Consider the following 53781-nt stretch of genomic DNA (forward strand, 5'->3'; position numbering starts at 1 on the left):
AGTATAGCTGGACCAGTTCGTCGTGCGGTAGCGGGCGGGTATCGGCTTGCTCATCCGGTCTGTCTAACCGCATGGATTCACGATGTGAATCCCGCACGGTCAGAGTTGTGCAACAACGCCGTAACCCACGGCAATCGCAAAGCTGGTCATCACCGGCAACAGGGCGTTGCGCGCCGCAAGGCGGATCACCACCGAAAAGCTCGGCACCCCCTTGATGCGCGCCATGATGACGAAATCTTCCTTCATCACGTCCAGCATGTTCGACCGCATCCGCCGCAAGGTCAGCCCCTGCGCATGGATCGCCAGCGGGCCGCCCGGCATCAGGCGGAACAGGAAGAACAGGATCGTCACCACGGCCCCGAGCACGAACAGCATCCGAACCACATGCGTCCCGATCGCGGTTCAAGCCTGCATCGTCCTGTCCCGCCCCTTCGCGTCACTTCAGCGTTTCGGTGACGCCGGCCGGATCGTTCAGCTTGCCGTCCACCACCTTGCAGCCGGCGGCCTCCAGCATGGCCCTGGCCTTGTCGATGCCGGTGTCCAGCTTGTCGGTCTCCTCGTTGTACCAGAAGGCCAGCGCAGGCGAGACGACCGAGTTCGACGGCACCGCAAAGCCGCGGAACGCAGCCCCCGCGATCAGCCGGCGGTCCACCACGGCCGACAGCGCGTTGCGGAACGCGGGGTCATCGAACGGCGGGCGACGATGGTTGAACGCGACATGGCGGAACCCGATGTCGACGGTGGACACCACCTTCAGGTTCGGGTCGGCGACGGCAGCGGCCAGCACCACCTCCTCGTTCGCCGTCCAGGACACGAACTTGAACGGCCCCGACCCGACCGGCGTCGGCTCCTGATAGGATTCCGCATTGGTTTCCTTGGTCTTCCGTTCCTCGATCCCCGGCTCCCAGACGTGCTTGGGGATCAGGTTGATCCTGGCAAGACTCGCGGTCAGGAACGCCGCCGAAGGGTTGGCCAGCTTGAAGGTGATGTCGTTGCCGCTGATCTCGATGCCGGTGACGTTGCGCACGAAGGGCCCCTACATCGGCGCCTCGCCCGAACCGGCCGCCTCGAAGCCGGACTTCACGTCCTCGGCCGTCACCGGCTGGCCGTCGTGCCACTTCATGCCTTCGCGCAGCGTGACCTTGATGGTGGTCGGGTCGATCCACGCATCGGCCGAGGCTGCCCACAGCTGCGGCAAGCCATCGGGGCCCACGCGCATCGGACGGTGCCACAGCAGTTCGGTGATCCAGCTGTCGGTTCCGCCCGAGATATGCAGCGGGTTGATCGCCCGCACCGTGTCCGACGCGTTCAGCCCGATGTCGCGCGTGTCGCCCACCGGGTCCAGCGACATGCAGATCCAGGTGTTGCGAATGCCGATGCCGCCCTGGTCCGCCACCGACTCGGGCTCCCGGACCGCGGCGCTTGTCGGGGTCGGTCTCGGCGCGCGCTTCAAGCTCGACCGCATCGCCCAGGCGCACGAACGGGTGGAACAGGGCGGCATCGGCAACACCGTGGTCACCCTGCCCGGCACCGACTTCGCCGGCTGACCGGCGCGCTCAGCCCGGCACGCAGGCCACCCCGCGCGCCAGCCGCGCCGCCTGTTCGGGCCAATGGGCATGGGTCAGAACCACCCCGTCCGCACGGGTGCGGGCGATGCGGTCGCGCGCGACCTCGGCCATGACCCAGCCGGGGGCGTCGAGGCCCCCTTCGGCCAGGATGCCGGTTTCCGGCCAGCCGGCATCGGGCGGGCCATAGATGCTGGCGCGGCCGCGGTTCATCTCGACCCCGGCGCACCAGGGCGCGGCACCGACCAGCGGCGCATGCACCACCGGGCACTGGTTTTCCAGCGCCCGCGCCATGCTGCCCACCCGCACCCGGGTAAAGCCCGCCAGCGTCTCGGTGCAACTGGGCGCCAGCAGCACCTCGGCCCCCGCCTCGACCAGCGCCCGCGACAACAGGGGAAACTCGCTGTCGTAACAGATCACCACCCCCAGCCGCGCAAAGGGCGTGTCGAACACCTGCAATTCATTGCCCGGCACCACGTCCCAATCCTGCCGCTCGAACCGGGTCATGATCTGCTTGTCCTGATGGCCGAGAATCCCGCCCGGGCCAAACAGCGTGGCGCGGTTCACCGGCCGGGCGCCGGCAAACACCGGCCCCGACCCGCCCAGGATATGCACCCCATGCTGCGCTGCCAGCCGCAGATGCAGCGCATCGGCCGCGTCGCGGTGGCGGGCGGTTTCCTCCAGCACGCCTTGGGTGTCGGCCGCCGCCGCGCGCCCGCCGAGACTCGCCAGTTCCAGCGCGGCATATTCGGGAAACACCAGCAGCTCTGCCCCGGTGGCCGCCCCTTGCGCCACCCAGGCCGAAAGCTTGGCCTCGTAATCCCCCCAGGCATCGAACCAGTCCAGCGGATAGGCGGCGGCGGCAAGCTTCATCGGGCGGTCTCCTGCAGGTCCGCGCCAGCCTAGCGCGCCGCGCGCCCCGGCGAAAGGGGCGCCCCCCCTTGCAGCTGCCGGCGCCAGATGCCACCCATACCCGCAGGCAACGGCGAAAGGCCCCCATGCAACCCTTGCGCGGAATCGGCTTGAAGCTGGCCTCGGTGGTGGTGTTCATCGCCATGGCCTCGCTCATCAAGGCCACGTCCCACCACGTGCCGCCCGGCCAGGCGGTGTTCTTCCGGTCGTTCTTTGCGATTCCGGTCATCGCCGGCTGGCTGTTCCTGCGGCACGAACTGCACCAGGGCGTCGGCACCTCCAACTACGCCGGCCATTTCTTTCGCGGGCTGATGGGGGTGATGGCCATGGGCATGGGCTTTGCCGGCCTCGGCTACCTGCCCTTGCCCGAGGTGACGGCGCTGGGCTATGCCGCGCCGCTGCTGACCGTGATCTTCGCCGCGATGTTCCTGTCGGAACGGGTCGGCATCTATCGCTTCGGCATGGTGGGGCTCGGCATGGTCGGGGTGCTCATCGTGGTGTCGCCGCGGCTGACGGTGGGGGCCTCGGCCACCCACGCGCAAACGCTGGGCGCCATGCTGGTGCTGGGGGGGGCGGTGTTTTCGGCGCTGGCGCAGGTGTTCGTGCGCAAGCTGGTGCAGACCGAACGCACCGCCACCATCGTGTTCTGGTTTTCCTTCAACGCCGCCGCGCTGTCGCTGGTGACGCTGCCCTTCGGCTGGGTCGTGCCTTCGCCCACCGAGGCCGCACTTCTGGTGCTGGCGGGGCTTCTGGGCGGGGTCGGGCAGATTCTGCTGACCGCCAGCTACCGCGAGGCCGATGCCTCGGTCGTGGCGCCCTTCGAATACGCCTCGATCCTGTTCGCGCTCGGCATCGGCTATGTCGTGTTCGACGAGGTGCCGACCCTGACCATGCTGGCCGGGGCCGCGCTTGTGGTGCTGGCGGGCATCCTCATCATCTGGCGCGAACGCAAGCTGGGGCTGGAACGCGCCAGCCAGCGCAAGGCGATGACCCCGCAAGGCTAGGCCCTGCCTGCCTTCCCCTCAGCCGATCCGGGGCTGCGACGCGGATGACGGCTGGTGCGGGTTTTCCCGCAGCCTGGCGCGATGCGGCGGAAGTGCCCGATCCGCGGGAGGAAGTCTTCGACCTTGTGGCGTTCGGCATGACGTTCGCGGTCAAGGGGGGGGCTGATCGCGCGGCACGGGTTGGCCCGGACATGCGCCTCTGCCCCGGGTTCGTTCTCGGTCTCCCTGCGCAGGGCGCCAGACTCGCGGGGCGCATCGGCGGCGGCGTGGCTTCTGGCCATCCGCCGCATCTTCCCCCGGCCTTCCACGCCAAAGACCAGCGGAAAGACCGAACGGTTCGCCCAGACCCTCCCGCGCGCATCGGCCTGCGGCCGCGCCCCTCCCGCCCCCGCAGCCCGCCCCAGCGACCTGCCGCGCGGGATCGAGGGGTTCAACCGCGCAAGACCGCACGCCCGACCGGGCGGCCTGCCACCCCGTGCAAGGGTGAACACCCTGCTCAGGTTTCACGGCCAGGGCCCGGGGCGCCGAGGCCGCATGTGTTAAGATTTCGTGAAAACGCGCTGCCAACCCCTTGATCTTGCTGGGGTGGCGCCCTGTCCCTCGAAGGGACGCAAGCAAAAGGGGCGCCTTGCGGGCGCCCCCTTCGGCCGTGCGATGGCGGGCGCGGGGTCAGTCGCGCGCGCGCTCCACATAGCTGTTGTCGTCGGTGTTGATGACGATCCGGGTGCCCGGCCCGATATGCGGCGGCACCATCACGCGCAGGCCGCTGTCGGTCATCGCGGGCTTGTAGCTGGACGAGGCGGTCTGCCCCTTCACCACCGGCTCGGTCTCGGCGATTTCCACGGTGATCTTCTGCGGCACTTCCAGCGCGATGCAGACGCCCTCGAAGGTTTTCAGCCAGCAGCGCATGCCTTCCTGCAGGTAGACCTTGTTGTCGCCCACCACGTCGGCGCTGACCGCCAGCTGTTCGTAGGTCTCGGGCTCCATGAAGTGAAAGCCCTCGCCGTCCTCGTAAAGATAGTCGTATTCGCGCTCGTCCACGGTGGCCTTTTCGACCTGGTCGGTGGTCTTCCAGCGCTCGCTCACCTTCACGCCGTCGGAAATGCGGCGCATGTCCACGCTGGTGGTCGGCGTGCCCTTGCCGGGGTGGAAGTTGGCGGCGCTCAGCACGACATACAGCTTGCCGTCCATCTCGACGACATTGCCCTTGCGCAGGGACGAGGCGATGACTTTCACGGGTGCGGTTCCTTGTGATTTCCGGGTCGGCGGCGTATCTCGCGCGCGATTGGTGCTGCGCCTAGCGCATCTCGCGCCGGATTTCCAGCCTTAAGGCGATGACATGCCCGATACCCCCTGGTGGAACGCCCGCCGCCACGCCGACCGCCGCCCGCTGCTGATGGCCCGCAACCGCATCCAGGCCGCGCTGCGGGGCTGGTTCGCCGCCGAAGGCTTTACCGAGGTCGATCCGGCGGCCTTGCAGGTCAGCCCGGGCAACGAGGCGCACCTGCACGCCTTTGCCTGCGACGCCATCGGCAACGATGGCACGGCGCGGCGGATGTTCCTGCACACCAGCCCCGAATTCGCCATGAAAAAGCTGCTGGCCGCCGGCGAGACGCGCATCCATGCCTTTGCCCATGTCTGGCGCAACCGCGAACGCGGGCCGCGTCACAGCCCCGAGTTCACCATGCTGGAATGGTATCGCAGCGGCGAGGATTACAGCGTGCTGATGCAGGATTGCGCCGCGCTGTTGCGGCTGGCGGCCGAGGCGGCCGGGGCCGCGTTGCTGCGGCATGGCGAGGCCACCTGCGACCCCTTTGCCGCGCCCGAGCGGCTGTCGGTGGCCGAGGCCTTCGCGCGCCATGCCGGGATCGACCTTTTGGCCACGCTGGCGCCCGACGGCACCCCCGACCGCGACGCGCTGGCAGCACAGGTGGCCGCGGCGGGGCTGCGGGTGGATGCCGGCGACACCTGGTCGGACCTGCTGTCGGCGGTGCTGGTCCGCCGGGTGGAGCCGCATCTGGGCCACGGCCGCGCCACCGTGCTGGACCGCTACCCCGCGCACGAGGCCGCGCTGGCCCGCCGCTGCCCCGACGATGCGCGGGTGGCCGAGCGGTTCGAGCTTTATGCCTGCGGGGTCGAGCTGGCCAACGGCTTTGGCGAACTGACCGACCCGGCCGAACAGCGCCGCCGCTTCGAGGCCGAGATGGACGAAAAGGCCCGCGTCTATGGCGAGCGTTACCCGCTGGACGAGGATTTCCTGGCAGCACTGGCGCAGATGCCCCCGGCCAGCGGCATCGCGCTGGGGTTCGACCGGCTGGTGATGCTGGCCACCGGCGCCCCGCGCATCGACGACGTGCTGTGGGCGCCGGTGGGCTAGCACGGCCGGGGGGCTTGCCCCGCCCCCCTGGGCCTATCCTGCAAGCGATGCTGCGGCCGGGGTCAATCCCGGGTGCTGTCCCAGCCGGAGATGGCCTTGACCTCGAGAAACTCCTCGATGCCCCAGTGGCCGCCTTCGCGCGCACGGCCCGACATCTTGACCCCGCCGAAAGGCGAGCCGGCGCCGCGGCTCTGGCCGTTCATTTCCACCATGCCCGAGCGCAGTTGCCGCGCCAGCCGGTTGCGGCGGGCGCCATCCTGCGACTGGACATAGTTCGTCAGGCCGTAGGGGGTGTCGTTGGCGATCGCCACGGCCTCGGCCTCGGTGTCGAAGGGGATCATGGCAAGGACGGGGCCGAAGATTTCCTCGCGCTCGATCGTCATGCCGGGTTTGACATCGGCAAAGACGGTGGGACGCACGTAGAAGCCCTTGTTCATGCCGTCGGGCAGGCCAAGGCCACCGGCGACAAGGCGGGCGCCTTCCTCGATTCCCTTGGCGATGTAGCCCTGGATCTGGTCCCACTGGCGCTTGTTCACCACCGGGCCGATGTGCTTGCCGGGCTCGGACGCGGGGCCGACCCGGGTGCTTTCGGCGACGCTGCGGGCGATTTCCACGGCGCGATCATAGACGGGGCGTTCCACCAGCATGCGGCTGGGCGCGTTGCAGGACTGGCCCGAGTTGTTGAACATGTGCCGCACGCCGCGTTCCACCGCCTTGTCGTCGGCATCGGCAAAGATCAGGTTGGCGCCCTTGCCACCCAGTTCCAGCGTCACCCGCTTGAGCGTTTCGGCGGCGGCAAGGCTGATGGCCTTGCCCGCGCGGGTCGAGCCGGTGAAGGAGATCATCTCCACATCCGGGTGGCGCGACAGGCGGGCGCCCACGCCGGCGCCGTCGCCGTTCACAAGGTTGAACACGCCGGGGGGGAAACCCGCCTCGTGCATCATCTCGGCCCAGAGGAGCGACGAAAGCGGCGATTCCTCGGACGGCTTCAGCACCATCGTGCAGCCGGCCAGCAAGGCGGGCGTGACCTTCAGCGACACCTGGTTCATCGGCCAGTTCCACGGCGTGATGAGGCCCACGACCCCGATGGGTTCCAGCGCGATACGGTCGTTCGGCGCGTGGGGGCCGAGGGGGCGGATGAACTCCATCGACTTGAAGGCGGTGATGAAGTTGCGGATGTGCCAGTTGCCGGAGGTGGCCTGCGAGGCGCGGGCCATGTCGATGGGGGCGCCCATTTCCAGGCTGATGGCGCGGGCCATGTCATCCAGCCGCGATTCGTAGATGGCGAGGAACCGTTCCACCAGCGCCAGACGTTCGGCCGGGGGGGTGGAAGCCCAGGCGGGGAAGGCGGCCTTGGCGGCGGCCACCGCGGCATCGGCATCGGCGGCAGAGCCGAGGCTGATGACGGCGCAGACCTCCTCGGTCGAGGGGTCGATCACCGGGCAATCGTTGGCCACCAGCGGCGGCACCCAGGCGCCGTTGATGTAGAAGTCGCGTTTTTCGATCATCGCCTGTCTCCCCATGTCGGCCGTGCCGGGAAACTGGCATTGTCCGGGAGATTGTGCAACGCCGGCCGCGCCCCGGCGGAGGGATTCCCTTTCGGCCCCTGCGACACCGGCGAGGGGTGCAGAAGGCCGGCGGAGGGGCTATTTCGGCAGCGGACCAAGTCGCACCGGAGAATCACCATGAGCCTGCGCATCAACGATATCGCCCCCGACTTCACGGCCGAGTCGACCGAGGGCACGATCTCGTTCCACGACTGGATCGGCGACAGCTATGCCATCCTGTTCAGCCACCCCAAGGATTTCACCCCGGTCTGCACCACCGAATTCGGCGCGGTGTCGCGGCTGGCGGCAGAATTCGCGCGCCGGGGCTGCAAGGTGGCCGGCGTATCGGTGGACCCGCTGGAGGAGCACCTGAAATGGAAGGCCGACATCGAGGCCTATTCCGGGGCGCCGGTGGGCTTTCCGATTTTTGCCGATGTGGATCTGGCGATCGCCAAGGCCTATGACATGATGCCCGCCGAGGCGGTGCTGCCCGACGGGCGCGCGCCCGCCCATACCGCCACGGTGCGGTCCACCTTCATCATCGGGCCGGACAAGCGCATCCGCCTGATGCTGATCTATCCGATGTCGGTGGGGCGCAACTTCGACGAAATCCTGCGGGCGCTGGATGCAATTCAGGCCACCGATGGCGTGCCCTTCGCCACCCCGGCCGACTGGCGGCCGGGCGAAAAGGTGATCGTGGCCTTGTCGGTGCCGACGGACGAGGCGAAGGCGCGGTTCCCCGACCTGGAGATCGTGCTGCCCTATCTGCGCAAGACCCAGCTGCCGGGCTGAGGCGGCGCGGATTTTCCTTGCCAGCGCCCGGGGCGGCATCGGATCGTGCCCGGGCGGAACGCTGCGCCGCCAGACGCTTCGCAGCCGGAAAAGGACGATCCCATGCGCCAGATCGCGGCCCTTGCCGCCAGCCTGTTTCTTGCTGCCGCCGGGGCAACCCATGCCGTCGAAGGCCGCTATGCGGTGCAAGGCACCAACCCCGACGGCAGCACCTACGAAGGCGCGGCCGAGATCGTGGCGATTTCGGAGGTGACCTGCGAAATCACCTGGATCACCGGCGACACCGAATCGACCGGGGTCTGCATGCGCTACGACAATGCCTTTGCTGCCGCCTATGTGCTGAACGAGGACATCGGGCTGCTGATCTACGAGATCATGGACGACGGCAGCATGCGCGGCACCTGGACCATCGCCGGGCAGGACGGCGTAGGCGAGGAAATGCTGATCCCGCAGTAAGGCCGGCGCGGCGCGGCCGGCGGCCGGCCCGGGCTCGGGCCGGTGCGCTCAGCGTTCGGTGCGGCGGCTGGGGTCGGCGGTTTCGTCGAAGGTGGCCCAGCCGCGCCCCGTGCCGCTGGGCGGCAGGTTTTCCGGCCGCTCGGCCCGGTGCAGGTGGGCCTTGGCGATCAGGTTGGCGGTGATCGGCGCGGTCAGGAACAGGAACAGCGTGATCATCAGTTCGTGGAAGCTGAAATAGTCCATGAACACATACATGTAGACCATGCTGGCGATCAGCACGCCGCCCACGCCCAGGGTGGTGGCCTTGGTGGGGGCGTGCAGGCGGGTCATGGTGTCGGGCAGGCGCAGCAGGCCGAACGACCCGACAAAGCCGAAGATGCCCGCCATCACCAGCAGCACCGAGACGAGGATTTCCCAGATCATCGCGCCCTCCGTCATTCGATGATGTCGCCGCGCAGCATGTAGCGCGCATAGGCAACGGTCGAGATGAAGCCGGTCATGGCAAACAGCAGCGCGGCCTCGAAATAGATGCCGGTGCCTTGCCACATGCCATACAGGATCATCAGCGCGATCACGTTGATGACCATCGTGTCCAGCGCCAGCACCCGGTCGGGCACGCCGGGCGCCACCGCGACGCGATACAGGTTCATCAGCAGGCCGAGGCCGAAGCAGGCGAAGGCAAAGATCAGCGCCATCTCGATCATTCGAAAATCTCCTTCAGCCGGGCCTCGTAGCGGGTCTTGATGCCGGTCACAACGCCGGCGGGGTCGGGGGCGTGCAGGCAATGCACCAGAATCGCCCGGCCGCAGGCCGACAGGTCGCTGGACACCGTGCCGGGCGTCATGGTGATGGTGCCGGCCAGCACGGTGATCGCCTCGGGCGAGCGCAGGTCGAGCGGCACGGTGATCCAGGCGGGTTGCAGGCGCGACAGCGGCATGAACAGCACGATGCGGGCGACGATGAAGTTGGACTTCACGATATCCCACAGCACGATCAGGATGTATTCCGCCACCATGCGCGGCGACCGCAGGCGCGGGCGGTCGGGCCAGTAGGCCGCCGTCATCACCGGGATGATCGTGCCGAGGATCAGCCCGAACACCGCGTGCCCGGGGCTGAGGTCGTTCATCAGCGCCAGCCAGACGGCGGTGAGCGTCAGGGTGAGCCAGGGGTGCGGGAACAGCTTGCGCAGCATCGGGGCCTCCTTACCGCAGGCCGAGGACGGCATCGACATAGCCGCCGGTGTCGTAGATCTGGGCCGCTGCACCTTGGAGCCAGGCGGTCAGCGGGCCGGCCAGCACGGTCATCGTCACGATCAGCGCCAGCAGGCCGAAGGCCGCGACAAAGCCCAGCGCCTCGGGGGGGTGGGGTTCGGGCTCGCCCGGGCTGGCATGGGCCTTCCAGAACACGGTGCTGCCGGCCCGCGCCATGCCGACGATGCCCAGCAGCGACCCGGCAAGGATGGTCGCCCAGAGCCAGGCCATGTCGGCCCGGTCGCGCAAGGCATCGAGGATCAGCAGCTTGCCGAGGAACCCGGACAAGGGCGGCATCCCCGCCATCGCGATCGCGGCGGCGAAGAACAGCGCGGAAATCAGCCCGTGCTGCGCCATCGGCGGCAAGGCGGCGATGGCGGTGGTGCCGCGCCGGTCCTGCACCAGATCAACCACCAGGAACAGCAGCGCGGCGGCAATGGTGGAATGCAGCATGTAGTTCAGCGCCGCCACCGTGCTGGCAGGGGTAAAGGCCCCGATGGCCAGAAACAGCGTGCCCATCGACCCGATGGCGGCAAACCCCGCCATGCGCGCCAGCGATCTTGCCCCCATGACCCCGACAAAGCCGAGGATCGTGGTGACGATTGCCGCAGGCATCAGCAGGTCGGCATAGAAGGTGCCGGTGGTTTCCACATCGGGCCCGAAGACCAGCGTGTAGAACCGCAGGATGGCATAGGCGCCCACCTTGGTCATCACCGCGAACAGCGCGGCCACCGGGGCGGGGGCCAGCGCATAGGTGCCCGGCAACCAGAACTGGAACGGCACCAGCGCCCCCTTGACCGCAAACACGATCAGCAGCAGCACCCCCGCCACCCGCAGCAGCGCATCGTTGCCTTCGGGCAGGTCGGCCACCTTGACCGCCAGATCGGCCATGTTCAGCGTGCCGGTGACGCCATAGATGCTGGCCAGCGCGAACAGGAACAGGGTGGACCCCAGCAGGTTGTAGGCAATGTATTGCACCCCGCCGCGCAGCCGGTCGCGCCCGCCTCCGTGGATCATCAGGCCATAGCTGGCGATCAGCAGGATTTCGAAGAACACGAACAGGTTGAAGGCATCGCCGGTCAGGAAGGCGCCGCAGATGCCCATCAGCTGGAACTGGAACAGCGCGTGAAAGTGGCGCCCGCGCGCATCCCAGCCGGTGCCGATCACGTAAAGCACCACGAACAGCGCCAGCGCCGCGGTCAGCGCCACCATCAGCGCCGACAGCCGGTCGAGCACCAGCACGATGCCGAAGGGCGCCGGCCAGTTGCCCAGGAAATACGCCTGCGGACCGCCCGACGACGCCTGCACCAGCAGCACCGCCGCCACCGCGGCCAGCGCCACCGTGGCCGCCACCGAGAATACGCGCTGCAAGGTCAGGTCGTGCCGCATCCCCAGCACGATCAGCGGCGCCATCACCGCAGGCAGCACGACCGGAAGGATGATCCAGTGGTTCACTTGCCGTCCTCCAGGTCGGTCATCTCGATCTTGTCGTTGCCGGCCTCCAGGTAGGCGCCCAGCGCCATCATCACCGCCACCGCCGTCATCCCGAAGGAAATCACGATCGCGGTCAGCACCAGCGCCTGCGGCAGCGGGTCGGTGTAGCCGGGGCTGTCATGCGCAAGGATCGGCGGGGCATCCACCGTCAGGCGCCCCGAGACGAAGATGAAGACGTTGACCGCATAGGTCAGCATCGAAAGCCCGAGGATCACCGGAAAGGCGCGCAGGCGCAGCACCAGGTAGATGCCGGCGGCCGTCATCAGGCCGATGGCCGAGGCGACGAGAAACTCCATGTCAGACCTCCTTGGCCGGGGCGGGTTGCGAAGGGTCGGTATCCATCGCGGTGGTGTTCACCGTTTCACCCGCGCGAATGGCGATGCGGCTGAGGCTGGCGAGGGTCAGCATCACCGCGCCCACCACCGTCAGGAACACGCCAAGGTCGAAGGCCATCGCGGTGGCAAGCTCGAACTTGTCGAAAGGCGGGATGCGGAAATACCCGAAGTTCGACGTGAGGAACGGCCGCGTCGCCAGCCACGACCCGATGCCGGTGGCCGCGGCAATCACCACGCCGGCGCCGATCCAGGCGTGGTAGTCGATGCGCTGGCGGGCTTGCGTCCAGGCAAAGCCCGAGGCCATGAACTGCGTCACCAGCGCGATGGCCACCACCAGCCCGGCGATGAAGCCGCCGCCCGGTTCGTTGTGCCCGCGCAGGAAGATGTAGACCCCCACCATGATCGTGATCGGCAGCGCCACGCGCCCCGCCACCACCATCATCAGCGGGTGCCGGTCGCCCGACTTCTTCTCCTCGGGCACCCAGGCCAGCAGGCGCTGGTTCGCCGGGCCGCGCAGCAGCGCCTCGGCCAAGGCAAAGATCAGCAGGCCCGCGATGCCCAGCACGATGATTTCGCCAAAGGTATCGTAGCCGCGGAAGTCCACCAGGATCACGTTGACCACGTTGGTGCCGCCGCCGCCGGTCTTGGAATTGGCAAGGTGATAGTCGGAAATCGTCGGAAAGCCGAAGTCGCGCAGCATCATCGCCAGCGCCAGCGCGCCGGCCCCCACCCCGGCCACCGCGGCCACCCCGATGTCGCGCAGCCGGCGCAGGGCCGAGGATTCGCGCGGGGTGGTCTTGGGCAGGAAGTTCAGCGCCAGCAGCATCAGCACGATGGTCACCACCTCGACCGAAATCTGCGTCAAGGCCAGGTCGGGGGCCGAGAGGTAGACGAACCCGACCGAGACGATCAGCCCCACCACCCCGATCAGCACCAGCGACAGCAGGCGCTGGCGATGCAGCACGGCCAGCAGCAGCGTGCAGACCACCAGCATCAGCCAGCCCACCAGCGCCACCCCCGGCACCGGCAGCGGGTTGCGCAGGCCGGGCGCGTGGCCGCCCGCGCTCCAGGCCAGCCAGCCGGCGCCCAGCACGCCCAGCGTGAAGATCAGGAAATACCGGCTGGTGGCGCCATCGTGCAGGCGGTTGGTGACCCCGCGCGCGAGTGCCGCGATGCCGTCGACCAGCGCCTCGAAGATGACCTTGGCCTCGGGCCGCGGCGTGGCCAGCCAGAGCGCATCCAGCCGCCGGTGGCCGCCCAGCAGCATCAGGCCCGCGCCCACCGCCGCAACCGACATCCACAGCGCGGGGACAAAGCCGTGCCAGTGGGTGATCTTGACCGCCACCGCCTCGCCCGTCACCGCACCGGCGACCACGCGCACCAGATCGCCCGCCATCGTCATGGGCATGACGCCGATCAGCACCACCAGAACCGCCAGCAGCGCCGGCGCCGCCCACATGCCGAAGCCGGGGTCGTGCGGCTTGTGCGGGTAATCGTCGCGCACCGGGCCGAGGAACACGTGCGCGATCAGCCGGAACGAATAGGCGACCGAGAACATGGCCCCGATGGTGGCCAGCACCGGGAACAGCCAGGGGATGCCCGCCCAGACGGTGTGGGTGGTTTCCTCCAGCATCATTTCCTTGGACAGGAAGCCGTTGAGCGGCGGGATACCCGCCATCGACAGCGCCGCGACGGTGACGATGACGAAGGTCACCGGCATCAGGGTGCGCAACCCGCCCAGGCGCTTGATGTCGCGGGTATGCGCCTCGTGGTCGACGATGCCGGCCGACATGAACAGCGCCGCCTTGAACGTGGCGTGGTTGATGATGTGAAACACCGCCACCGCCGCCGCCTCGGGCGTGCCGAAGCCCAGCAGCATGGTGATGAGCCCGAGGTGCGACACGGTGGAAAACGCCAGCAGCGCCTTGAGGTCGTCTTTGAACAGGGCGATCTTGGCGGCCATCACCATCGTGACAAGGCCGGTGGTCGCCACGATGTAGAACCACGCCTCGGTCCCGGCCAGCACGGGCCAGAGCCGCGCCATCAGGAACAGGCCGGCCTTCACCATCGTGGCCGAATGCAGATAGGCCGAAACCGGCGTGGGCGCCGCCATCGCGTGCGGCAACCAGAAGTGGAAGGGGAACTGCGCCGATTTGGTGAACGCCCCCAGCAAAATCAGGATCAGCGCCGGCAGATACCATTCCGACGCCCGGATCGCCTCGCCCTGCGTCAGGATCACCGACAGGTCGTAGCTGCCCGCGATGTTGCCCAGGATCAGCATCCCCGCGATCATCGCCAGGCCGCCCGTGGCGGTGACGGCCAGCGCCATGCGCGCGCCCTGCCGCCCTTCGGGCAGGTGCTTCCAGTAGCCGATCAGCAGGAAGGACGACAGCGAGGTCAGTTCCCAGAAGATCAGCAGAAGCAGGATGTTGTCGGAAAGGACAATCCCCACCATCGCGCCCTGGAACAGCATGAGATAGGTGTAGAACTGCCCCATCGGGTCGGATTTCGAAAGGTAGAACCGCGCATAGAGGATGATGAGCAACCCGATGCCCAGGATCAGCCCGGCCAACAGGAAACCCAGCCCGTCGAGAAGGAAGTTGGCGTTCAGCCCCAGCCCCGGCAGCCAGTCGAACCGGGCCTGGATCACCTCGCCGCGCATCACGGCCGGGGCGTGCAACAGCAACCCCAGCAACGCCAGTGCGGTGGCCGACCCGGTGGCAATGGCGCAGGCGCTGCGGCCGGCACGGATCATCAGGCCGGGCAGCAGCGCGCCGAGAAAGGGAAGGGCGGCGATCAGGGCAAGGGACATGCGCGTTCCTTTGAAACCGGGTCGTCAGATATGCCAGCGCGGCCTCCGGGGGGCAGGCCGCGCGGCTCTTACCTGTGGAATGGGCCGCGCCCTGTCAAGCGAAACCGGCCCGTTTCCGGCCGGTTTTGCCGCCAGTGCGTCGGTTTCACGCAACAAGGGCCGGATGTTCCGCTGCGTTCCCCCTTGACCGTCGCCCGGCGCAAGGGCACCCCGCGGCCACGTCCGACAGGAGGCCGCATGTATCCCTTCGCCCGCCTTGCGATTGGCCTGTTCGCTGCCACGCGGCAGCCGCGGCTTGGCCCGTTCGACCCGCATGTCAGCCGCCATGTCTGCTGGCCCTGGGATCTGGACCCCTGGCGCGAGCTGAACAACGGCCGCACCCTGACGCTTTACGACCTGGGCCGCACCCCGCTGGCGGTGCGCAGCGGGCTGACCCGGGCGCTGGGCGCGAACGGCTGGGGCATGACCGTGGCCGGGTCTTCGGTGCGCTATCGCCGGCGGGTGCGGATGTTCGACCGCGTGACGATGGTATCGCGCCTCCTGGGCTGGGATGCGCGGTTCCTGTATCTGGACCAGAGCATGTGGTTGCACGGCGAGTGCACCAGCCAGGCGCTGATCCGGTCGGCGGTGACCTCGCGCGCCGGCATCGTGCCGCCGGCCGAGGTTGCGCGCGCCCTGGGGCATTCGGGGCCCGGCCCGGCCTTGCCCGACTGGGTGCGCGCCTGGACCGAAGCCGAGGCGCAGCGCCCCTGGCCGCCCGAGGCCGGCAAGTTCCTGCCGCGCTGAGCGCCACACGCGGCTGAGCGCCACACGCGGAATTGCGCCGGGTGGCGCCCGCGCCCCTTTCGCTGCACCTGTCGCCCGGCTAAAAGAAGCGGCCCGCCCGGCTGTCCCGAGTCGCGGGCCAACACGCTTGAATGCACAGGATCACCCCAGGATGTCGGTTTTTTCGGGCCTCTTCTCGTCGGACATGGCCATCGACCTCGGCACGGCGAACACGCTGGTTTACGTTCGGGGCAAGGGCATAGTGCTCAACGAACCCTCGGTGGTGGCCTATCACGTGAAGGACGGCAAGAAGCAGGTGCTGGCGGTGGGCGAGGATGCCAAGCTGATGCTGGGCCGCACCCCCGGCAGCATCGAGGCGATCCGCCCGATGCGCGACGGGGTGATCGCCGACTTCGACACGGCGGAAGAAATGATCAAGCATTTCATCCGCAAGGTTCACAAGCGCACGACGTTCAGCAAACCCAAGATCATCGTCTGCGTACCGCATGGCGCCACCCCGGTGGAAAAGCGGGCGATCCGCCAGTCGGTGCTGTCGGCCGGTGCGCGCCGCGCGGGGCTGATCGCCGAGCCCATCGCCGCGGCCATCGGGGCGGGCATGCCCATCACCGACCCCACCGGCAGCATGGTGGTGGACATCGGCGGCGGCACGACCGAGGTTGCAGTGCTGAGCCTTGGCGACATCGTCTATGCCCGGTCGGTCCGCGTGGGCGGCGACCGCATGGACGAGGCGATCGTCAGCTATCTGCGACGGCACCAGAACCTGCTGGTGGGCGATGCCACGGCCGAACGCATCAAGTGCACCATCGGCACCGCCCGCATGCCCGACGACGGGCGCGGCCAGTCGATGACCATCCGCGGCCGCGACCTGCTGAACGGCGTGCCGAAGGAAACCGAGATCAACCAGGCCCAGATCGCCGAGGCCCTGGCCGAACCCGTGCAGCAGATCTGCGATGCGGTGATGCAGGCGCTGGAGGCGACGCCGCCGGATCTGGCGGCCGACATCGTCGACCGCGGCGTGATGCTGACGGGCGGCGGCGCGCTGCTGGGCGAGCTGGATCTGGCCTTGCGCGAACAGACGGGGCTGAGCATCTCGGTCGCCGACGAGTCACTGAATTGTGTGGCGCTCGGCACCGGCAAGGCGCTGGAATACGAAAAGCAGCTTCGGCATGTGATAGACTACGACAGCTGACACCCCCTGCGGCGCAGCCTGACCCAAGCGAGAGGCGGCCTTGGCCAAGGACCGTGACCCACAAGACTATGCCCGTCCGGTTCGCCGCATCCTTGTCGGCGGGCTGGTGCTGGTGCTGCTGGCGCTGTTCCTCTTGTGGCGCATCGACAGCCCGCGGGTGGAACGGTTCCGCATGGCGCTGATCGACCGGGTGGTGCCTTCGATGGATTGGGCGATGGCCCCGGTGACCTGGGCCGTCGGCGTGGTCGAAGGGTTCCAGTCCTATGCCCGCATCCTGGAACAGAATCAGGAACTGCGCCGCGAATTGCAGCAGATGCGTGCCTGGCGCGAGGCCGCGTTGCAGCTGGAACAGAAGAACGCCAAGCTGCTGGACCTCAACCAGGTGCGGCTGGACCCCAAGCTGACCCATGTGACCGGCGTGGTCATGGCCGATTCCGGCAGCCCGTTCCGCCAGTCGGTGCTGCTGAACGTGGGCGACCGCGACGGCATCCGCGACGGCTGGGCCACGATGGATGGTCTGGGCGTGGTGGGGCGCATCTCGGGCGTCGGGCGCACCGTCAGCCGGGTAGTGCTGCTGACCGATGCCTCCAGCCGGGTGCCGGTGCTGGTGCAGCCCTCGGGGCAGCGCGCCATCCTGGCTGGCGACAACTCGCCCTTGCCGCCGCTCGACTTCCTGGAAAAGTCCGATCTGGTGCGCCCGGGCGACCGGGTGGTGACCTCGGGCGATGGCGGCGTGTTTCCGGCCGGGCTGCTGGTCGGGCAGGTCGTGCAGGGGTCGGACCGGCGGCTGCGCGTGGCCCCGGCGGCGGATTACCTGCGGCTGGAGTTCCTGCGCGTGCTGCGCAGCCACGAGGCCGAGCGCATCGAGGAACCCGGCGCCCTGATCGCCCCGCCCGAGGGCACCCTGCCCCCGCAAACCGCCGCAGCCGAGGCGCCGGCCGATGGTTGACGGGGTTCACAACGGCACCTGGCTGGCCCGCGGGCTGTTCGTGCTGGCGGTGACGGCGATGCTGTTCCTGCGGCTTCTGCCCTTGCCGGCCGAGGCGGGCAGCCTGCCCGGCCCGGACCTGACGATGTGCCTGTGCTGCGCCTGGGTGCTGCGGCGCCCCGACCACCTGCCCGCCTTGCTGATCGCCGGCGCGGTGCTGGTCGAGGACATGCTGCTGATGCGCCCGCCGGGCCTGTGGGCCGCGCTGATGCTGCTGGGCACCGAATTCCTGCGCAGCCGTGCCGCCTTCTCGCGCGAGCTGACGCTGGTTTCGGAATGGGTGATGGTGGCGGTGGTGATGCTGGCGATGATGCTGGCGTTCCGGCTGGGCATGGCCGTGACCATGCTGCCGCAACCGGGGCTGGGGTTGACGCTGATCCAGTTCGTGTTTTCCGTGCTGGCCTATCCGCTGGTGGTCGGTGCGCTGCGCCTGGCCTTCGGCCTGCGCAAGCCCGCCACCGGCGAGGTCGATGCCCTGGGGAGGCCGCTGTGAGACGTTCGACCCGCGATACCGACGAAGCCGCGCGCAAGGTCACCCGGCGCGCGCTGCTGCTGGGCGGCTGCCAGGCGGCGGTGGTTGCGGTGCTGGCGGCGCGGCTGCGCTACATGCAGGTGGAACAGGCCGACCAGTTCCGCCTGCTGGCCGAGGAAAACCGCGTGGCGATCCGGCTGATCCCGCCGGCGCGCGGGCAGATCTTCGACCGCAACGGGGTGCTGATCGCCGGCAACGAACAGAATTACCGCGTGACCATCACGCGCGAGGATGCCGGCGACGTCGAGGCCGTGCTGCGCCGGCTGTCCAAAGGCATTCCGCTGACCGAGGAAGACATCGAAAAGACCCTGCGCGAGGTGCGCCGCCGCAGCGCCTTCGTGCCGCATATCGTGGCCGAGCGCCTGACCTGGGACCAGCTGAGCTGGATTTCGGTGAACGCCCCCGCCTTGCCCGGCGTGCAGCCCGAGGTGGGGCTCAGCCGCGTCTATCCGCTGGACCTCGATTTCGCCCATGCGGTCGGCTATGTCGGCCCGGTGTCGGAAAACGATCTGGCGCAACTGGAAAGCCCCGATCCGGTGCTGCAGATCCCCAAGTTCCAGATCGGCAAGATCGGGGTGGAACGGCGGCTGGAGGATACGCTGCGCGGGGCCGCCGGCTCGCGCCGGATCGAGGTGAACGCCGCCGGCCGCGTGATGCGCGAACTGGACCGCCGCGAAGGCGACGAAGGTGCCGATGTGGTGCTGACGCTGGATGCCGCCTTGCAGAACTATGCCCGCGTCCGCATGGGCGAGGAAAGCGCCAGCGCCGTGGTGATGGACGTGCAGAACGGCGATATCGTGGCGCTGGTGTCGGCGCCGTCCTTCGACCCCAACCTGTTCGTGCGCGGCATTTCCAACGCCGATTTCCGCGCGCTGATGGACAACGACCACCGCCCCTTGTCCAACAAGTCGGTGCAGGGCGCCTATCCGCCCGGTTCCACCTTCAAGATGGTCACGGCGCTGGCCGCGCTGGAGGCCGGGGTCATCACGCCGGAAACCCGCGTGCGCTGCCCGGGCCATTACGACACCGGCGGCCGGCGGTTCCACTGCTGGAAACGCAACGGCCACGGCGCGATGAACCTGCAGGCCAGCCTGGCCGAAAGCTGCGACGTGTATTATTACGACATCTCGCAGCGCGTCGGGATCGACGCGATTGCCGCCATGGCCGAACGGCTGGGCCTGGGCGTGCGCCACGATCTGCCGATGTCGGCGATAGCCGAAGGGCTGAACCCCAACCGCCAGTGGAAACGCGACCGGCGCGGCCAGGAATGGCGGATCGGCGACACGATCAACGCCTCGATCGGGCAAGGCTATGTGCTCAGCTCGCCCTTGCAGCTTGCCGTCATGTCGGCGCGGCTGGCGACGGGCCGTGCCGTGGTGCCGCGGCTGGTCAAGGCGGTGGACGGCGCCGAGGTGCCGGTGGCGCCGGCCGAGCCGCTGGGCCTGAAGGGCGAAAACCTGCGCGCCGTGCAGCGCGGCATGTGGGCGGTGACCAACAGCCAGTCGGGCACGGCCTATTCCTCGCGCTCGACCGACCCCGCCACGCTGATCGCGGGCAAGACCGGCACCAGCCAGGTGCGCAACATCAGCGCGGCCGAACGGGCGCGCGGCGTGCTGCGCAACGACCAGTTGCCGTGGAACCGGCGCGACCATGCGCTGTATGTGGCCTATGCGCCGTTCGAGGCGCCGCGCTATGCGGTTTCGGTGGTGGTGGAACATGGCGGCGGCGGCTCGGGCGTGGCCGCGCCCATCGCGCGCGACATCCTGCTGTTCGCGCTGCACGGCGGCATCCCGCCTCTGGCCGCCTACCCGGCCGCCCAACGCAACCGGATCGAAACCCAGCACCGCACCATGCCCTTGCGCGACCCCGGCCTGCTGGCCGGCACCGGGCGCACGCGGGCCTGAGCGAAGGGGAAGGGCGCCATGTCCTATCTGGAATATTCGGTCAAGCGGGTGCCGGCGGGGTTCCGCAAGCTGCTGCACATGAACTGGGCGCTGGCGGTGGTGCTGACCGCCATCGCCTCGGTCGGGTTCCTGATGCTTTATTCGGTGGCCGACGGCCGGATGGACCGCTGGGCCGAACCGCAGATGGAACGCTTCGGCCTGGGGCTGGCGCTGATGCTGGGCATGGGGCTGGTGCCGATCTGGTTCTGGCGCAACATGGCCGGGGTGGCTTACGGCGTTTCGCTGCTGCTGCTGGTGGCGGTGGAGCTGGTCGGCGCGGTCGGCATGGGGGCGCAACGCTGGCTGGAACTGGGGCCGCTCAGGTTGCAACCTTCGGAACTGATGAAGGTGGCGCTGGTGATGATGCTGGCGGCCTATTACGACTGGCTCGACCCGAAAAAGACCTCGCGCCCGCTCTGGGTATTGGTGCCGGTGGCGATGATCCTGTTTCCCACCTTTCTGGTGCTGCGCCAGCCGGACCTGGGCACCTCGGTGATGCTGATGGGCTCGGGGGCGGCGGTGATGCTGGTGGCGGGGGTGCACTGGGCCTATTTCGCATCGGTGATCGCCATGGCGGCTGGGGCCGTCGCCTCGGTCTTTCTGACGCGCGGCACGGAATGGCAGGTGCTGCGCGACTATCAGTATCGGCGCATCGACACCTTCCTCGACCCCGGGTCGGATCCGCTGGGGGCGGGCTACCACATCAGCCAGGCCAAGATTGCGCTGGGGTCGGGCGGCTGGGCCGGCAAGGGTTTCATGCAGGGCACGCAAAGCCGGCTGAACTTTCTGCCCGAAAAGCACACCGACTTCATCTTCAACACGCTGACCGAGGAATTCGGCTTTGTCGGCGGGTTTTCCCTGCTGATGCTCTATGCGCTGGTGCTGGTGTTCTGCATCGCCACCGCGATCCAGACCAAGGACCGCTTCGCCAGCCTGGTCTCGATGGGCGTGGCGGCCACGTTCTTTCTCTACTTCGCCGTCAACATGGCAATGGTGATGGGGCTGGTGCCGGTGGTGGGCTCGCCCTTGCCGCTGGTCAGCTATGGCGGCACCGCGATGATCGTGCTGATGATCGGCTTCGGCCTGGTGCAAAGCGCCCATGTCCACCGCCCGAGGTAACCCGATGAAACGTTCGCGCATCAACGCCATCATGCAGGACGCTGCCGAGCTGATCGCCCGGCACGGCTTCGTGCTGCCGCCCTTTGCCGGCTGGACGCCGCAAGAGTTCCGCGCCCGCGCCCCCGGCACCCGCATCGCCGAGGCGCGCATGGGCTGGGACATCACCGATTACGGCCAGGGCGATTTCGACCGCATGGGCCTGTTCCTGTTCACGCTGCGCAACGGGCTGCTGGCCGACCTGCGGCGCGGCGGCGGCATGTGCTATGCCGAAAAGCTGCTGATCTCGCGGCAGGATCAGCTGAGCCCGATGCACACCCACCGCATCAAGGCCGAGGACATCATCAACCGCGGCGGCGCCACCCTGGTGGTGGAGCTTTACGGCAGCGACGATTCGGGCGGCTTTGCCCCCGACCGCGGCGGCGTGGTGCGTTGCGACGGGGTGGCCCGGCCCTTTGCCCCCGGCGAACGGTTGCGGCTGGCACCGGGGGAATCGGTCACGCTCTTGCCCGGCGACTGGCACGCCTTCTGGGGCGAAGGCGGCGACGTGCTGATCGGCGAGGTTTCCACGGTGAACGACGACCTGACCGACAACGTGTTCCGCGACCCCATCGGCCGCTTTGCCACCATCGAGGAGGACGAGCCCCCCCTGCATCTGCTGGTCAGCGATTACGACCGCTGGCTGACCTGACATCTGGGGTTGCGCCCGCCGCGCGCCTCGCGCAGCCTGCGCCGCAAAGCCGCCGGAGGTGCCATGCCCGCCCCAGACCTGCCCGCCCCAGACCTGCCCGCCCTGGCCCGGGCCATGCAAGACATCCTGAGCGAAGCGCGGGACGTGCCGTTGCAGCATTTCCGCAGCGGCCTTGCCGTCGAGGCCAAGGCCGACGAAAGCCCGGTGACCCGCGCCGACCGCGCGGCCGAAACCGCGCTGCGCGCCGCGATCGCCGCGCGGTTTCCCGACCATGCCATCTATGGCGAGGAATTCGGCGGGGCCACCGGCGGCGAAGGCCCCTTGTGGGTGATCGACCCGGTGGATGGCACCAAAAGCTTCATTTCCGGCCACCCATTGTGGGGCATGCTGCTGGGCTTCCTGCAAGGCGGCAAGCCGGTGATGGGCGCGGTGCAGATGCCCGTGCTGCGCGAGGTGGCGCTGGGCGCGCCGGGGTTCGGGGCCTTTCTGAACGGCGCACCGATCGCGGTGCGGCAAGGCGTGGCGCCGGCAGACGCCTTCGTCTGCGTCAACGAACTGCGCCGGGTGCTGCTGGCCGACCGCGCCGCCGGCGACGCGCTGCTGCATGCCGGTCGCTATGTGCGCGAAACGGTGGATTGCTACACCTATGTCCAGCTTGCCGCCGGCTGGATCGACGGCGTGGTCGATCACGGGCTGGAACCCTACGACTATCTGCCGGTTCTGCCGCTGGTCGAGGCGGCGGGCGGCGTGATGACCGACTGGCAGGGCAACCCGCTCGGCTTCGGCTCGGATGGCCGGGTGGTGGCGGGCAGCCCGGCGGTGCACGCCCATCTTCTGCGCGTCATCGCACAATCGGACCTCTGACATAGGCAGAACGGCAGCCCCCGCAAGGTCAAGTGTTTTTCTTGTCTGACCAGTCAAAATCCCCGCTTGCCAAATGTAAAGGATTTATGTCTGCCTTGGCATGGAACCGTCACAGATCGGTTGCAGAACGCGAATTAGAAAAGGCTTCACCCGTGGCCGGAGAACCGGCCCGTTCCAACGGAGAGAACCATGACCAGACTTTTCACCGCAGGCGTCGCCTGCGTCGCCTTGCTGGGGTCCACCGCCCTCGTCAACGCGCAATCGATGGAGGAGATCATCGAAGGCGCCAAGAAGGAGGGCATGCTTTCGACCATCGCGCTGCCGCATGACTGGTGCGGCTACGGCGGCATCATCGCCGATTTCAAGGCCAAGTATCCCTTCCTCAAGGTCAACGAACTGAACCCCGACGCCGGTTCGGCCGACGAGATCGAGGCTGTGAAGGCCAACAAGGACAACAAGGGCCCGCAGGCGCCCGACGTGCTGGACGTGGGCCTGGCCTTCGGCCCCTCGGCCAAGGCCGAAGGGCTGCTGCAACCGCACAAGGTCGCCGTGTGGGATGCGATCCCCGACAGCATCAAGGATCCCGAAGGCCACTGGTATGGCGCCTATTACGGCGTCATGGGCTTTGCGGTGAACAAGGATCTGGTGCCGAACCCGCCGACCGACTGGGCCGACCTGCTGAAGCCCGAATATGCCGGCCAGGTTGCGCTGGCAGGCGACCCGCGCGCCTCGAACCAGGCGATTCTCGCGGTGCTGGCGGCCGGCATGGCCATGGGCGGCGCCCCCGGCAAGGAAGCCGGCGAAAAGGGGCTGGAGTTCTTCAAGCAGCTGAACGACGCGGGCAACTTCGTGCCCGTCATCGGCAAGGCCGGCACGCTGGCGCAGGGCACCACGCCCATCGTCATCGCCTGGGACTACAACGGCCTGGGCTGGGGCAAGTCGCTGAACGGCAACCCGCCGGTCGAGGTGGTGATCCCCAAGTCGGCCGCGCTGGCGGGCGTCTACGTGCAGGCGATCAGCGCCTATGCGCCGCAGCCCAACGCCGCGAAACTGTGGATGGAGCACATCTTCTCGGATGAAGGCCAGCTCGGCTACATCCGTGGCGGCTGCCAGACCGCGCGCTTCACCGAACTGGTGGCGGCCGGCAAGGTGCCGCAGGAACTGCTGGATGCGATGCCGCCGGCGGATGCCTACAAGAACGCCTACTTCCCCTCGCTGGACGAGGTGAACGCCAACAAGGCCGCCGTGACCGGCGGCTGGGATGCCGTCGTGGGCGCCAACGTCCAGTAACCCGACCTGCGCCACCCGCCCCGGCATCGTCCGGGGCGGGTGTGCGCTTTCTAGCCAGGGGGCCGCCGGACGCCCCGACCGACAGGGGAACCTCGATGCCGCAAGACCGCCCGGCCACGGGCCCGCGCCTGCGTCTGCCGCTGGAATGGCTGGGCATCCTGCCTTTCGTGATCTTTGCCGTGCTGTTCCTGATTCTGCCGACGATGAAGATCGTGTTCGGCGCCTTTCAGGCGCAGGACGGCAGCTTTACCTTGCAGAATTTCGTCGACCTCAACACCGCGTCGAACCGCAACGCCTACTGGACCTCGATCAAGCTGTCGTTCGTGACCGCGCTGCTGGGCTGTGCCGTGGGCTTCGGCATGGCGGCGGCGGTGGTGTTCGGGGGCCTGCCCAAGGGCATCCGGGCGCCCTTGCTGACCTTTTCCGGGGTGGCCTCGAACTTTGCCGGGGTGCCGCTGGCCTTCGCCTTCATCGCCACGCTGGGGCCGGTGGGGCTTATCACCGTGTGGCTGCGCACCGAATTCGGCATCAACCTGCGGGCGCTGGGCTTCAACCTGCTCAGCTACTGGGGCCTGGTCGTGACCTACCTGTTCTTCCAGATCCCGCTGATGATCCTCATCATCACGCCCGCGCTCGACGGCCTCAAGCGCGAATGGCGCGAGGCGGCGGCGGTGCTGGGCGCCACGGGCGCGCAATACTGGCGCATGGTGGCGCTGCCGATCCTGTTTCCGTCGCTGCTGGGCACCTTTGCGCTGTTGTTCGCCAATGCCTTCGGCGCGGTGGCCACGGCCTTTGCGCTGACGGGGCCGCAACTGAACATCGTGCCCATCAAGCTGTTCGCCCAGATCCGGGGCGACGTGCTGGGCAACCCGAACCTTGGCTATGCGCTGGCCTTCGGCATGATCGTCATCACCGGCATCGCCAACGTCATCTACATCGTGCTGCGCACGCGGTCGGAAAGGTGGCTGAAATGATGCGGCTTGTCGCCTGGGGCGTGTTCCTGCTGGGCTGCCTGTATTTCCTGCTGCCGCTGGTGGGCATGGCCGAGTTTTCGCTGCGGATGCGGCGCGGCGAATATTCGTTCGACGCCTATGCCGTGGTCTTTGCCGACCCGCGGTTCTGGGCCACCTTCGGCTATTCGCTGATGCTGGCGGTCTGGACCATCGTCGTGGGCGTGGTGCTGGTGGTGCCCACCGCCTACTGGGTGCGGCTGAAGCTGCCGCAGGCCCGCCCGGTGGTCGAGTTCATCACCCTGCTGCCGCTGGTGATTCCGGCCATCGTCATCGTGTTCGGCTATATCCGGCTCTACAACACCTCCAGCTTCCTGCCGCTGACGGGCTCGGCGCTGGGCACCGACATCCTGCTGACGATGGGCTATGCCACGCTGGCGCTGCCTTACATGTATCGCAGCGTCGATACGGGCCTGCGCACCATCGACGTGGCCACCCTGACCGAGGCGGCGCAAAGCCTTGGCGCCGGCTGGGTCACCATCATGGCGCGGATCATCCTGCCCAACGTGCTGGTGGCGGTGCTGTCGGGGGCCTTCCTGACGCTGGCCATCGTGATGGGCGAATTCACCATGGCGGCCCTGCTGAACCGCCCGGCCTTCGGGCCTTTCATGCAGCTGATCGGCGCCAACCGCGCCTACGAACCCCCGGCGCTGGCCGTGATTGCCTTTGCCATCACCTGGGGCTGCATGGGGCTGATGCAGCTGGTCAGCCGCTTCTCGAAACACGAAAGGGCGCGGGCCTGATGTCGTTCCTGACGATTTCCAATCTGGAAAAATCCTTCGGTGCCAACCGGGTGGTCAAGGATTTCAACCTGAAGGTGGACAAGGGCGAGTTCATTTCGCTGCTGGGGCCTTCGGGCTGCGGCAAGACCACGGTGCTGCGCATGGTGGCAGGGTTCGAAACACCCACCGCCGGCGGCATCACCATCGACGGGCAGGATGTGGTGCGGCTGAAGCCCAACGCCCGCAACATCGGCATGATGTTCCAGGCCTATGCGCTGTTCCCCAACCTGACCGTGGCCGACAACGTGGCCTTCGGCCTGCGGGTGAAAGGCGTGCCCCGGGCCGAGCGCGATGCCCGCGTGTCCGAGATGCTGAAGCTGATCGGCCTGCCCGATCTGGGCGGGCGCTACCCGTTCCAGCTGTCGGGCGGCCAACAGCAGCGTGTGGCACTCGCCCGCGCGCTGGCCCCGCGGCCGCGGGTGCTGCTGCTGGACGAACCGCTCAGCGCGCTGGATGCCAAGGTGCGCGTGTCCTTGCGCAACGAGATCCGCGAGATCCAGCGCGAGCTGGGCATCACCGCCATCTTCGTCACCCACGACCAGGAGGAGGCGCTGTCGATTTCCGACCGCATCGTGGTGATGAACGGCGGCATCGCCGAACAGGTCGGCACCCCGTTCGAGGTCTACAACCGGCCCGCCACCCGTTTCGTGGCGAATTTCGTCGGCACGCTCAGCCAGATCGAGGCGCGGGTGACCGACCCGGCCAGCGGCGAGGTCGAGTTCGACAGCGCGCGTCACCGGCTGGGCCGCCCGTTGCCAGCGGGCACCGTCACCCTGGCCTTGCGCCCCGAAACGCTGCATCTCGGCGCCGACCCGGCGCACGAGCTGCAGTTGAAAGGCACCGTGACCGAGGTGGATTTCCTCGGCTCGGTCATCCGGCTTCGGGTCGATGTGGCGGGGCGGCGCATGTCGGCCGACACGTTCAACCGCCCCGATGCGCCGCCGCCGGCGGTGGGGTCGGCGGTGGTGCTGTCGGCGGCGGCGCGCGACCTGATCGTGCTTTCCGCGTAACAGCCTTTCGCCAGACTGTTGCATGCTTGCCCTAGCGCATCCGCGCACAGACTGTTAACGTTTGCACATCAATAGGCGCGCAAAGCGCCATTCGGGCAGAACAGGCGCCGCAAACGGTGCCACAGGCAAGCGAGCATCCGATGTCCACGGCAAGCCGGGGCGTTTACGTCATGTCATGGTCGCAGACCGAGGCGGATGGCATCCGCGCGCCCGGTCTGGGGCTAATCACCGTGGGCGCCGGCTGGCGCTGGACGGGCCAGGCCGTGCGGGTGGACCGCCCCGGTTCGGTGCTGCGGCTCGACGCCCCCGAAGGCGGCGCGGCGATGCGCGCCCGCGCCGCGCGCATGGTGCGCCGCCTTGTGGGCGCTGCCCTTGCGGCCCCCGAGGGCCCCGAACCGCCCGAAACGCCCGAGGCTTCGGCCGCCCCCGAGCAGGGCTTTACCCTGACCGACGGGCGCCAGGTGTGGGACGCAAGCCTGATCCCCGTGCCCGACAGCGCGGCGCGCCTGGTGATGTTCGCCGGCAGCCTGCCGCCGGCCGGGCGCGACCTGTGGGTGGTGCGCAGCACGCTGGACCCGCGCCTGCTGGCGCCCGACCTCAACCCGCAAGGCGGGGTGATCTGCTTTGCCGCCGGCACGATGATCGCGACGCCCTCGGGCCTGCGCCCGATCGAATCGCTGCGCCCCGGCGACCGGATCGACACCGCCGACAGCGGGCCGCAGCCGGTGATCTGGGCCGGCCAGCGGCGCATGTCGGGCGCGCGGCTTTACGCCATGCCGCAGTTGCGCCCGGTGCGCATCCGCCCCGCGGCCCTGGGCGGCGGGCGCCCCGACGTGGACCTGCTGGTGTCGCCGCAACACCGGCTGCTGCTGCGCGGCGACGCCGCCGATGCCCTGTTCGGCACGCCCGAGGTGCTGGTGCGCGCCTGCGACCTGGTGAACGATGCCACCGTCTTCGTCGACACCGCCTTGCGCGAGGTGACCTATGTCCATGTCCTGCTGGAGGCGCATCACCTCGTGTTCGCCAACGGGCTGGAAACCGAAAGCTTCCACCCGCTGAGCGCCGCGCTCGACACCATCGAGCCGGCGCAACGCGAAAGCCTGCAGGCGCTGCTGCCCGACCCGGCCAGCTACGGCGGTTTTGCCCGGCGCAACCTTTCGGCCTCCGAGGCGGCGATCCTGCGGCACGAGGCGGCCTGAGCGCAGGCGGGGCGCAAGCTTCGTGTCCGGCGCCCCTTTCCCAAAGCGGGCGTTCGGCTATATACTGCGCTATCCGCCCCTTCTGCACGAGGCCCGATGACCATGCGCACACCCTGGACCATGACCGACCGCAAGGACGGCCCGGGCGGGGATACCTCGGTCGTCACCAAGACCCGGCCCAAGACCCAGCGGCCCCCGATGTACAAGGTGCTGCTGCTGAACGACGATTACACCCCGATGGAATTCGTCGTGCATGTCCTCGAACGGTTCTTTGGCATGAGCCACGCGCAGGCGTTCGAGATCATGCTGACCGTGCACAAGAAAGGCGTGGCCGTGGTGGGCGTGTTCAGCTTCGAGGTGGCGGAAACCAAGGTCGCGCAGGTGATGGATTTCTCGCGCCGCCACCAGCACCCGCTGCAATGCACGATGGAAAAGGAATAGGCCCCGCCGGGGCCGCCCATGCGCTCGGAACGTCTTGAACTCGCGCTCGGCTCCGGGCTGGCGGCGTGGCCGCAGCAAGGCCGCATCCTCGTGCTGCGCCCGCGGGCGGGCGACGACCTGTCGGCCTTGCCGCGCGACCGCGTGCAGGTCGTTACCGGCTTTCGCCCCGATGCCGATGCCTTTGCCGCGCTCGGGTTTGCCGTTGCCCCCTTGCCCGAAGGCGCCTTCGCCGCCGCGCTGGTCTGCCTGCCGCGCGCGCGCGATCTGGCGCGGGCGTTGCTGGCGCAGGCCTCGGCCGCCGTGGTGCCCGGCGGCCCGGTGCTGGTCGACGGGCAAAAGACCGACGGGGTCGAATCGGTATGGCGCGACCTTCAGGCCGCCGGCGCCGCCCCGGGCCCGGCGCTGTCCAAGGCGCATGGGCGCATCTTCGCCTTTGCCGCCGGGGCCGACCTGGCCGCCTGGGCCGCCACGCGGCGCGACATCGGCGGCTTCGTCACCGCGCCGGGGGTGTTTTCCGCCGATGGGCCCGACCCGGGATCGGTCCTGCTGGCCGCGGCCTTGCCGGCGCGGCTGCCCGCTCGGGTCGCCGATCTGGGCGCCGGCTGGGGCTACCTCGCGCGCGCCGTCCTGGCACGCGAGGGCGTGGCCGAATGCCACCTGATCGAGGCCGAGGCCGAGGCGCTGGCCTGCGCGCGCCAGAACATCGCCGACCCGCGGGCGCGGTTCCACTGGGCCGATGCCACCCGCTTTCGCCCCGAGGCGCCTTTCGGCGCCGTGGTCTGCAACCCGCCCTTCCACACCGGGCGCGAGGCCGACCCCGGCCTTGGCCTCGCCTTCCTGCGCGCCGCGGCGGGGATGCTGACCACCTCGGGCACGCTGTGGCTGGTGGGCAACCGCCACCTGCCCTATGAGCAAACGCTTGCCGCCCTGTTCCGCGACATCGAGGAGCTGCGGGGCGATTCCCGTTTCCGGTTGTATCGTGCCAGTCGTCCGATTCCGCGCCGCCCGACCTGAAGGAGCCTGCCCATGACCCTGTCGATCTCCGGCAAGACCGCCATCGTCACCGGCGCCGCCCACGGCATCGGCCGCGCCATCGCGCGCCACTTCGTAGACCGCGGCGCCAACGTGATGTTCGCCGACATGGACGAAGCCGCCCTGGAACGCGACCTGGGCGAAGAAGCCCACGCCGAAGGCCCGGTGCGCTGGTTCGGCGGCGACCTGTGCCAGAAGCTGACCATCAACAACCTGCTTTCGGCCACGCTCGACGCCTTCGACCGGGTGGATATCCTGGTCAACGCCAGCCGGTCCGTCGCGCTGTCCGACCCGCTGTCGGCCGATGCCGACGAGGTGCAGGAAATGCTGCAACAGAACCTGATGACCTCGCTGCGCCTGTCGCAACACGTGGCGCGACGCATGATCGCCCAGGCCGCCAAGGCCCCGGGCGATGCCCCGGCGGGCAGCATCATCAACCTGTCCTCCATCGCCGCGCGCCAGACCCACCCCGAGCTCTTGGGCTATTCCGTGGCCTGCGCCGCGGTGGAACAGATGACCCGCTCGATGGCGGTGGCCCTGGCGCCCAAGCGGATCCGGGTGAATTGCGTCGCCTTCGGCAGCGTGATGAGCGCCAGCCTGCAAGCCAGCCTGAAGGATCACCCCGAATGGCGCGAGGAAATCCGCCGCGGCACGCCGCAGCACCGCATCGCCGCGCCGCTGGAACTGGCCGAAACCGTGCAGTTCCTCGCCTCGGACGGCGCCGGTTTCGTGACCGGCCATATCCTCACCGTGGACGGCGGGCGCAGCCTGCTGGACCCCGTGCGCCTGCCGGCGCACTGACCGGGCGGCGCTACTGCGGATACCGCGCCCGGCACTCGGCCAGCGCCGGTGCCGCCGCGCGCTCCAGGCCCGCGCGCGCGGCCTGCAAACCCGCCAGCCTCTGCCGTTCGGCCGCCAGGTCGATCGGCTTCGGCCGCACCAGGAAATGCGAGACTTCCTCCCAGCACATCTCGGGGGGCTCGGGCGGTTGGCCGGGGCCGCCCGGGGTGGCGGGGCCACACCTCACCCAGCGCCATTCGCGTTCTTCCACCTCCTCCAGCGCGTAGCCGCGTTGCAGGTTGGCCTGCGCCTCGGCGATCTGGCGGTCGTGCAGGAACAGGTCGCGGGCATTCAGGCGGATGCACTGGTCCTGCAGGCTGCCGCACCCCGCCAGCAGCAGCATCATCATCCCCAGCGCAGACCCCATCCGCCGCATCGCACCCTCCTTGCCCGCGCGCCGGGCCGCCTGCCCATGCTGGCGCGACCCGGACGGGGCGGCAAGAGGGCGCGCCAGGCATCGGCAAATGGTCGCCGTCGCCGCTGTCAGGCCCGCCTGTCGGCCCTGCTGTCAGGCCGGGTTGCCGGGGCTGGCCAGCGCGGCCCCGGCTTGCTATCCCTTGGCCAGCAAAGCCGGAGACCCCGCATGACCGATCCCGATTTCGAAGCCCGCAAGGCGCGCGCCGCCGCCTGGTTCCGCGAGTTGCGCGACAGCATCGTCGCGGCCTTCGAGGCGCTGGAAGACCGGCACACATCGGGCCCCGCCTCCGACATCGCGCCGGGCCGGTTCGAGGTGACCCCGACGCAGCGCGACGGCGGCGCCGGCGGCGGCGGGTTGATGAGCGTGCTGCGCGGCGGCCGGGTGTTCGAAAAGGTCGGGGTCAACGTCTCGACCGTCCACGGCACGCTGGGCGAACGCGCCCAACGCGCGATGGCCGCCCGTGGCGTGCCGGGGATGGAGTCGGACCCGCGGTTCTGGGCCAGCGGCATCAGCCTGGTCGCGCACATGCGCAACCCGCATTGCCCGGCCGTGCACATGAACACCCGCATGTTCTGGACGCCCCACGCCTGGTGGTTCGGCGGCGGCGCCGACCTGAACCCCGCGCTGGAATATGCCGAGGATACCGCGCATTTCCACGGCCAGATGCAAGCCGCCTGCCAGGGCCACGGCCAGGACTACTACCCGCGCTTCAAGGCCTGGGCCGACGAATATTTCTTCGTGCCCCACCGCGGCCGGGCCCGCGGGGTCGGCGGCATCTTCTATGACGATCTCAACACCGGCGACTGGGAGGCGGATTTCGCCTTCACCCGTTCGGTCGGGGCGCATTTCCTGCCCGGCTTCGTGCCGCTGGTCGACCGCCGCCGCGAAACCCCCTGGACCGAGGAAGACCGCGAAAGGCAACTGGTGCACCGCGGGCTTTATGCCGAATACAACCTGGTCTACGACCGGGGCACGAAGTTCGGCCTCGAAACCGGCCACGATGCCAACGCCGTGCTGATGAGCCTGCCGCCGATCGCAAAGTGGCCCTGACCGCCCGATCACCCCGGACCCGGCCGTTGCGCAGGGCATGGACCGGGCCACAGGCTTGGGCTAGGACAGGCGCACCCTCGTGACCAGCAGGAACCGCCCATGTCTGCCCATGCCGAACCCGTCCCGATGACCGCCCGCGCCTCGGGCCCCCTGCGCGGGGTGGCCGAGGTGCCCGGCGACAAGTCGATCAGCCACCGCGCGCTGATCCTCGGCGCCATGACGGTGGGTGAAACCCGCATCACCGGCCTGCTCGAAGGCCAGGACGTGCTGGATACGGCCGCAGCCATGCGCGCCTTCGGTGCCACCGTCACCCGGCATGGCCCCGGCGAGTGGTCGGTGCAGGGCGTGGGCGTCGGCGGCTTTTCCGAACCCGCCGACGTGATCGATTGCGGCAACTCCGGCACCGGCGTGCGGCTCATCATGGGGGCGATGGCCACCACCCCGATCACCGCCACCTTCACCGGCGACGCCTCCTTGCGCAAACGCCCGATGGGCCGCGTCACCGTGCCGCTGTCGCTGTTCGGCGCGCAGGCGGTGGGCCGCGCCGGCGGGCGCCTGCCCATGACCATCGTGGGCGCCGCCGACCCGGTGCCGGTGCGCTACACCGTGCCGGTGCCCTCGGCGCAGGTGAAATCGGCCGTGCTGCTGGCCGGGCTGAACGCGCCGGGCCAGACCGTGGTGATCGAGCGCGAGGCAACGCGCGACCACACCGAACGCATGCTCGCCGGCTTCGGCGCCGATGTCCGGGTCGAGGAAATGGCCGAAGGCCGCGTCATCACCCTGACCGGCCAACCCGACCTGCGCCCGCAAACCGTCGCCGTGCCGCGCGACCCCAGCTCGGCGGCCTTCCCGGTTTGCGCGGCCCTCATCGTCCCCGGCTCCGACATCCTCGTCCCCGGCGTCAGCCGCAACCCCACCCGCGACGGGCTCTATGTCACCTTGCTGGAAATGGGCGCCGACATCGCCTTCGAAAACCCGCGCGAAGAAGGCGGCGAACCCGTGGCCGACCTGCGCGTGCGCTACACCGGCACGCTGCAAGGCGTGGAAACCCCGCCCCACCGCGCCGCCAGCATGATCGACGAATTCCCCGTCCTCTCGGTCGTCGCCGCCTGCGCCACCGGCACCACCGTCATGCGCGGCGTCAAGGAACTGCGGGTGAAGGAATCCGACCGGATCGATGCGATGGCCCGCGGGCTCGAGGCCTGCGGCATCCGCGTCGAGGAAGACGAGGATACCCTGATCGTGCATGGGCTGGGCCCCGGCGGCGTCCCGGGTGGGGCGACCTGTGCGGTGCACCTCGACCACCGCATCGCCATGAGCTTCCTCGTGCTCGGCCTTGCCGCGCGCAACCCCGTCAGCGTCGATGACGGCGGCCCCATCGCCACCTCCTTCCCGGTCTTCGAACCGCTGATGCAAGGGCTCGGCGCCGCGCTCCATCGCAGCGCCGGCTGACCTTCGGCCCCCTTCACCTTGACCCAAATATCCCGGGGGCAGGCGCAACCCTGCCGCCGGTGCCACGGCCGCCCGGGGGCAGCGCCCCCGCGCGCCGAGCTGTCAGTAAACCACCACCGAGCGGATCGATTCGCCCCGGTGCATCAGGTCGAAGGCCTCGTTGATCCGCTCCAGCGGCAGGATGTGGGTAATCATCGGGTCGATCTCGATCTTGCCGGCCATGTACCAGTCCACGATCTGCGGCACATCCGTGCGGCCCCGCGCACCGCCAAAGGCCGTGCCCTTCCACACCCGGCCGGTGACCAGCTGGAAGGGTCGCGTCTCGATGGTGGCCCCCGCCGGGGCGACCCCGATGATGATGCTCTGCCCCCAGCCGCGATGCGTGCATTCCAGCGCATCGCGCATCACCTGCACGTTCCCGGTGCAGTCGAAGCTGTAATCCGCCCCGCCGATCTGGTCGAAGGGGGTCTTCGTCATGTTGACGATATGCGGCACGATGCCGCCTTCGATCTTCCGCGGGTTGACGAAATGGGTCATGCCGAAGCGGCGGCCCCAGTCCTCGCGCGCATCGTTGATGTCCACGCCGATGATCATGTCGGCCCCGGCCATCTTCAGTCCCTGAATCACGTTCAGCCCGATCCCGCCCAGCCCGAACACCACCGCCTTGGCGCCGATTTCCACCTGCGCGGTGTTGATGACCGCCCCGATGCCGGTGGTCACGCCGCAACCGATGTAGCAGATCTTGTCGAACGGGGCGTCGGGGCGCACCTTGGCCAGCGCGATTTCCGGCACGACCGTGTGGTTGGCAAAGGTCGAACAGCCCATGTAGTGGTGAATCGGCGTGCCATCCGGCATGGAAAACCGCGTGGTGCCGTCGGGCAGCAACCCCTGTCCTTGCGTCGCGCGGATCGCGGTGCACAGGTTGGTCTTGCGGCTCAGGCAGCTCGGGCACTGGCGGCATTCGGGGGTATACAGCGGGATCACGTGGTCGCCCGGCTTCAGCGTGGTCACGCCGGGGCCCACCTCCAGCACCAAGCCGGCGCCTTCGTGGCCCAGAATCGCCGGAAAGATGCCTTCGGGGTCGGCGCCCGACAGGGTAAATTCGTCGGTGTGGCAAATGCCCGTCGCCCTGATTTCCACCAGAACCTCGCCGGCCTTCGGGCCTTCGAGGTTCACTTCCATGATTTCCAGCGGCTTGCCGGGGGCAAGGGCAACGGCGGCACGGGTGCGCATGGGATCCTCCCTGTTCGTTCGGCGCGCAGGCTGGACCGGATCGCGGCGCGATGCAACGTCTTGCAACGGCGGCTTGCTGCCGGCGGGCCGGGGGCGGGGCTTTGCAGCCCTGCTGCGCCGGGGCATCGTGGCGCCCCGATCCGCGCGAACGGCCGGGGCATGATGGTGACGCAGGACCATGCGCTCACGCGCCTCGACATCAGCCACGACATCCGCCGGATCATCACCCGCATCGACTGCGGCTGAACAGGCCAAGGGGCGCGCCGGCCTGCCCGACGCGCCCCTTGCCCCGGTCCGGCCGGTCCGGTCACTTCTTGGCGCGGAAAGCCTCGTGGCACGACTGGCAGCTGCCGCCGATGGCGCCCATGCCGGCCTTCAGCCCGTCCAGAGACGCCACGTCGATGGCTTCGGCCGCGGTCACCAGCGCTTCGGCCTTGGCGGTGAAGCCTTCGAAATCCATCCAGATGTCGGGGCGGCCTTCGGCAACCGGGTCGTCCTCCTCGGCCTCGAACTTCGCGGTGATCTGCGCGGCGGCAGCGGCAAGGGCCGTCTTGGCCTCGGTCGCGGCGGCCGCATCGAAGGCCGTCTTGCCGCCGGCCATGTCGCCCAGCACAGCGGTATTCTTGCGGATGGTCTGCATGAGGTCCATGCGTTCCTTGACCACCGGGTTTGTCACGCCGTCCTTGGCCAGCGCGGCCCCGGCCACCAGCGACAGGCACAGGGCAACGGTCGTCGAAAGCATCTTCATCGGCAATACTCCTTCAATGGCACGGTGCGGCATCTCGTCACCATCAGCGGGTATACCAGCCCGACGGCAAAGCCGAAGTGACAAGATCACCTTTCACGCACATGTCAAGGCGCGATGTCAGACCGGCACGAAGACCCCGCGATCGGGGTCGAACTGTTCCAGCGCGCCTTCGCCCATCGAGGTCCAGAGCCCGTGCAGCGTCAGCTCCTCGGCCTCGACCGCGGCGCGCACGAAGGGAAAGGTCATCAGGTTTTCCAGGCTGACCAGCACCGCCTGCTTTTCCAGCGCCGGGATGCGCAGGTCTTCGGGCAGCTCGGCGATGCGGTCGTAGCCGGGGCGCAGGATGTCCATCCAGCGGCCGACGAAGCTCGATTTCTCCTCCAGCTCGGGCGCGCGGCCGCAGCACATGTCGTGGCAGCCCTTGACCCCGCCGCAGTTGGCGTGCCCCAGCACCACCAGATGCGCCACCTTCAGCGCGGTGACGGCATATTCCACCGCCGCCGAGGTGCCGTGATATTCGCCGTCGGGGTTATACGGCGGCACCAGGTTGGCGATGTTGCGGTGGATGAAGAACTCGCCTTCGTCCGCCCCGAAGATCGAGGTGACATGCACCCGGCTGTCGCAACAGGAAATCACCATGGCCCGCGGGTGCTGCCCGCCGGTGGCCAGCTTGCGATACCACGCCTTGTTGTCCAGCCAGGTCGTCGCCCGCCAGCCGTGAAAGCGCTGCACCAGATACGCCGGAAGCAACCGTGCCCTTGCCATCTGCCGACCCTCCATGCCTGCCCCTTCGCAATAGGCCGGCTTTTCGGAAATTTCGAGCGGTTTTTGCACCGCAGCATCCTCGGACGCGAACGGTTTGTTCAGCAAGCCGCGGCACAATCGGCCCCGGGTGAAGTGTGGAATGTGGGAGGGTGCGGTGACGGCACGGGTCACGTATCTGTGCCCGCGCGAACGGATCTGGCTGGATCCGTCGCGTATCGGGCTGCTTTATGCCGAACTGGGCGGGGCCGAGGTTCAGGCCCTGCTGGACAGGGCGATGCAGGAACTGGCGGTCGTCCACGACGGCCTGCGGGCGCAATATGCCGCGCGCGACCTCGACGGTTTCGCGCGCAGCCTGCGCCGCCTGCGCCGGATCGCCGAACATCTGGGCCTGACCACGGTGGGCCGCATCGCCGCCGATGTCGGGGAATGCCTGGATCGGGGCGATCCCACGGCCCTGGCCGCCACCTGGGCGCGGCTGTCGCGCAGCGCCGAACAGGCGCAGATGGGCAACTGGAACAGCGCCTGAGCGCCCCTTGCGGCTGGCGATGGCGCGGTTAGGCTGTCGGGCAGAGGAGACCCGCCATGACCGACCGACCGCGCCTTGCCTTTGCCCCCGCCGGCTCGCCCGCGCTGCCCTTGCACCTTGTCCGGGCCGAGGATGCGCCGGCCTGGCTCGAATCGCAGCCCGAGGCCACCCGCGGCTGGCTGGCCGCGCAAGGCTGGGCCGGCGCCGCCGGCGACCCGGTGCTGCTGCCGGCGCCCGATGGCGGCGTGGCCGGCGCGGTGATGGGCCTGGGCGATGCCGCGGCACGGGCGCGCGGGCGCTTTGCCGTGGCCCGGGCTGCCGCGCGCCTGCCCGCGGGCGTCTGGGCGCTGGCCGGCACCCTTTCGCCCGACGACCGCGACGAGGCGGCCCTCGGCTGGCTGCTGGCCGGCTACCGCTTCGACCGTTACCGCAGCGCCAAGGCGCCCGCCGCCCGCCTGCTGGCGCCCGCGGGCTGCGACGCCGCCCGGCTGGAAACCATCGCCAATGCCGAGGCGCTGACCCGCGACCTCATCAACACCCCCGCCGCCGACATGGGCCCGGCCGAGCTGGAATCCGCGTTCCGCGCCCTTGGCGCGCGCTACGGCGCCACCGTCACGGCCACCGTGGGCGACGATCTGCTGGCGCAGAACCTGCCGATGATCCACGCCGTCGGCCGCGCCAGCCCCCGCGCGCCCCGCCTGCTGGACCTGCGCTGGGGCGATGCCGGCCCCGCGGTGGTGCTGGTCGGCAAGGGCGTGTGCTTCGACACCGGCGGGCTCGACCTCAAGTCGTCGGCCAACATGCTGCTGATGAAAAAGGACATGGGCGGGGCCGCCACGGTCATGGGTCTGGCGCAGACGATCATGGAAAGCCGCCTGCCGGTGCGGCTGCGCCTGCTGGTGCCGGCGGTGGAAAACGCCGTCTCGGGCAATGCCATGCGCCCGCGCGACATCCTGACCAGCCGCAAGGGCCTGACGGTCGAGGTGAACAACACCGATGCCGAAGGCCGGCTGATCCTGGCCGATGCCCTGGCGCTGGCCTGCGAGGAACCGGCCGACCTGCTGGTGTCGATGGCCACGCTGACCGGCGCGGCCCGGGTGGCGCTGGGGCCGGACCTTGCGCCCTATTACACCGACCACGCGCCGCTGGCGCAGGCGCTGGAAACCGCCGCGGCGCAGGTGCGCGACCCGGTCTGGCGGATGCCGTTCTGGGAACCCTACGAGTCGCAGATCGAACCGGGCATCGCCGATCTGGACAACGCGCCTTCGGGCGGCATGGCCGGGTCGATCACCGCCGCGCTGTTCCTGCGCCGCTTCGTGTCGGGCGTGCCCTATGCGCATTTCGACATCTACGGCCACCAGCCCGCCGATGCCCCGGCCCGCCCCAAGGGCGGAGTCGGCCAGGGCGCACGGGCGCTGTTCGCGGCCTTGCCCGCGCTGCTGGGGGTTTGACGCATGGATCGTCGCAGCACGCCGTTTTCCGGGCGCGTCGCCCATGTCTCGTTGCAAGGGCAGGTGCAGGCCGAAAGCTATGCCCAAGGCACGCCGGCCCGCATCGCCCAGCCTCTGGCCGACCTGAACGCCAAACCCGGCGGCCCGCGCGACCGGCAGGTGCTGTGGGGCGACCGGGTGCTGGTGCTCGACCGGCAAGGCGACGATGCCTATGTCATCGCCGAAAAGGACGGCTATTGCGGCTGGGTCGCGGCGGCAGCCCTGGGCCCCGACCACCCCGTGACGCACCGCGTGGCCGCGCCCTTCAGCCAGCTTTACCCAGAACCGCGGGTTGCCGCGCACGAAACCGCCACCCTGCCCTTTGCCGCGCAGCTGCAGGTGCTGGAAACATCGGGCAAGTTCGCCCGCGTGCCGCAAGGCTGGGTGCCGCTGCACCACCTGCGCGCGCGCGATGCGCACGACGCCGATCCGGCCGCGGTGGCGCTGGGGTTCCTGGGCACGCCTTACCTCTGGGGCGGCAACAGCCGGGCGGGGCTGGATTGTTCGGGCCTGGCGCAAGCCGCGCTGCTGGCCTGCGGCATCCCCTGCCCCGGCGACAGCGACCAGCAGACCGCCCTGGGCCGCGAACTCGCCCCCGACGAATCCGAACAGCGCGGCGACCTCGTGTTCTGGAAAGGCCACGTGGCGCTGGTCTGCGGCCCGGACGAAATCGTGCACGCCACCGGCGCCTTCATGGCGGTGGTGCGCGAACCGCTGTCGGGGGCCATCGCCCGGATCGAGGCAACCGGCGGCGGGCCGGTGACGCATCGGCGGCGGGTGGCCGGCTGAAACCCCGCCCCGGGCCTGACCCGGGGCCTCCACCGCCCCCGCGCCCAGAGGCCCCGGGTCAAGCCCGGGGCGGGTTTCCTTCAGACCCCTGCCCGCAGCATCCGCCGCAAGATGCGCTCCAGCTTGGCCGCACCCACGGGGGCGCTGGCCTTGGTGTGTTCGTGGCTGATGTGTTCGTTGCCCAGGCCCGCCGCCATGTTGGTGATGACCGACACCGCCGCACAGCGCAGGCCCAGGAACCGGCCCAGAATCACCTCGGGCACGGTCGACATGCCCACCGCATCGGCGCCCAGCAGCCTGAGCATGCGGATCTCGGCCGGCGTTTCGAAGTTGGGGCCGGAATACCAGGCATAAACCCCTTCGCGCAAGGCAATGCCCTCGGCGCCCGCCGCCTCCTTCAGCGCCGCGCGCAAGCCGGGGTCATAGGCGTTGGTCAGGTTGACGAACCGGGCATCCGTCGGCTCGCCGATCAGCGGCGAGCGGCCGGAATAGTTGATGTGGTCGGCAATCAGCATCAGGTCGCCGGGCGGAATCTCGGCCAGAAACGACCCGGCGGCATTGGTCAGCATCAGCGTGTCGGCGCCGAGGCCCGCCAGCACCTCCAGCGGCAGGCGCATGGCATCGGCGCGGCCCTGTTCATAGTAATGCGCCCGCCCGCCGAACACCGCCACCGGCATGCCTTCCAGCCGGCCCACCACCAGCTTGCGGGTATGGCCCGACACCCCGGCATGCGGAAAGCCCGGCAGGTCGTCATAGTCGATGGCGACCCCCTCCACCGCCTCGGTCAGATGCCCCAGGCCCGACCCCAGGACCAGCCCCATCTTCACCCGCATCCCCCCCGTGCGGGCGTCGATGACGGCAAGCGCGTCGGCGGCAGTGGCAGTGGTGGTCATGCGCGGTCTCCTGTCTGGTGCGGCCCTGTTCTAACCCGGCCGCGGGCGGATGCCAGCCCCCGGGCGCACCGGCCTTGCGGGTTTCGTTTGACCTGCATCATGGCACGGGGTTCCATACCGCCGGGGCTGCGCTTTGCGAAAGCGACCCGCCCGCCTGCAAGCGTCGCAGGATGCCGTGATCCGGGCCGCCGGCCTGACGAGGGTCTGCCGCAACGGCCCGGTCGAGGTGGCGACCCTGCGCGGGGTGGTTTCGCGGCCCATGCGGGGGACTTCGTGGTCATGCGCGGGCCCTCCGGCTCGGGCAAGTCTACGTTTCGCAACATCCTCGGCGGGCGCGACACCGCCTCGGCCGGGCAGCTGCTGTTGCGCAGCCAGGATCTGACGCAACGCGACGCAACCGGCCTCACCCGCTATCGCCGCGACCATGTGGGCTTCTTCTTGCAGTTCTGCAAGCTGGTGCCCAGCCTGCCCGCGCTGGTAAACGTGGCCCTCGGCACCGAAATCGCCCGCGACCCGATGCCCCCGGCCGAGACCTTGAGGCTGGTCGGCCTTCCCGACCGCCACGACCACTTTCCCGCACAACAGTCGGGCGGCGAACAGCAGCGCGCTCGACAGCGCCACCGGCATCAAGCTGCTGGAAGCGCTGATCGAGGGGAACCGCACCACCGGCGCCACCACGCCGGTCATCCCCCATGACGCCGCCATCGACGAAATCGCCGACCGCATCGTGCGCTTTGCCGGGGTGGCAGCACTGGAGGGCGCGCTTCAGACCGAAGCGCGCATCGTCAAGCCGGGGCGGCCCGAACTGCCCGGCATGGTCGAGCCTGCGTCGCTCCTGCTCGTCTCCCTGCCGGCCGACCCGGACCGGGGGCTGACCCGGCTGCACCTGCGCCTGGGCCGCCTGCCCGACCCGCAATCGCTGCGCGAGGGGTGGTCAGCCAGGATTTCGCCACCGCCCACCGCCGGCGCCCCGGCTTGGCCCTGGCGGCGGTGATGAACGGCAAGCGGCGCGACCTTGTGGTCACCGGCATCGCGCTGTCGCCCGAGTTCATCTATGCCCTCGGCCCCGGCGAGATGATGCCCGACCCGCGCCGCTTCGGCATCGGCTGGATGCCGCGCGCCACGCTGGCCGCGGCCTGCGACCTGCACGGCGCCTTTTCCAACCTGGTGCTGCGGCTGGCGCCCGGCACCCCGGCCGACCGCGTGATCGAACCGCTCGACCGGCTGACCGCCCGCTACGGCGGCACCGGCGCCAGCGCGCGCGCCGACCAGATGTCGCACGCCTTTCTGGATGCCGAGCGCCTTCGGCTGGGCGCGATGGTCAAGGTGCTGCCGCCCATCTTCCTGCCGGTGGCAGCAATGCTGGTGCACCTGACCCGGTCGCGCCTGATCGTGCTGGAACGCGAACAGATCGGCCTGCTCAAGGCCATCGGCTATGGCCCGGGGCGCATCGACGGGCGCTACCTGGAATTCGTGCTGCCGATCGCGGCAGGCGGCATCGCGGTGGGCTTTCTGGCCGGGGGCGGGCTGGGGGTGGGGCTGGCGCAGATGTATGCCCGGTTCTTTTCCTTCCCCTACCTCGTATTCGCGCGCGACCCGCAGGTCCATGCGCTGGCCGCCCTGCGCCCGGCGCTTGCCGTGCGCGGCCGGCTTGACCGGCCGGATCTCATCGCCTTTCTCGAGACAAGGGAGTAACCCTTGCGCCGCGCCCTGCTTTCCGGCCTGATCGGCCTTGGCATCCTGGCCCTGATGGTCTGGGCCTTCCTGCCTCGCCCCGGTCCGGTGGAAACGGCACAGGTCGCCTTGCGCCCCCTGGCCGTCGAACCGCAAGAAAACGGCGAGGGACGCGGCTGCGCCCGCTGGCGTCCTGACGCCGGCCCGCACTCAGCCCAGCCGGCGCCACAGCGGTATCAGCCCCAGCGCCGCCAGCACCGCAAAACCCGCGCCGGCCAGGAACGTCGCCTCGGACCCGAAGCCTTGCCACAGCGCGCCGGCGATCACGCTGGCCAGCAGCAAGGCGCCGCCGGTGACCAGGTTGAACATGCCATAGGCCGTGCCGCGCAGCTCGGCCGGCACCGCCTCGGCCACCAGCGCCGCCAGCAGCCCTTGCGTCACCCCCATGTGCAGGCCCCACAGCGCGATGCCCAGGCTCAGCCCCGCCAGCCCCGGCGCCAGCGCCAGCACCAGATCGGCCGCGATCAGCAACCCCAGCCCTGCCATCAGCAGCGCCGGCCGGCTCATCCGGTCCGACAGCACGCCCGCCGGCCAGGCCGACAGCGCATAGACCGCGTTCATCCCCACCAGCACCAGCGGCACCAGCATGACCGGCAGCCCCGCCTCCTCGGCCCGCAGGATCAGGAAGGCTTCGGAAAACCGCGCCAGCGTGAACACCGTCGCCACCGCGACCACCGCCCAGTAGGTGCCGCCCAGCAACCGCAGCTCGGCCCGCGACAAGGGGTTGCGCACCCGGCGCAGGCCCGCGGGGCGCGGCGGCTCCTTCACTGCAAGCAGGATCAGCGCCAGCGCCATGAAGGCCGGTATCACCGCCACCCAGAACACCGACCGGAAATCGCCCGCGAAGGCCCACATCAGCGCAATCGCCAGCAGCGGCCCCAGAAAGGCGCCCAGCGTATCCAGCGACTGGCGCAGGCCAAAGGCCGCGCCGCTGCGCCCCTCGGGGGCCAGGTCGGCCACCAGCGCATCGCGGGGCGCCCCGCGAATGCCCTTGCCCACCCGGTCGATGAACCGCGCCGCCACCACCCAGCCGATCGACCCGGCCAGCGGGAACACCGGCTTGGTCACCGCCGCCAGCCCATAGCCCAGCGCCGCCAGTTCCTTGCGCCGGCCGATCCGGTCGGACAGCGCGCCGGAAAACACCTTGGTGATGGCCGCCGTCGCCTCGGCAATGCCTTCGATCACGCCCACCGCCAGCGCCGTGGCGCCCAGCCCCACGGTCAGATACACCGGCAGCAGCGCGTGGATCATCTCGGACGATACGTCCATCAGCATCGACACCAGGCCCAGCGCCCATATTCCCGCCGGCAGCCCGCGCCAGGGCGAGCCTGCCTTGTTTTCCGATGCATCGGCCATCCTGGTCTCCTGTGTTCCGCGCAAGCGGCTGGTCAATCGTGGCGGCGGGCTTCCGCTTCGGCCTCGGTGCGCGTCAGGCCGATCTCCGGCGGCGGTCGTCCTGCCGGGCCAGCAGGCGCAAGGGCGCAGGCTCTGCCAGCACGGGTGGTACATGCGAACGCTTCGTCCTGAATGCGACTTGCCGGGCCATGCGGCACCTCCTGTGTCAGCCGTTCTCGCCTTTCGCGTCAAAGACGCGGCGGGCATAGTCATCCAGCGCCGCCTCGCAGCCTTTCAGGCGCCGCTGCGCCTCCTCGGCGCGCTCGGCACCGTAGAAATCGAGCTTCACGATCTTGTCGAGCCAGACCTGCAGCTTCTTCAGGTCGACATCGTTTTCCTCCAGCTCGGCATAGCTGTAGTGGCCGGCGGCGATTTCCTTGGCCACTTCGCGTTCGAAATCGTCGCACTTGTCGATGAACTCGGCATAGGCCTCGTCGCGTTCCGCCTTGAAGCGGGCGACGACCCTTGCCTCCTGCGCCGGGTCCAGCGCGACCGTCTGCAGGATCACCGCTTCGCCCCTCGCCTCGTGGATCTCGTTCTCCACCATCTTCAGCCGGCGGACATGATCGTCCGTGCGCGGCAGCACGCAGACGCCGTTCTGCAGATAGACGGCCCCCATGCCCTTCAGCCGCCGCCAGATCGCGATGCGCCGGGCCGAGGGTTCGGCAGGAACCTTGTAGGTGAGAAGGAGCCAAAGCATATCAGACATGCGAACAGCGGTAATGTAACGACTGCTACATGTCAAACGTTGCCAAAGCTACCCCTGCGCCGAAAAGGCCTACGAGCCCGCCACCAGCCGGATCGCCCCCGGCGTCAGCCCGCCGGCACCGCCCAGCACCGCCGCCAGCGGCTGGCCATCCAGCAGCACCAGCACCTCGTCGGGCAGGCCGCCGGGTTCCAGCGTCACCACCGGCACCGGCCCGGCAGCGTCGTAAACCACGACCAGCTCGTCCTGCGCCGCATCGTAATCGGTAATCGTGGCCACCCCGTCGAAGGCGCCGGCATGCACCTCGAACAGGTCGGCGCCTGCACCGCCCGTGGCGGTGTCGCCGGCGCCCATGCGCAGCACATCGTCGCCGTCGCCGCCGTTCAGGTGGTTGCCGCCCTGGCCTGCCGCCGGGCCGATGGCGCCTTCCAGCGTGTCGTTGCCCTGGTCGCCGTCCAGCGTGTCATGGCCCGGCCCGGCCACCAGCGAATCGTCGCCGCCGCAGCCGGCCAGCCAATCGTCGCCCGCGCCGCCGATCATGGTGTCGGCGCCGTTGCCGCCGATCAGCGTATCGTGGCCGGCGCCGCCCTGCATCAGGTCGTCGCCTTCCTGCCCGGCCAGCCAGTCGTCGCCGGCGCCGCCCATCAGGGTATCGTCGCCATAGCCGCCTTCCAGCGTATCCTCGCCTGCGCCGCCTTGCAGCCGGTCGTCGCCCGGGCCGCCGTGCAACTGGTCGTCGCCGGCGCGGCCGAAAATCTCGTCATCGCCGGCGGTGCCGGTCAACCCGTCGCGGCCCGGCGTGCCCTCCATCCGTTCGCCGGGCGGAACCGGGTCTGCGGGCAGATCGGGGTCTTCGGGCGGCTCCACACCCGGATCCTCGGGCCAGCAGGGGCCATCCGGCGCATCGGGGCCATCCGGGGTATCGTCCGGCTCTGCCGCCGGCTGGGTCGCCGCCGGAACCGGCACCGCCGGTGCATCCGGCACATCCTCGTCCGGCTCGTCCCACAACTGGGCGGTTCCGGCGCCCTCGTCGGCCGGCTCGGGCGCGGGCCCGCCATCCTCCGGCTCCGGCTCGCCCTCGTCGCCGCGGTCCGGCGCCAGCGCCAGACTGCCGCCGACGATCCCCGCCATCAACAAACCCATGACCCCCAGCAACGCCAGCATCACCGCTTCCCCCGCACACCTGCACCCGTCGCGTTAACCAAGATTCACGTTAACGCATTGATTGTCTTGCAAAAAATACCACAACCCGGCCCCAGGCACAACCCCCGGCCCGGCGGCCGCGACAGCCCCCTTTCCTTTTGCGGCGAATCCGCCTATACGCCGCCATCCGCCACGCTGGCGGACCCCTCCACGGGCCTTGCTGGACGACATCCCGGCCTGCGCCATAACCCCTGAAAAGGAGACCCCGATGTCGATCACCGTCGAAGAAAAAGCCCGCCTCATCAAGGAATACGCGACCAAGGAAGGCGACACCGGCTCGCCCGAGGTTCAGGTGGCCATCCTGTCCTCGCGCATCGCGACCCTGACCGAGCACTTCAAGGGCCACAAGAAAGACAACCACTCCCGCCGCGGCCTGCTGATGATGGTGGCCCAGCGCCGCAAGCTGCTGGACTACCTCAAGGCCAAGGACGAAGCGCGCTACACCTCGCTGATCCAGCGCCTCGGCCTGCGCCGCTGAGTCGCCGCAAATCGTGAACGTCGCCGCCCGCCGCACCGGCGGGCGGTTGCGTTTCGGGGGTCGCCAGCGCGCGGCCGATGTGTCACTCTGTCCTGACACATCGTCTGTCACGAAGGCCCGCATGACCCCGAGCCCCGTTTTGCTTCTGGGTGGCACCGGCACCATCGGCCGCGCCACCGCCCGCGCCTTGCGCGCCGCCGGGCACAGCGTGACCGCGCTGGTCCGCCCCGGCACCGCCGACGAGGCCTTGCCCGGCTGCACCCTGCACCGCGCCGATGTCACCGCCCCGGGCGCGGTGGCGCAGGCGCTGGCCGCCAGCGGGGCGCGCGCCGTGGTGTCGTGCCTGGCCAGCCGCACCGGCACCCCGGCCGATGCCCGCGCCATCGACCACCACGCGCACAGCCTGGCCTTGCAGGCCGCCGTTGCCGCCGGGGTCGGGCATTTCGTGCTGCTGTCGGCGATCTGCGTGCAAAAGCCGCGGCTGGCCTTCCAGCAGGCCAAGCTGGCGTTCGAGGCCGAACTTCAGGCCGCCCCCCTGGTCTGGACCATCGTTCGCCCGACCGCCTTCTTCAAGTCGCTGTCCGGGCAGGTGGCGCGGGTGCAGGCGGGCCATCCGTTTCTGGTGTTCGGCGACGGGCGGGGCACCGCCTGCAAGCCCGTTTCCGATGCCGATCTGGGCCGGTTTCTGGCCGCCTGCCTGTCCGACCCCGCGCGGCACAACCGCATCCTGCCCATCGGCGGCCCGGGCCCGGCACTGACCCCGCGCGACCAGGCCGCGATGCTGGAGCGCCTGACCGGCGCCCCGGTGCGGGTGCGGCAGGTGCCGCTGGCCCTGATGGATGCCATCGTGGCCGGGCTTTCCGTGCTGGGCCGCCTGTCGCCCCGCCTCGCCGCCAAGGCGGAACTCGCGCGCATCGGCCGCTACTACGCCACCGAATCGATGCTGGTCTGGAACGCCGCCGCCGGCCGCTACGATGCCGACGCCACCCCCGAAACCGGCACCGACCGGCTGGAGGATCATTACGCCGCCCTCCTGCGCGGCGAGGCCGCCGACGACCGCGGCGCCCACGCGGTGTTCTGACGCCGCATTGCCCTGCGCGGCGCGATGCGCCATCCTGCCCGCGGCGGTGCTGACCCCGATGTGGGAACCGCTGCTCGGCACCGGCCCCGACCGCGCCGCGCGCATGGCGGTGCTGGTGGCCGACACGCCCCTGCGCCGTTTTGCCGACCCTGCGGAAATCGCCGCCCTTTCCGTGCTGCTCGCCTCGGACGAGGCGACCTACATGACCGGCGCCGAACTCGTGATCGACGGCGGGCTGCTCGCCGGCTCGGCCGCCACGCCGGGGGGGCCGACCTGCCCCCTTCCCAAGCGCCTTGTTTTGCTGTATGCGCCCTCCATCTGCGACGTGACGCCCAGGGCCCCGGGCACATGCGAAGGATAGGGGCGGCGGCAATGGGGCCGCCATAAAAGCGGAGACCCGGCAGGGGCCGGGAGTGCTCCGAGAGGAAACTGCATGTTCAACATCACCAAGAAATCGATCCAGTGGGGCAACGAAACGCTCTCGCTGGAAACGGGCCGCGTTGCCCGCCAGGCCGACGGCTCGGTCATCGCCACGCTGGGCGAAACCAGCGTCATGGCCAACGTGACCTTTGCGAAAACCGCGAAACCCGGCCAGGACTTCTTTCCGCTGACCGTCCACTACCAGGAAAAATACTACGCCGCCGGCAAGATCCCCGGCGGGTTCTTCAAGCGCGAGGCGCGCCCCTCCGAAAAGGAAACGCTGACCTCGCGCCTGATCGACCGCCCCATCCGCCCGCTGTTCGTCGAAGGCTTCAGGAACGAAGTCCTCGTGATGGCCACCGTGCTGTCGTGCGACCTCGTGAACGACCCCGACATCGTGGCGATGATCGCGGCCTCCGCCGCGCTCACCATCTCGGGCGTGCCCTTCATGGGCCCGATCGGCGCGGCGCGCGTCGGCTTCGTCAACGGCGGCTACGTGCTGAACCCGGCGATGGACGACATGACCCAGCTGCGCGGCAAGCCCGAACAGCGCCTCGACCTCGTGGTTGCCGGCACCAAGGACGCCGTGATGATGGTCGAATCCGAAGCCTACGAGCTGACCGAGGACGAAATGCTCGGCGCCGTGGTGTTCGGCCACGAACAGATGCAGCCGGTGATCGACCTCATCATTGACTTCGCCGAAGAAGCCGCCAAGGAACCCTTCGACTTCACGCCGCCCGACATCTCGGGCCTCTACGCCAAGGTCAAGGCCGCGGGCGAGGCGCAGATGCGCGCCGCCTTCGCCATCCGCGACAAGCAGGAACGCACCACCGCCATCGGCGCGGCCGCCGATGCCATCGTCGCCGCCCTCTCGGACGAAGACAAGGCCAACCCCGACCTCGGCGCCGCCATCAAGAAGCTGGAATCCGACATCCTGCGCGGCGACGTGGTGAAAAAGGGCATCCGCATCGACGGGCGCGACACGAAAACCGTGCGCCCGATCTGGGTGGAAACCGGCGTCCTGCCGCGCACCCACGGCTCGGCCCTGTTCACCCGCGGCGAAACCCAGGCGCTCTGCGTCACCACGCTGGGCACCGGCGAGGATGAACAGATCATCGACGCGCTGAACGGCAACACCCGGTCGAACTTCCTGCTGCACTACAACTTCCCGCCCTATTCGGTGGGCGAGGTGGGCCGCGTCGGTTCCCCCGGCCGGCGCGAGATCGGGCACGGCAAGCTCGCGTGGCGCGCGCTGCAAGCCGTGCTGCCGGCGCCGACCGAATTCCCCTACACCCTGCGCGTGGTGTCGGAAATCACCGAATCGAACGGCTCGTCCTCGATGGCCACGGTCTGCGGGGCGTCGCTGTCGATGATGGATGCCGGCGTGCCGCTCAAGGCGCCCGTGGCCGGCGTGGCGATGGGCCTGATCCTGGAACAGGACGGCTCCTGGGCCGTGCTCACCGACATCCTCGGCGACGAGGACCACCTCGGCGACATGGATTTCAAGGTGGCCGGCACCGAAAAGGGCATCACCAGCCTGCAGATGGATATCAAGGTGGCGGGCATCACCCCCGACATCATGAAGCAGGCGCTGGCGCAGGCCAAGGACGGCCGCCTGCACATCCTGGGCGAAATGGCCAAGGCGCTGTCGGCACCGCAAGGCTTCTCGGCCTATGCGCCCAAGATCGAAACGCTGACCATCCCCACCGACAAGATCCGCGAAGTGATCGGCTCGGGCGGCAAGGTCATCCGCGAGATCGTCGAGGTGTCGGGCGCCAAGGTGGACATCAACGATGACGGCGTCATCAAGATCGCCTCGTCCGATGCCAACGCCATCAAGCGCGCCTACGACATGATCTGGTCCATCGTGGCCGAGCCCGAAGAAGGCAAGATCTACACCGGCCGCGTGGTCAAGCTGGTGGACTTCGGCGCCTTCGTGAACTTCTTCGGCAAGCGCGACGGTCTGGTGCACGTGTCCCAGATCTCGGGCAAGCGCCTGAACCACCCCAACGAGGTGCTCAAGGAAGGCCAGGAGGTCAAGGTCAAGCTCCTGGGCTTCGACGAACGCGGCAAGGTGCGCCTCGGCATGAAGATGGTCGATCAGGAAACCGGCGCGGAAATCACCGAAGCGAAGAAAGAGGCCGCCGAGGGCTGAGGCTTTCGCAAACTCTTGCAGCGGCCCCGGGGAGTGTCCCCGGGGCCGCTGTCATTTCGGCCCCGGTCTGCCGCGGCCCCTTTGTCAGCCTGCCGGCGCCCCCGCGTCAGCCTGCCGGCGCCCCCGCCAGCGCGCGCTGCGGATGCGCTCCAGCGGCATGGGGCAGGCGGCGGGCGCCCGGTCTTTCGCGGTTTTCCGCAAAGGCGGCAAAGGCAGGGTAAAGGATCAAGGGCGGGGTCTTTCAGGCGGTCGTGCACAGCCTGAAACAACCCCGGTTCCGCGCCCTTTGTCAGGCACAAGGCGGGTCTCGCATCGGCGCCAATCGTTGACGATTCGTTAATTTGCGTGTGCAAGCCTTTGATTTTTCACATGCGCACCCCTGTCCCTTCAAGGGACAGGGGCGCGGGGCCCGGGGTCAGCCCTGGCGCGGCAGCAGCGCCTCGGCGATCTGCACCGCGTTCAGCGCCGCGCCCTTCAACAGCTGGTCCCCCACCACGAACATCGCCAGCGTGCGCCCCGAAGGGTCGGCCCAGTCGGGCCGCAGGCGCCCGACCAGCACGTCATACTGCCCGCTCGCCTCGCTGGGCATGGGGAAGTGATTGGCCGCGCGGTCGTCCACCAGCTTCACCCCCGGGGCCGCGGCCAGCAGGGCGCGGGCGGCCTCCACATCGACCGGGGCGTCGAACGCCACCGAAATCGCCATGCCATGCGCCCGCAGGATCGGCACGCGGATGCAGGTGATGCCCACCGGCAGGTCGGGCAGGTCCAGGATGCGGCGGGTTTCGGCCACCACCTTGGTTTCCTCGCCGTTGTAGCCGGTTTCCGGGTCCATCGCGGCGTTGTGGCTGAAGAAGTTGAAGGCATACGGGTGCGGCAGCACCTGCGGCGGGTAATCCTCGCCCCGCAAGGCGGCGGCGGTGGCCAGCCGCAACTCCTCCATCGCCGCCGCGCCGGCCCCGCTTGCGGCCTGATAGGTCGCCAGGCTCAGCCGCCGGATCGGCGCCGCCCGGTGCAGGGGCGCCAGCGCCACCGTGGCGATGGCCGCGACGCAGTTCGGGTTGGCGATGATCCCGCCGTGCCCTTCCATCGCGGCGGCGTTCACCTCGGGCACCACCAGCGGCACCTCGGGCGCCATGCGGAAGGCCGAGGAATTGTCCACCACCACCGCGCCCGCCTGCACCGCCAGCGGGGCATGGCTTTTCGACAGGCCCGAGCCGGCCGAAAACAGCGCCAGATCGACGCCGGCAAAGCTGTCCGGCGTCAGCTCCTCCACCGTCACCGGCTGGCCGCGGAAGGTCATGGTCTTGCCGGCCGACCGGGCCGAGGCCAGCAGCCTGAGCCGCGAGACGGGAAAGGCGCGCTGTTCAAGGCAGCCGAGCAGCTCGACGCCGACAGCGCCGGTGGCGCCGACGATGGCAACCGAAGGCTGCGAGGGGAGGGATCGGGCGGGCATGGTCTTCTCCTGGGATCGGGGAGAGGACGGGCACCGTTCCGGCTGTGGCCCCGTCCGTCTCGGGCGGGGCTTTCGGGGTTTGGTCCGGCTGTCAGGCCGCGCACACCCGAAGACACCCCGCCGCAGCGGTGGTCTTGGTGGTGGTGCGTTTCGAGGCGATGATCCGGGCCATGTCGGCGCCGTTAGCAGCGAATCTGCCGCCCTTCAAGTCGCCGCCAGAGGCCGCAGCGCAAGGCTGCCGCGTTGCGGCATTTCCGCAACGGGCCGATTGTCGGGCGCTTTGGTGGAAAAAGTGTTGCACCCCTGCCGCAAAAGATTCATCAACCGTTCGCGATTTCGGCACGACCCACAGTCTGCTGATGATTTGTTCACCATTCTGGGTCAACCTTCTCCTACGATCTGACTCGGGGGAGGTCACATGATCCGTACGATCACACTTGGTAGTTGCGTATCGGTGCAGGGGCTGTTCGTGCGCGCCTTCGGCGACGGGCGCATCGCGGTCCGCGACGGGGACAAGACCTTTGTGGGCCGTCCGGTGCCGGTGCCCACCGCCGCGGGCTGAGGGGCATCAGGGCAGGTTCATCCGCGCCAGGGCCGCCTCGATCAGGGCGACGTCGGAGGGGTTGTTCAGCTCCCAGAACTCGGCTGCACCGGCGGAAACCTCGGGTGCAATGATCGGCATGGCGTTTTCTAGGAACCGCAACTGCTCCAACCCTTCGAGCTGCTCCAGATCGCCGGGGGGCAGCAAGGCATAGCGCCGCAGTGCCTCGGGGCGATAGGCGTAAAGCCCGACGTGGTGAAACACCGGCACGGGCCCGGCGCCCTCGGCCGCCCCGCCAAAGGGCAGCACCTCCTTGGAAAAATACAGCGCCCTGCCCCGGCGGTCGCGCACCACCGTGGTGCCGCCGACCCGACCGGCGGCACGATCGGCGCGCAGGTTGGCCAGCGCCCGGGCATCGCAGCGCAAGGCGGGGGTGGCCATGGCCGCCTCGGGATCGTCGCGCAAGGCCGCCATCAGCGCGGGCACGAAATGCGGCGGCGTCAGCGGCGCATCGCCTTGCAGGTTCACCACCACATCGGCCGAAATCCCGGCACGTTCCACCGCTTCGGCCACGCGCTCGGTGCCGTTGCGACAGGTGTCGGAGGTCAGGATCACCGGCGCCCCGACCCGTTCGGCCTCGGCCGCGATGCGGGCATCGTCGGTGGCGACGAACACCGGCAACCCGGTGGCACGGGCCGCCGCAACCGACCGTTCCAGCAAGCTGCGCGCCTGCCCGGTGGCCCCGCGCAAGGGCACCAGCGGCTTGCCCGGATAGCGGCTGGAGGCGTAACGCGCGGGAATGACGATACAGGCCCGCATCACAGCCCCTTGGCCAGCGCATCGAAGGCACGCAGCCGCGCCAGCAACGCCGGCAGATCGGCCAGCGGCACCATGTTGGGCCCGTCGCTGGGCGCGCGGTCGGGTGCCTCGTGCGTTTCCAGAAACACCGCCGCCACCCCGACCGCGACAGCCGCCCGCGCCAGCACCGGCACGAATTCGCGCTGCCCGCCCGAGGCACCGCCCAGCCCCCCCGGCTGCTGCACCGAATGGGTGGCATCGAACACCACCGGGAAGCCGGTCGCCGCCATCTGCGGCAAGGCGCGCAAATCGTTGACCAGGGTGTTGTAGCCAAAGGACGTGCCGCGTTCGCACAGCAGGATGCGGCGGTTGCCGGTGCTGGCCACCTTGGCCGCGACATGCGCCATGTCCCAGGGTGCCAGGAACTGGCCCTTCTTGATGTTCACCGCCCGCCCGGTTTCGCCCGCGGCCAGCAGCAGATCGGTCTGACGGCAGAGAAAGGCGGGGATCTGCAGCACATCCACCGCCTGCGCCACGCTGGCGCAATGGCCCGGTTCGTGCACGTCGGTCAGCACCGGCACGCCGAATTCATCGCGCAGCCGCGCGAGGATTTCCAGCCCCCGCCCGATGCCCACCCCGCGCGCGCCCGACAGCGAGGTGCGGTTGGCCTTGTCGTAGCTGGCCTTGAAGATCACGCCCATGCCATCGGCCGCGCGCAGGATGCCGTCGCACAGCATCCGCGCGTGATCGAGGCTTTCCAGCTGGCACGGCCCGGCGATCAGCACCAGCGGCCGATCCTGCGCCAGCGTCAGGCTGCCGATTTCCACCATCAGGCCACCCCCGCGCGCAGCAGGTCGTGCAGGTGCAGCACGCCGACGGGCCGCCCCTGTTCCACCACGAACAAGGCGCCGATCTTGCGCTGGTTCATCACGCGCAACGCCTCGGCCGCCAGCATCTCGGGCGCCACAGTCACGGGCGCGCGGTTGGCGACCTCGGCCGCGGTGCGGGTCATCAGCCCGTCGAGGTTGCGGCGCAGGTCGCCATCGGAAATCACGCCGACCAAGAGGCCGGCCTCGTCCGTCAGCCCGGCAATGCCGAAGCCCTTGGCGGTCATGGTCAGGATGACGTCGGGCATGGGCAAGGCGCGCGGCACCAGCGGCACGGCTTCGCCGCGGTGCATGATCTGATGCACCTCGGACAGTTGCGCACCCAGCCGCCCGCCGGGGTGATAGCTGCGGAACTGGTCGGGGCGAAAGCGGCGCACCTCCATCACCGCAAGGGCCAGCGCATCGCCCAGCGCCAGTTGCAGGGTGGTCGAGGTGGTGGGCGCCATGCCGAAGCCGCAGGCCTCGGGCGCGTCGGGCAGCAGCAGCGGCACCTGCGCCGCCCGCATCAGCGTCGATCCGGGCACCCGGCTGACCGCCACCACCGGAATGGCAAAGCGGGCGCAATGCGCGATCAGGTCGCGCAGCTCCGCCGTTTCGCCGGAGTTCGACAACAGGATGCACAGGTCGCCCGGCGTGACCATGCCAAGGTCGCCGTGGCTTGCCTCGGCCGGGTGGACGAACAGCGCCGGCGTGCCGGTCGAGGCAAGGGTGGCCGCGATCTTGCGCCCGACATGGCCCGATTTGCCCATGCCCGACACCACCACCCGCCCCGGCGTGGCCAGCACCCGGCGCACCGCCTCGGCAAAGCCGGGGGGCAGCGCATCGGCCAGGGCCAGAACGGCCTGGCCTTCGGTGCGCAGCACGCGGGCGGCGGTGGCGGCGATGGCGGCGTCGGACAGGGTCATACCGAAATCGCCGTGGTTTTCAGCACCGTGCGCAGGCTGAACGAGGATTGCATCTGCGCCACCCCCGGCAGGCGCGACAGGTATTGCCGGTGGATGCGGGCGAAATCTTCGGTGTCGCGGGCCACGATCTTCAGCAGATAGTCGGCCGAGCCGGCCATCAGGTTGCATTCCAGCACGTCGGGCACCTTGGCCACCTCGCGCTCGAAGGCGTCCAGCAGCTCGTCGGCCTGGCCTTGCAGGGTGATTTCGACGAACACGGTGGTCGGGCGCCCCATGCGGCGCGCGTCGAGCAAGGCCACGTAGCGGTCGATGTAGCCTTCGGCCTCCAGCCGCTGCACGCGGCGGTGGCAGGCGCTGGCCGACAGGTTGACCTGTTCGGCCAGATCGGCGTTGGAAATGCGCCC

Annotated in this window: 59 protein-coding genes and 1 pseudogene (1 of these 60 only partly in view); 35 read left to right on the plus strand and 25 right to left on the minus strand. The window is 69.3% G+C overall.

From position 1 onward, the window contains the following. Positions 1 to 99: 99 nt before the first annotated feature. A complete protein-coding gene (locus ACK4S2_RS03110) occupies positions 100 to 375 on the minus strand; it encodes an ABC transporter permease subunit (RefSeq protein WP_409620219.1) in 276 nt (91 codons plus the stop codon). A 61-nt stretch (positions 376 to 436) separates the two neighbouring features. Continuing rightward, positions 437 to 1351, minus strand: a pseudogene (locus tag ACK4S2_RS03115) (ABC transporter substrate-binding protein). On the opposite strand from ACK4S2_RS03115, the gene ACK4S2_RS03120 reads away from it, so the two are divergent. Further along, entirely contained in the window at positions 1350 to 1547 is a 198-nt protein-coding gene (locus tag ACK4S2_RS03120; protein WP_409620221.1) for a hypothetical protein, read from the plus strand. The pseudogene ACK4S2_RS03115 and the gene ACK4S2_RS03120 overlap by 2 nt on opposite strands. Before the next feature lie 9 nt (positions 1548 to 1556). Here ACK4S2_RS03120 and ACK4S2_RS03125 read toward each other — a convergent pair whose 3' ends face one another. After that, positions 1557 to 2438, minus strand: a complete 882-nt coding sequence (locus tag ACK4S2_RS03125; RefSeq protein WP_409620223.1) for a carbon-nitrogen hydrolase family protein — start codon at positions 2436 to 2438, stop codon at positions 1557 to 1559. A 125-nt stretch (positions 2439 to 2563) separates the two neighbouring features. On the opposite strand from ACK4S2_RS03125, the gene ACK4S2_RS03130 reads away from it, so the two are divergent. Further along, complete coding sequence (locus tag ACK4S2_RS03130) at positions 2564 to 3481, plus strand: DMT family transporter (RefSeq protein WP_409620225.1); 918 nt, start codon at positions 2564 to 2566, stop codon at positions 3479 to 3481. A gap of 669 nt (positions 3482 to 4150) precedes the next feature. On the opposite strand, the gene efp is transcribed toward ACK4S2_RS03130, so the two are convergent. Continuing rightward, positions 4151 to 4717, minus strand: a complete 567-nt coding sequence (efp, locus tag ACK4S2_RS03135; protein WP_409620227.1) for an elongation factor P — start codon at positions 4715 to 4717, stop codon at positions 4151 to 4153. Between the two features lie 103 nt (positions 4718 to 4820). Here efp and epmA point away from each other — a divergent pair, with 103 nt between their 5' ends. Further along, positions 4821 to 5858, plus strand: a complete 1038-nt coding sequence (gene epmA, locus ACK4S2_RS03140) for an EF-P lysine aminoacylase EpmA (protein WP_409620229.1) — start codon at positions 4821 to 4823, stop codon at positions 5856 to 5858. Positions 5859 to 5920: 62 nt separating this feature from the next. Here the strand turns inward: epmA and ACK4S2_RS03145 are convergent, their stop codons facing one another. Beyond that, on the minus strand, positions 5921 to 7366 hold the full coding sequence (locus ACK4S2_RS03145) for an aldehyde dehydrogenase family protein (protein WP_409620231.1): 1446 nt from the start codon (positions 7364 to 7366) through the stop codon (positions 5921 to 5923). A gap of 177 nt (positions 7367 to 7543) precedes the next feature. Between ACK4S2_RS03145 and ACK4S2_RS03150 the strand changes: the two genes are divergently transcribed. Both ACK4S2_RS03150 and ACK4S2_RS03155 read left to right on the plus strand, forming a co-directional pair. Further along, positions 7544 to 8197 (plus strand): peroxiredoxin, encoded by a 654-nt coding sequence (locus ACK4S2_RS03150; RefSeq protein WP_409620233.1) that lies wholly within the window; start codon positions 7544 to 7546, stop codon positions 8195 to 8197. Positions 8198 to 8299: 102 nt separating this feature from the next. Further along, the gene (locus ACK4S2_RS03155) at positions 8300 to 8653 is read left to right on the plus strand and encodes a hypothetical protein (protein ID WP_409620235.1); all 354 of its coding nucleotides are present in this window, start codon (positions 8300 to 8302) and stop codon (positions 8651 to 8653) included. A gap of 48 nt (positions 8654 to 8701) precedes the next feature. Here ACK4S2_RS03155 and ACK4S2_RS03160 read toward each other — a convergent pair whose 3' ends face one another. Genes ACK4S2_RS03160 through ACK4S2_RS03185 form a run of 6 tightly spaced genes read right to left on the minus strand, consistent with a single transcriptional unit; the run spans position 8702 to position 14544 of the window. Continuing rightward, positions 8702 to 9076, minus strand: coding sequence for a Na+/H+ antiporter subunit G (locus ACK4S2_RS03160; protein ID WP_409620237.1), 375 nt, complete (start codon positions 9074 to 9076; stop codon positions 8702 to 8704). 11 nt (positions 9077 to 9087) lie between these two features. Further along, positions 9088 to 9357 (minus strand): K+/H+ antiporter subunit F, encoded by a 270-nt coding sequence (locus tag ACK4S2_RS03165; protein WP_409620239.1) that lies wholly within the window; start codon positions 9355 to 9357, stop codon positions 9088 to 9090. Further along, positions 9354 to 9845 carry a Na+/H+ antiporter subunit E gene (locus ACK4S2_RS03170; protein WP_409620241.1) on the minus strand — a complete coding sequence of 164 codons (492 nt, stop codon included), beginning with the start codon at positions 9843 to 9845 and terminating at the stop codon, positions 9354 to 9356. The genes ACK4S2_RS03165 and ACK4S2_RS03170 overlap by 4 nt, the downstream gene beginning before the upstream one ends. Positions 9846 to 9855: 10 nt before the next feature. Further along, on the minus strand, positions 9856 to 11358 hold the full coding sequence (locus tag ACK4S2_RS03175) for a monovalent cation/H+ antiporter subunit D (protein WP_409620243.1): 1503 nt from the start codon (positions 11356 to 11358) through the stop codon (positions 9856 to 9858). Continuing rightward, entirely contained in the window at positions 11355 to 11693 is a 339-nt protein-coding gene (locus tag ACK4S2_RS03180) for a Na+/H+ antiporter subunit C (protein ID WP_409620245.1), read from the minus strand. Before ACK4S2_RS03180 ends, ACK4S2_RS03175 begins: the two co-directional genes overlap by 4 nt. 1 nt (position 11694) lies before the next feature. After that, a complete protein-coding gene (locus ACK4S2_RS03185) occupies positions 11695 to 14544 on the minus strand; it encodes a monovalent cation/H+ antiporter subunit A (protein WP_409620246.1) in 2850 nt (949 codons plus the stop codon). Positions 14545 to 14781: 237 nt separating this feature from the next. Between ACK4S2_RS03185 and ACK4S2_RS03190 the strand changes: the two genes are divergently transcribed. The 16 genes from ACK4S2_RS03190 (at position 14782) to ACK4S2_RS03265 (ending at position 30218) form a co-directional block, all read left to right on the plus strand. Further along, the gene (locus tag ACK4S2_RS03190) at positions 14782 to 15330 is read left to right on the plus strand and encodes an acyl-CoA thioesterase (RefSeq protein WP_409620248.1); all 549 of its coding nucleotides are present in this window, start codon (positions 14782 to 14784) and stop codon (positions 15328 to 15330) included. Positions 15331 to 15481: 151 nt separating this feature from the next. Then, positions 15482 to 16519 carry a rod shape-determining protein gene (locus tag ACK4S2_RS03195; RefSeq protein ID WP_409620250.1) on the plus strand — a complete coding sequence of 346 codons (1038 nt, stop codon included), beginning with the start codon at positions 15482 to 15484 and terminating at the stop codon, positions 16517 to 16519. Positions 16520 to 16559: 40 nt separating this feature from the next. Further along, positions 16560 to 17468: a rod shape-determining protein MreC gene (mreC, locus tag ACK4S2_RS03200; protein ID WP_409620251.1), complete on the plus strand. Its 909-nt coding sequence runs from the start codon at positions 16560 to 16562 to the stop codon at positions 17466 to 17468. Then, positions 17461 to 18000 carry a rod shape-determining protein MreD gene (locus tag ACK4S2_RS03205; RefSeq protein WP_409620253.1) on the plus strand — a complete coding sequence of 180 codons (540 nt, stop codon included), beginning with the start codon at positions 17461 to 17463 and terminating at the stop codon, positions 17998 to 18000. Before mreC ends, ACK4S2_RS03205 begins: the two co-directional genes overlap by 8 nt. Continuing rightward, a complete protein-coding gene (mrdA, locus tag ACK4S2_RS03210; protein ID WP_409620255.1) occupies positions 17997 to 19943 on the plus strand; it encodes a penicillin-binding protein 2 in 1947 nt (648 codons plus the stop codon). Before ACK4S2_RS03205 ends, mrdA begins: the two co-directional genes overlap by 4 nt. Before the next feature lie 18 nt (positions 19944 to 19961). After that, on the plus strand, positions 19962 to 21101 hold the full coding sequence (gene rodA / locus ACK4S2_RS03215) for a rod shape-determining protein RodA (RefSeq protein ID WP_409620257.1): 1140 nt from the start codon (positions 19962 to 19964) through the stop codon (positions 21099 to 21101). Between the two features lie 4 nt (positions 21102 to 21105). After that, positions 21106 to 21789 (plus strand): D-lyxose/D-mannose family sugar isomerase, encoded by a 684-nt coding sequence (locus ACK4S2_RS03220; protein WP_409620259.1) that lies wholly within the window; start codon positions 21106 to 21108, stop codon positions 21787 to 21789. 63 nt (positions 21790 to 21852) lie between these two features. After that, positions 21853 to 22653 carry an inositol monophosphatase family protein gene (locus ACK4S2_RS03225; protein ID WP_409620261.1) on the plus strand — a complete coding sequence of 267 codons (801 nt, stop codon included), beginning with the start codon at positions 21853 to 21855 and terminating at the stop codon, positions 22651 to 22653. Between the two features lie 189 nt (positions 22654 to 22842). Next, positions 22843 to 23943, plus strand: coding sequence for an ABC transporter substrate-binding protein (locus ACK4S2_RS03230; protein WP_409620263.1), 1101 nt, complete (start codon positions 22843 to 22845; stop codon positions 23941 to 23943). Positions 23944 to 24038: 95 nt separating this feature from the next. Beyond that, positions 24039 to 24917: an ABC transporter permease gene (locus tag ACK4S2_RS03235; protein WP_409620265.1), complete on the plus strand. Its 879-nt coding sequence runs from the start codon at positions 24039 to 24041 to the stop codon at positions 24915 to 24917. Further along, the gene (locus ACK4S2_RS03240; protein WP_409620267.1) at positions 24914 to 25696 is read left to right on the plus strand and encodes an ABC transporter permease; all 783 of its coding nucleotides are present in this window, start codon (positions 24914 to 24916) and stop codon (positions 25694 to 25696) included. Before ACK4S2_RS03235 ends, ACK4S2_RS03240 begins: the two co-directional genes overlap by 4 nt. Beyond that, a complete protein-coding gene (locus ACK4S2_RS03245; protein WP_409620268.1) occupies positions 25696 to 26745 on the plus strand; it encodes an ABC transporter ATP-binding protein in 1050 nt (349 codons plus the stop codon). The genes ACK4S2_RS03240 and ACK4S2_RS03245 overlap by 1 nt, the downstream gene beginning before the upstream one ends. 140 nt (positions 26746 to 26885) lie before the next feature. Further along, positions 26886 to 27944, plus strand: a complete 1059-nt coding sequence (locus ACK4S2_RS03250; RefSeq protein WP_409620270.1) for a Hint domain-containing protein — start codon at positions 26886 to 26888, stop codon at positions 27942 to 27944. A gap of 120 nt (positions 27945 to 28064) precedes the next feature. Continuing rightward, positions 28065 to 28385, plus strand: a complete 321-nt coding sequence (clpS, locus tag ACK4S2_RS03255) for an ATP-dependent Clp protease adapter ClpS (RefSeq protein ID WP_409620380.1) — start codon at positions 28065 to 28067, stop codon at positions 28383 to 28385. Positions 28386 to 28403: 18 nt separating this feature from the next. Beyond that, a complete protein-coding gene (locus ACK4S2_RS03260; RefSeq protein ID WP_409620272.1) occupies positions 28404 to 29399 on the plus strand; it encodes a methyltransferase in 996 nt (331 codons plus the stop codon). Between the two features lie 12 nt (positions 29400 to 29411). Beyond that, on the plus strand, positions 29412 to 30218 hold the full coding sequence (locus ACK4S2_RS03265; protein WP_409620274.1) for an SDR family NAD(P)-dependent oxidoreductase: 807 nt from the start codon (positions 29412 to 29414) through the stop codon (positions 30216 to 30218). 10 nt (positions 30219 to 30228) lie between these two features. Here ACK4S2_RS03265 and ACK4S2_RS03270 read toward each other — a convergent pair whose 3' ends face one another. Then, positions 30229 to 30633 carry a hypothetical protein gene (locus ACK4S2_RS03270; protein ID WP_409620276.1) on the minus strand — a complete coding sequence of 135 codons (405 nt, stop codon included), beginning with the start codon at positions 30631 to 30633 and terminating at the stop codon, positions 30229 to 30231. Positions 30634 to 30840: 207 nt separating this feature from the next. On the opposite strand from ACK4S2_RS03270, the gene hemF reads away from it, so the two are divergent. Continuing rightward, positions 30841 to 31725 carry an oxygen-dependent coproporphyrinogen oxidase gene (hemF, locus tag ACK4S2_RS03275; RefSeq protein ID WP_409620278.1) on the plus strand — a complete coding sequence of 295 codons (885 nt, stop codon included), beginning with the start codon at positions 30841 to 30843 and terminating at the stop codon, positions 31723 to 31725. Between the two features lie 99 nt (positions 31726 to 31824). After that, entirely contained in the window at positions 31825 to 33177 is a 1353-nt protein-coding gene (gene aroA, locus ACK4S2_RS03280) for a 3-phosphoshikimate 1-carboxyvinyltransferase (RefSeq protein WP_409620280.1), read from the plus strand. A gap of 102 nt (positions 33178 to 33279) precedes the next feature. Here aroA and ACK4S2_RS03285 read toward each other — a convergent pair whose 3' ends face one another. Beyond that, complete coding sequence (locus tag ACK4S2_RS03285) at positions 33280 to 34410, minus strand: S-(hydroxymethyl)glutathione dehydrogenase/class III alcohol dehydrogenase (protein ID WP_409620282.1); 1131 nt, start codon at positions 34408 to 34410, stop codon at positions 33280 to 33282. Between the two features lie 60 nt (positions 34411 to 34470). On the opposite strand from ACK4S2_RS03285, the gene ACK4S2_RS03290 reads away from it, so the two are divergent. Then, positions 34471 to 34656 carry a hypothetical protein gene (locus ACK4S2_RS03290; protein WP_409620284.1) on the plus strand — a complete coding sequence of 62 codons (186 nt, stop codon included), beginning with the start codon at positions 34471 to 34473 and terminating at the stop codon, positions 34654 to 34656. 61 nt (positions 34657 to 34717) lie between these two features. On the opposite strand, the gene ACK4S2_RS03295 is transcribed toward ACK4S2_RS03290, so the two are convergent. Together ACK4S2_RS03295 and ACK4S2_RS03300 are read right to left on the minus strand one after the other, a co-directional pair. Then, complete coding sequence (locus ACK4S2_RS03295) at positions 34718 to 35158, minus strand: c-type cytochrome (protein WP_409620285.1); 441 nt, start codon at positions 35156 to 35158, stop codon at positions 34718 to 34720. A gap of 117 nt (positions 35159 to 35275) precedes the next feature. Further along, on the minus strand, positions 35276 to 35923 hold the full coding sequence (locus tag ACK4S2_RS03300; protein WP_409620382.1) for a carbonic anhydrase: 648 nt from the start codon (positions 35921 to 35923) through the stop codon (positions 35276 to 35278). 154 nt (positions 35924 to 36077) lie between these two features. On the opposite strand from ACK4S2_RS03300, the gene ACK4S2_RS03305 reads away from it, so the two are divergent. The 3 genes from ACK4S2_RS03305 to ACK4S2_RS03315 are packed head-to-tail and all read left to right on the plus strand — an operon-like array spanning position 36078 to position 38728. Beyond that, positions 36078 to 36449 carry a hypothetical protein gene (locus tag ACK4S2_RS03305; RefSeq protein ID WP_409620287.1) on the plus strand — a complete coding sequence of 124 codons (372 nt, stop codon included), beginning with the start codon at positions 36078 to 36080 and terminating at the stop codon, positions 36447 to 36449. A 56-nt stretch (positions 36450 to 36505) separates the two neighbouring features. Further along, a complete protein-coding gene (locus tag ACK4S2_RS03310; protein WP_409620289.1) occupies positions 36506 to 37900 on the plus strand; it encodes a leucyl aminopeptidase family protein in 1395 nt (464 codons plus the stop codon). Between the two features lie 3 nt (positions 37901 to 37903). Then, a complete protein-coding gene (locus tag ACK4S2_RS03315) occupies positions 37904 to 38728 on the plus strand; it encodes a C40 family peptidase (protein ID WP_409620291.1) in 825 nt (274 codons plus the stop codon). Between the two features lie 80 nt (positions 38729 to 38808). Here ACK4S2_RS03315 and ACK4S2_RS03320 read toward each other — a convergent pair whose 3' ends face one another. Further along, the gene (locus ACK4S2_RS03320; RefSeq protein ID WP_409620293.1) at positions 38809 to 39621 is read right to left on the minus strand and encodes a purine-nucleoside phosphorylase; all 813 of its coding nucleotides are present in this window, start codon (positions 39619 to 39621) and stop codon (positions 38809 to 38811) included. A 279-nt stretch (positions 39622 to 39900) separates the two neighbouring features. On the opposite strand from ACK4S2_RS03320, the gene ACK4S2_RS03325 reads away from it, so the two are divergent. Genes ACK4S2_RS03325 through ACK4S2_RS03335 form a run of 3 tightly spaced genes read left to right on the plus strand, consistent with a single transcriptional unit; the run spans position 39901 to position 41316 of the window. Beyond that, entirely contained in the window at positions 39901 to 40317 is a 417-nt protein-coding gene (locus tag ACK4S2_RS03325; RefSeq protein WP_409620295.1) for an ATP-binding cassette domain-containing protein, read from the plus strand. Between the two features lie 31 nt (positions 40318 to 40348). After that, positions 40349 to 40615, plus strand: a complete 267-nt coding sequence (locus tag ACK4S2_RS03330; RefSeq protein WP_409620297.1) for a hypothetical protein — start codon at positions 40349 to 40351, stop codon at positions 40613 to 40615. Next, a complete protein-coding gene (locus tag ACK4S2_RS03335; protein WP_409620299.1) occupies positions 40597 to 41316 on the plus strand; it encodes an FtsX-like permease family protein in 720 nt (239 codons plus the stop codon). Before ACK4S2_RS03330 ends, ACK4S2_RS03335 begins: the two co-directional genes overlap by 19 nt. Before the next feature lie 189 nt (positions 41317 to 41505). On the opposite strand, the gene ACK4S2_RS03340 is transcribed toward ACK4S2_RS03335, so the two are convergent. From ACK4S2_RS03340 to ACK4S2_RS03350, 3 genes are all read right to left on the minus strand, one after another. After that, the gene (locus ACK4S2_RS03340) at positions 41506 to 42711 is read right to left on the minus strand and encodes an MFS transporter (RefSeq protein WP_409620301.1); all 1206 of its coding nucleotides are present in this window, start codon (positions 42709 to 42711) and stop codon (positions 41506 to 41508) included. A 205-nt stretch (positions 42712 to 42916) separates the two neighbouring features. Next, positions 42917 to 43450: a Chromate resistance protein ChrB gene (locus tag ACK4S2_RS03345; RefSeq protein ID WP_409620303.1), complete on the minus strand. Its 534-nt coding sequence runs from the start codon at positions 43448 to 43450 to the stop codon at positions 42917 to 42919. A gap of 78 nt (positions 43451 to 43528) precedes the next feature. Next, on the minus strand, positions 43529 to 44620 hold the full coding sequence (locus ACK4S2_RS03350) for a calcium-binding protein (protein WP_409620305.1): 1092 nt from the start codon (positions 44618 to 44620) through the stop codon (positions 43529 to 43531). Between the two features lie 247 nt (positions 44621 to 44867). Here ACK4S2_RS03350 and rpsO point away from each other — a divergent pair, with 247 nt between their 5' ends. From rpsO to pnp, 4 genes are all read left to right on the plus strand, one after another. Beyond that, a complete protein-coding gene (gene rpsO, locus ACK4S2_RS03355) occupies positions 44868 to 45137 on the plus strand; it encodes a 30S ribosomal protein S15 (protein WP_409620307.1) in 270 nt (89 codons plus the stop codon). A 121-nt stretch (positions 45138 to 45258) separates the two neighbouring features. Next, positions 45259 to 46218: an NAD(P)H-binding protein gene (locus ACK4S2_RS03360; protein WP_409620309.1), complete on the plus strand. Its 960-nt coding sequence runs from the start codon at positions 45259 to 45261 to the stop codon at positions 46216 to 46218. Then, a complete protein-coding gene (locus ACK4S2_RS03365) occupies positions 46112 to 46579 on the plus strand; it encodes an SDR family oxidoreductase (protein WP_409620311.1) in 468 nt (155 codons plus the stop codon). Before ACK4S2_RS03360 ends, ACK4S2_RS03365 begins: the two co-directional genes overlap by 107 nt. A gap of 72 nt (positions 46580 to 46651) precedes the next feature. Then, entirely contained in the window at positions 46652 to 48793 is a 2142-nt protein-coding gene (gene pnp, locus ACK4S2_RS03370; RefSeq protein WP_409620313.1) for a polyribonucleotide nucleotidyltransferase, read from the plus strand. Between the two features lie 106 nt (positions 48794 to 48899). On the opposite strand, the gene ACK4S2_RS03375 is transcribed toward pnp, so the two are convergent. Both ACK4S2_RS03375 and ACK4S2_RS03380 read right to left on the minus strand, forming a co-directional pair. Then, positions 48900 to 49022 (minus strand): hypothetical protein, encoded by a 123-nt coding sequence (locus ACK4S2_RS03375; protein ID WP_409620315.1) that lies wholly within the window; start codon positions 49020 to 49022, stop codon positions 48900 to 48902. 186 nt (positions 49023 to 49208) lie between these two features. Beyond that, a complete protein-coding gene (locus tag ACK4S2_RS03380) occupies positions 49209 to 50246 on the minus strand; it encodes an aspartate-semialdehyde dehydrogenase (RefSeq protein WP_409620317.1) in 1038 nt (345 codons plus the stop codon). A gap of 418 nt (positions 50247 to 50664) precedes the next feature. Here ACK4S2_RS03380 and ACK4S2_RS03385 point away from each other — a divergent pair, with 418 nt between their 5' ends. Beyond that, the gene (locus ACK4S2_RS03385; protein ID WP_409620319.1) at positions 50665 to 50808 is read left to right on the plus strand and encodes a hypothetical protein; all 144 of its coding nucleotides are present in this window, start codon (positions 50665 to 50667) and stop codon (positions 50806 to 50808) included. Between the two features lie 6 nt (positions 50809 to 50814). Here ACK4S2_RS03385 and ACK4S2_RS03390 read toward each other — a convergent pair whose 3' ends face one another. The 4 genes in view from ACK4S2_RS03390 to ACK4S2_RS03405 are tightly spaced (each overlapping or abutting the next) and all read right to left on the minus strand, a layout consistent with a single transcriptional unit that may run on beyond the window. Next, complete coding sequence (locus ACK4S2_RS03390; protein ID WP_409620321.1) at positions 50815 to 51606, minus strand: 3-deoxy-manno-octulosonate cytidylyltransferase; 792 nt, start codon at positions 51604 to 51606, stop codon at positions 50815 to 50817. Then, a complete protein-coding gene (gene kdsA / locus ACK4S2_RS03395) occupies positions 51606 to 52415 on the minus strand; it encodes a 3-deoxy-8-phosphooctulonate synthase (RefSeq protein ID WP_409620323.1) in 810 nt (269 codons plus the stop codon). The genes ACK4S2_RS03390 and kdsA overlap by 1 nt, the downstream gene beginning before the upstream one ends. Continuing rightward, entirely contained in the window at positions 52415 to 53377 is a 963-nt protein-coding gene (locus ACK4S2_RS03400; RefSeq protein WP_409620325.1) for an SIS domain-containing protein, read from the minus strand. Before ACK4S2_RS03400 ends, kdsA begins: the two co-directional genes overlap by 1 nt. Next, positions 53374 to 53781: the 3' portion of an Lrp/AsnC family transcriptional regulator gene (locus tag ACK4S2_RS03405; RefSeq protein WP_409620327.1), read on the minus strand. Its footprint extends 54 nt past the window's final position; only the last 408 of its 462 coding nucleotides appear in the window; the start codon falls outside the window, past its right edge; its stop codon occupies positions 53374 to 53376. Before ACK4S2_RS03405 ends, ACK4S2_RS03400 begins: the two co-directional genes overlap by 4 nt.

It is taken from the genome of Gemmobacter sp. (genome assembly GCF_046292685.1).
Taxonomy (GTDB): domain Bacteria; phylum Pseudomonadota; class Alphaproteobacteria; order Rhodobacterales; family Rhodobacteraceae; genus Wagnerdoeblera.

Bases quoted from the DNA above. Each gene is read 5' to 3' on its own strand.
- ACK4S2_RS03110 (WP_409620219.1), bottom strand. From the start codon at position 375: ATGCTGTTCGTGCTCGGGGCCGTGGTGACGATCCTGTTCTTCCTGTTC.
- ACK4S2_RS03120 (WP_409620221.1), top strand. From the start codon at position 1,350: ATGCAGATCCAGGTGTTGCGAATGCCGATGCCGCCCTGGTCCGCCACC.
- ACK4S2_RS03125 (WP_409620223.1), bottom strand. From the start codon at position 2,438: ATGAAGCTTGCCGCCGCCGCCTATCCGCTGGACTGGTTCGATGCCTGG.
- ACK4S2_RS03130 (WP_409620225.1), top strand. From the start codon at position 2,564: ATGCAACCCTTGCGCGGAATCGGCTTGAAGCTGGCCTCGGTGGTGGTG.
- epmA (WP_409620229.1), top strand. From the start codon at position 4,821: ATGCCCGATACCCCCTGGTGGAACGCCCGCCGCCACGCCGACCGCCGC.
- ACK4S2_RS03145 (WP_409620231.1), bottom strand. From the start codon at position 7,366: ATGATCGAAAAACGCGACTTCTACATCAACGGCGCCTGGGTGCCGCCG.
- ACK4S2_RS03150 (WP_409620233.1), top strand. From the start codon at position 7,544: ATGAGCCTGCGCATCAACGATATCGCCCCCGACTTCACGGCCGAGTCG.
- ACK4S2_RS03155 (WP_409620235.1), top strand. From the start codon at position 8,300: ATGCGCCAGATCGCGGCCCTTGCCGCCAGCCTGTTTCTTGCTGCCGCC.
- ACK4S2_RS03160 (WP_409620237.1), bottom strand. From the start codon at position 9,076: ATGATCTGGGAAATCCTCGTCTCGGTGCTGCTGGTGATGGCGGGCATC.
- ACK4S2_RS03165 (WP_409620239.1), bottom strand. From the start codon at position 9,357: ATGATCGAGATGGCGCTGATCTTTGCCTTCGCCTGCTTCGGCCTCGGC.
- ACK4S2_RS03170 (WP_409620241.1), bottom strand. From the start codon at position 9,845: ATGCTGCGCAAGCTGTTCCCGCACCCCTGGCTCACCCTGACGCTCACC.
- ACK4S2_RS03180 (WP_409620245.1), bottom strand. From the start codon at position 11,693: ATGGAGTTTCTCGTCGCCTCGGCCATCGGCCTGATGACGGCCGCCGGC.
- ACK4S2_RS03185 (WP_409620246.1), bottom strand. From the start codon at position 14,544: ATGTCCCTTGCCCTGATCGCCGCCCTTCCCTTTCTCGGCGCGCTGCTG.
- ACK4S2_RS03190 (WP_409620248.1), top strand. From the start codon at position 14,782: ATGTATCCCTTCGCCCGCCTTGCGATTGGCCTGTTCGCTGCCACGCGG.
- ACK4S2_RS03195 (WP_409620250.1), top strand. From the start codon at position 15,482: ATGTCGGTTTTTTCGGGCCTCTTCTCGTCGGACATGGCCATCGACCTC.
- ACK4S2_RS03205 (WP_409620253.1), top strand. From the start codon at position 17,461: ATGGTTGACGGGGTTCACAACGGCACCTGGCTGGCCCGCGGGCTGTTC.
- rodA (WP_409620257.1), top strand. From the start codon at position 19,962: ATGTCCTATCTGGAATATTCGGTCAAGCGGGTGCCGGCGGGGTTCCGC.
- ACK4S2_RS03220 (WP_409620259.1), top strand. From the start codon at position 21,106: ATGAAACGTTCGCGCATCAACGCCATCATGCAGGACGCTGCCGAGCTG.
- ACK4S2_RS03225 (WP_409620261.1), top strand. From the start codon at position 21,853: ATGCCCGCCCCAGACCTGCCCGCCCCAGACCTGCCCGCCCTGGCCCGG.
- ACK4S2_RS03230 (WP_409620263.1), top strand. From the start codon at position 22,843: ATGACCAGACTTTTCACCGCAGGCGTCGCCTGCGTCGCCTTGCTGGGG.
- ACK4S2_RS03235 (WP_409620265.1), top strand. From the start codon at position 24,039: ATGCCGCAAGACCGCCCGGCCACGGGCCCGCGCCTGCGTCTGCCGCTG.
- ACK4S2_RS03240 (WP_409620267.1), top strand. From the start codon at position 24,914: ATGATGCGGCTTGTCGCCTGGGGCGTGTTCCTGCTGGGCTGCCTGTAT.
- ACK4S2_RS03245 (WP_409620268.1), top strand. From the start codon at position 25,696: ATGTCGTTCCTGACGATTTCCAATCTGGAAAAATCCTTCGGTGCCAAC.
- ACK4S2_RS03250 (WP_409620270.1), top strand. From the start codon at position 26,886: ATGTCCACGGCAAGCCGGGGCGTTTACGTCATGTCATGGTCGCAGACC.
- clpS (WP_409620380.1), top strand. From the start codon at position 28,065: ATGACCGACCGCAAGGACGGCCCGGGCGGGGATACCTCGGTCGTCACC.
- ACK4S2_RS03260 (WP_409620272.1), top strand. From the start codon at position 28,404: ATGCGCTCGGAACGTCTTGAACTCGCGCTCGGCTCCGGGCTGGCGGCG.
- ACK4S2_RS03265 (WP_409620274.1), top strand. From the start codon at position 29,412: ATGACCCTGTCGATCTCCGGCAAGACCGCCATCGTCACCGGCGCCGCC.
- ACK4S2_RS03270 (WP_409620276.1), bottom strand. From the start codon at position 30,633: ATGCGGCGGATGGGGTCTGCGCTGGGGATGATGATGCTGCTGCTGGCG.
- hemF (WP_409620278.1), top strand. From the start codon at position 30,841: ATGACCGATCCCGATTTCGAAGCCCGCAAGGCGCGCGCCGCCGCCTGG.
- aroA (WP_409620280.1), top strand. From the start codon at position 31,825: ATGTCTGCCCATGCCGAACCCGTCCCGATGACCGCCCGCGCCTCGGGC.
- ACK4S2_RS03285 (WP_409620282.1), bottom strand. From the start codon at position 34,410: ATGCGCACCCGTGCCGCCGTTGCCCTTGCCCCCGGCAAGCCGCTGGAA.
- ACK4S2_RS03295 (WP_409620285.1), bottom strand. From the start codon at position 35,158: ATGAAGATGCTTTCGACGACCGTTGCCCTGTGCCTGTCGCTGGTGGCC.
- ACK4S2_RS03300 (WP_409620382.1), bottom strand. From the start codon at position 35,923: ATGGCAAGGGCACGGTTGCTTCCGGCGTATCTGGTGCAGCGCTTTCAC.
- ACK4S2_RS03310 (WP_409620289.1), top strand. From the start codon at position 36,506: ATGACCGACCGACCGCGCCTTGCCTTTGCCCCCGCCGGCTCGCCCGCG.
- ACK4S2_RS03315 (WP_409620291.1), top strand. From the start codon at position 37,904: ATGGATCGTCGCAGCACGCCGTTTTCCGGGCGCGTCGCCCATGTCTCG.
- ACK4S2_RS03320 (WP_409620293.1), bottom strand. From the start codon at position 39,621: ATGACCACCACTGCCACTGCCGCCGACGCGCTTGCCGTCATCGACGCC.
- ACK4S2_RS03325 (WP_409620295.1), top strand. From the start codon at position 39,901: ATGCGCGGGCCCTCCGGCTCGGGCAAGTCTACGTTTCGCAACATCCTC.
- ACK4S2_RS03340 (WP_409620301.1), bottom strand. From the start codon at position 42,711: ATGGCCGATGCATCGGAAAACAAGGCAGGCTCGCCCTGGCGCGGGCTG.
- ACK4S2_RS03345 (WP_409620303.1), bottom strand. From the start codon at position 43,450: ATGCTTTGGCTCCTTCTCACCTACAAGGTTCCTGCCGAACCCTCGGCC.
- ACK4S2_RS03350 (WP_409620305.1), bottom strand. From the start codon at position 44,620: ATGCTGGCGTTGCTGGGGGTCATGGGTTTGTTGATGGCGGGGATCGTC.
- rpsO (WP_409620307.1), top strand. From the start codon at position 44,868: ATGTCGATCACCGTCGAAGAAAAAGCCCGCCTCATCAAGGAATACGCG.
- ACK4S2_RS03360 (WP_409620309.1), top strand. From the start codon at position 45,259: ATGACCCCGAGCCCCGTTTTGCTTCTGGGTGGCACCGGCACCATCGGC.
- ACK4S2_RS03365 (WP_409620311.1), top strand. From the start codon at position 46,112: ATGCCGACGCCACCCCCGAAACCGGCACCGACCGGCTGGAGGATCATT.
- pnp (WP_409620313.1), top strand. From the start codon at position 46,652: ATGTTCAACATCACCAAGAAATCGATCCAGTGGGGCAACGAAACGCTC.
- ACK4S2_RS03380 (WP_409620317.1), bottom strand. From the start codon at position 50,246: ATGCCCGCCCGATCCCTCCCCTCGCAGCCTTCGGTTGCCATCGTCGGC.
- ACK4S2_RS03385 (WP_409620319.1), top strand. From the start codon at position 50,665: ATGATCCGTACGATCACACTTGGTAGTTGCGTATCGGTGCAGGGGCTG.
- ACK4S2_RS03390 (WP_409620321.1), bottom strand. From the start codon at position 51,606: ATGCGGGCCTGTATCGTCATTCCCGCGCGTTACGCCTCCAGCCGCTAT.
- kdsA (WP_409620323.1), bottom strand. From the start codon at position 52,415: ATGGTGGAAATCGGCAGCCTGACGCTGGCGCAGGATCGGCCGCTGGTG.
- ACK4S2_RS03400 (WP_409620325.1), bottom strand. From the start codon at position 53,377: ATGACCCTGTCCGACGCCGCCATCGCCGCCACCGCCGCCCGCGTGCTG.